The organism is Roseburia zhanii (genome assembly GCF_014287635.1).
GTDB classification, from domain to species: Bacteria; Bacillota; Clostridia; order Lachnospirales; family Lachnospiraceae; genus Roseburia_B; species Roseburia_B zhanii.
Window position 1 is genome coordinate 115,343 of the sequence record NZ_JACOPH010000006.1, and the last position, 57,671, is coordinate 173,013.

The 57,671-nt window shown below is 40.4% G+C and carries 47 protein-coding genes, 1 pseudogene and 1 other annotated feature (1 of these 49 cut by a window edge); of the genes and pseudogenes, 2 read left to right on the forward strand and 46 right to left on the reverse strand.

The features are described from left to right. Positions 1-44: 44 nt before the first annotated feature. The 11 genes from H8S17_RS08880 to H8S17_RS08930 form a co-directional block, all read right to left on the reverse strand. Positions 45-653: an ABC-2 transporter permease gene (locus tag H8S17_RS08880; RefSeq protein ID WP_186867044.1), complete on the reverse strand. Its 609-nt coding sequence runs from the start codon at positions 651-653 to the stop codon at positions 45-47. A gap of 2 nt (positions 654-655) precedes the next feature. After that, entirely contained in the window at positions 656-1,558 is a 903-nt protein-coding gene (locus H8S17_RS08885) for an ABC transporter ATP-binding protein (RefSeq protein WP_243238027.1), read from the reverse strand. Beyond that, on the reverse strand, positions 1,555-1,929 hold the full coding sequence (locus H8S17_RS08890) for a GntR family transcriptional regulator (RefSeq protein ID WP_186867045.1): 375 nt from the start codon (positions 1,927-1,929) through the stop codon (positions 1,555-1,557). Before H8S17_RS08890 ends, H8S17_RS08885 begins: the two co-directional genes overlap by 4 nt. 236 nt (positions 1,930-2,165) lie before the next feature. Beyond that, positions 2,166-4,352, reverse strand: coding sequence for an ASKHA domain-containing protein (locus H8S17_RS08895; RefSeq protein ID WP_186867046.1), 2,187 nt, complete (start codon positions 4,350-4,352; stop codon positions 2,166-2,168). A 60-nt stretch (positions 4,353-4,412) separates the two neighbouring features. Beyond that, positions 4,413-4,637: a hypothetical protein gene (locus H8S17_RS08900; RefSeq protein WP_178052323.1), complete on the reverse strand. Its 225-nt coding sequence runs from the start codon at positions 4,635-4,637 to the stop codon at positions 4,413-4,415. Positions 4,638-4,699: 62 nt separating this feature from the next. Beyond that, positions 4,700-5,053 carry a TIGR04076 family protein gene (locus H8S17_RS08905; RefSeq protein ID WP_186867047.1) on the reverse strand — a complete coding sequence of 118 codons (354 nt, stop codon included), beginning with the start codon at positions 5,051-5,053 and terminating at the stop codon, positions 4,700-4,702. 39 nt (positions 5,054-5,092) lie between these two features. Continuing rightward, positions 5,093-5,698, reverse strand: coding sequence for a hydrolase (locus tag H8S17_RS08910; RefSeq protein WP_186867048.1), 606 nt, complete (start codon positions 5,696-5,698; stop codon positions 5,093-5,095). A 195-nt stretch (positions 5,699-5,893) separates the two neighbouring features. Then, positions 5,894-8,785 carry a leucine-rich repeat domain-containing protein gene (locus H8S17_RS08915; protein WP_243238033.1) on the reverse strand — a complete coding sequence of 964 codons (2,892 nt, stop codon included), beginning with the start codon at positions 8,783-8,785 and terminating at the stop codon, positions 5,894-5,896. A 208-nt stretch (positions 8,786-8,993) separates the two neighbouring features. Next, positions 8,994-10,010: a helix-turn-helix transcriptional regulator gene (locus H8S17_RS08920; protein WP_178052319.1), complete on the reverse strand. Its 1,017-nt coding sequence runs from the start codon at positions 10,008-10,010 to the stop codon at positions 8,994-8,996. A 295-nt stretch (positions 10,011-10,305) separates the two neighbouring features. Then, positions 10,306-12,342 carry a DNA helicase RecQ gene (gene recQ, locus H8S17_RS08925; RefSeq protein WP_243238028.1) on the reverse strand — a complete coding sequence of 679 codons (2,037 nt, stop codon included), beginning with the start codon at positions 12,340-12,342 and terminating at the stop codon, positions 10,306-10,308. Between the two features lie 123 nt (positions 12,343-12,465). Further along, positions 12,466-12,933 (reverse strand): SIMPL domain-containing protein, encoded by a 468-nt coding sequence (locus H8S17_RS08930; protein WP_186867050.1) that lies wholly within the window; start codon positions 12,931-12,933, stop codon positions 12,466-12,468. Between the two features lie 207 nt (positions 12,934-13,140). Between H8S17_RS08930 and H8S17_RS08935 the strand changes: the two genes are divergently transcribed. After that, the gene (locus H8S17_RS08935) at positions 13,141-13,353 is read left to right on the forward strand and encodes a hypothetical protein (protein WP_186867051.1); all 213 of its coding nucleotides are present in this window, start codon (positions 13,141-13,143) and stop codon (positions 13,351-13,353) included. Positions 13,354-13,528: 175 nt separating this feature from the next. Here H8S17_RS08935 and H8S17_RS08940 read toward each other — a convergent pair whose 3' ends face one another. The 27 genes and pseudogenes from H8S17_RS08940 to H8S17_RS09070 all read right to left on the reverse strand — a co-directional run bounded on the left by H8S17_RS08940 (position 13,529) and on the right by H8S17_RS09070 (position 43,221). Beyond that, complete coding sequence (locus H8S17_RS08940; RefSeq protein WP_178052315.1) at positions 13,529-13,624, reverse strand: cysteine-rich KTR domain-containing protein; 96 nt, start codon at positions 13,622-13,624, stop codon at positions 13,529-13,531. A 723-nt stretch (positions 13,625-14,347) separates the two neighbouring features. Further along, positions 14,348-15,607, reverse strand: a complete 1,260-nt coding sequence (locus tag H8S17_RS08945; protein WP_186867052.1) for an AI-2E family transporter — start codon at positions 15,605-15,607, stop codon at positions 14,348-14,350. A 12-nt stretch (positions 15,608-15,619) separates the two neighbouring features. After that, positions 15,620-17,905: a hydratase gene (locus tag H8S17_RS08950; protein WP_178052313.1), complete on the reverse strand. Its 2,286-nt coding sequence runs from the start codon at positions 17,903-17,905 to the stop codon at positions 15,620-15,622. Between the two features lie 115 nt (positions 17,906-18,020). Beyond that, the gene (locus H8S17_RS08955; protein ID WP_186867053.1) at positions 18,021-19,994 is read right to left on the reverse strand and encodes a sensor histidine kinase; all 1,974 of its coding nucleotides are present in this window, start codon (positions 19,992-19,994) and stop codon (positions 18,021-18,023) included. A gap of 13 nt (positions 19,995-20,007) precedes the next feature. Next, positions 20,008-20,700: a response regulator transcription factor gene (locus H8S17_RS08960; protein ID WP_186867054.1), complete on the reverse strand. Its 693-nt coding sequence runs from the start codon at positions 20,698-20,700 to the stop codon at positions 20,008-20,010. 100 nt (positions 20,701-20,800) lie between these two features. Further along, positions 20,801-21,802, reverse strand: coding sequence for a hypothetical protein (locus H8S17_RS08965; RefSeq protein WP_186867055.1), 1,002 nt, complete (start codon positions 21,800-21,802; stop codon positions 20,801-20,803). A 25-nt stretch (positions 21,803-21,827) separates the two neighbouring features. Further along, positions 21,828-23,057: a [FeFe] hydrogenase H-cluster maturation GTPase HydF gene (gene hydF, locus H8S17_RS08970; protein ID WP_186867056.1), complete on the reverse strand. Its 1,230-nt coding sequence runs from the start codon at positions 23,055-23,057 to the stop codon at positions 21,828-21,830. A 50-nt stretch (positions 23,058-23,107) separates the two neighbouring features. Continuing rightward, positions 23,108-24,466 (reverse strand): MATE family efflux transporter, encoded by a 1,359-nt coding sequence (locus H8S17_RS08975; protein WP_186867057.1) that lies wholly within the window; start codon positions 24,464-24,466, stop codon positions 23,108-23,110. A 29-nt stretch (positions 24,467-24,495) separates the two neighbouring features. Then, on the reverse strand, positions 24,496-25,914 hold the full coding sequence (hydG, locus tag H8S17_RS08980) for a [FeFe] hydrogenase H-cluster radical SAM maturase HydG (protein WP_178052308.1): 1,419 nt from the start codon (positions 25,912-25,914) through the stop codon (positions 24,496-24,498). A 23-nt stretch (positions 25,915-25,937) separates the two neighbouring features. Beyond that, on the reverse strand, positions 25,938-26,996 hold the full coding sequence (gene hydE, locus H8S17_RS08985) for a [FeFe] hydrogenase H-cluster radical SAM maturase HydE (protein WP_408639455.1): 1,059 nt from the start codon (positions 26,994-26,996) through the stop codon (positions 25,938-25,940). Beyond that, on the reverse strand, positions 26,956-27,228 hold the full coding sequence (locus tag H8S17_RS08990; RefSeq protein WP_178050497.1) for a TM1266 family iron-only hydrogenase system putative regulator: 273 nt from the start codon (positions 27,226-27,228) through the stop codon (positions 26,956-26,958). The genes hydE and H8S17_RS08990 overlap by 41 nt, the downstream gene beginning before the upstream one ends. A 329-nt stretch (positions 27,229-27,557) precedes the next feature. Continuing rightward, on the reverse strand, positions 27,558-28,934 hold the full coding sequence (locus H8S17_RS08995) for a TrpB-like pyridoxal phosphate-dependent enzyme (protein WP_178050496.1): 1,377 nt from the start codon (positions 28,932-28,934) through the stop codon (positions 27,558-27,560). A gap of 313 nt (positions 28,935-29,247) precedes the next feature. Beyond that, positions 29,248-29,898: a PAQR family membrane homeostasis protein TrhA gene (gene trhA, locus H8S17_RS09000; RefSeq protein WP_186867059.1), complete on the reverse strand. Its 651-nt coding sequence runs from the start codon at positions 29,896-29,898 to the stop codon at positions 29,248-29,250. Between the two features lie 79 nt (positions 29,899-29,977). After that, a complete protein-coding gene (locus H8S17_RS09005) occupies positions 29,978-30,748 on the reverse strand; it encodes a TatD family hydrolase (protein ID WP_186867060.1) in 771 nt (256 codons plus the stop codon). Positions 30,749-30,874: 126 nt separating this feature from the next. Then, positions 30,875-32,836 (reverse strand): methionine--tRNA ligase, encoded by a 1,962-nt coding sequence (gene metG, locus H8S17_RS09010; protein WP_178052039.1) that lies wholly within the window; start codon positions 32,834-32,836, stop codon positions 30,875-30,877. Beyond that, positions 32,829-33,032, reverse strand: a complete 204-nt coding sequence (locus H8S17_RS09015) for a PF20097 family protein (protein WP_186867061.1) — start codon at positions 33,030-33,032, stop codon at positions 32,829-32,831. Before H8S17_RS09015 ends, metG begins: the two co-directional genes overlap by 8 nt. A gap of 494 nt (positions 33,033-33,526) precedes the next feature. Beyond that, a complete protein-coding gene (locus H8S17_RS09020; RefSeq protein ID WP_186867062.1) occupies positions 33,527-33,988 on the reverse strand; it encodes a zinc ribbon domain-containing protein in 462 nt (153 codons plus the stop codon). A gap of 44 nt (positions 33,989-34,032) precedes the next feature. Then, a pseudogene (locus H8S17_RS09025) lies at positions 34,033-34,149 on the reverse strand (manganese efflux pump); the annotation flags it as partial. A gap of 35 nt (positions 34,150-34,184) precedes the next feature. Continuing rightward, positions 34,185-35,495 carry a sensor histidine kinase gene (locus H8S17_RS09030; protein WP_186867063.1) on the reverse strand — a complete coding sequence of 437 codons (1,311 nt, stop codon included), beginning with the start codon at positions 35,493-35,495 and terminating at the stop codon, positions 34,185-34,187. A 14-nt stretch (positions 35,496-35,509) separates the two neighbouring features. Continuing rightward, positions 35,510-36,181: a response regulator transcription factor gene (locus tag H8S17_RS09035; protein ID WP_178052283.1), complete on the reverse strand. Its 672-nt coding sequence runs from the start codon at positions 36,179-36,181 to the stop codon at positions 35,510-35,512. A 12-nt stretch (positions 36,182-36,193) separates the two neighbouring features. Continuing rightward, positions 36,194-37,978: a Na/Pi cotransporter family protein gene (locus tag H8S17_RS09040; protein ID WP_178052284.1), complete on the reverse strand. Its 1,785-nt coding sequence runs from the start codon at positions 37,976-37,978 to the stop codon at positions 36,194-36,196. A gap of 105 nt (positions 37,979-38,083) precedes the next feature. Further along, positions 38,084-38,731 carry a phosphate signaling complex protein PhoU gene (phoU, locus tag H8S17_RS09045; protein WP_186867064.1) on the reverse strand — a complete coding sequence of 216 codons (648 nt, stop codon included), beginning with the start codon at positions 38,729-38,731 and terminating at the stop codon, positions 38,084-38,086. Positions 38,732-38,748: 17 nt separating this feature from the next. Beyond that, complete coding sequence (pstB, locus tag H8S17_RS09050; RefSeq protein ID WP_178052286.1) at positions 38,749-39,501, reverse strand: phosphate ABC transporter ATP-binding protein PstB; 753 nt, start codon at positions 39,499-39,501, stop codon at positions 38,749-38,751. A gap of 14 nt (positions 39,502-39,515) precedes the next feature. Further along, on the reverse strand, positions 39,516-40,391 hold the full coding sequence (gene pstA, locus H8S17_RS09055; protein WP_186867065.1) for a phosphate ABC transporter permease PstA: 876 nt from the start codon (positions 40,389-40,391) through the stop codon (positions 39,516-39,518). Then, positions 40,391-41,242 (reverse strand): phosphate ABC transporter permease subunit PstC, encoded by an 852-nt coding sequence (gene pstC, locus H8S17_RS09060; protein WP_207723392.1) that lies wholly within the window; start codon positions 41,240-41,242, stop codon positions 40,391-40,393. The genes pstA and pstC overlap by 1 nt, the downstream gene beginning before the upstream one ends. Before the next feature lie 53 nt (positions 41,243-41,295). Beyond that, on the reverse strand, positions 41,296-42,264 hold the full coding sequence (locus H8S17_RS09065) for a substrate-binding domain-containing protein (RefSeq protein ID WP_186867066.1): 969 nt from the start codon (positions 42,262-42,264) through the stop codon (positions 41,296-41,298). A 258-nt stretch (positions 42,265-42,522) separates the two neighbouring features. Next, the gene (locus tag H8S17_RS09070; protein WP_178052289.1) at positions 42,523-43,221 is read right to left on the reverse strand and encodes a ribonuclease H1 domain-containing protein; all 699 of its coding nucleotides are present in this window, start codon (positions 43,219-43,221) and stop codon (positions 42,523-42,525) included. Between the two features lie 398 nt (positions 43,222-43,619). Between H8S17_RS09070 and H8S17_RS09075 the strand changes: the two genes are divergently transcribed. Beyond that, on the forward strand, positions 43,620-44,282 hold the full coding sequence (locus tag H8S17_RS09075; protein WP_178052290.1) for a GTP pyrophosphokinase: 663 nt from the start codon (positions 43,620-43,622) through the stop codon (positions 44,280-44,282). Between the two features lies 1 nt (position 44,283). On the opposite strand, the gene H8S17_RS09080 is transcribed toward H8S17_RS09075, so the two are convergent. The 8 genes from H8S17_RS09080 to H8S17_RS09115 form a co-directional block, all read right to left on the reverse strand. After that, complete coding sequence (locus tag H8S17_RS09080) at positions 44,284-47,583, reverse strand: SNF2 helicase associated domain-containing protein (RefSeq protein WP_186867067.1); 3,300 nt, start codon at positions 47,581-47,583, stop codon at positions 44,284-44,286. Positions 47,584-47,604: 21 nt separating this feature from the next. Then, positions 47,605-48,462: a hypothetical protein gene (locus H8S17_RS09085; RefSeq protein ID WP_186867068.1), complete on the reverse strand. Its 858-nt coding sequence runs from the start codon at positions 48,460-48,462 to the stop codon at positions 47,605-47,607. Positions 48,463-48,660: 198 nt separating this feature from the next. Further along, complete coding sequence (locus tag H8S17_RS09090) at positions 48,661-50,406, reverse strand: 1-deoxy-D-xylulose-5-phosphate synthase (RefSeq protein ID WP_186867069.1); 1,746 nt, start codon at positions 50,404-50,406, stop codon at positions 48,661-48,663. 96 nt (positions 50,407-50,502) lie between these two features. Then, a complete protein-coding gene (gene tyrS / locus H8S17_RS09095; protein ID WP_178052294.1) occupies positions 50,503-51,726 on the reverse strand; it encodes a tyrosine--tRNA ligase in 1,224 nt (407 codons plus the stop codon). 50 nt (positions 51,727-51,776) lie between these two features. Beyond that, positions 51,777-52,039: a binding site (T-box leader), on the reverse strand. Positions 52,040-52,124: 85 nt separating this feature from the next. Beyond that, on the reverse strand, positions 52,125-53,774 hold the full coding sequence (locus H8S17_RS09100) for a type 2 periplasmic-binding domain-containing protein (RefSeq protein WP_186867070.1): 1,650 nt from the start codon (positions 53,772-53,774) through the stop codon (positions 52,125-52,127). 3 nt (positions 53,775-53,777) lie between these two features. Continuing rightward, positions 53,778-55,337, reverse strand: a complete 1,560-nt coding sequence (locus tag H8S17_RS09105; RefSeq protein ID WP_186867071.1) for a response regulator transcription factor — start codon at positions 55,335-55,337, stop codon at positions 53,778-53,780. Between the two features lie 27 nt (positions 55,338-55,364). Continuing rightward, positions 55,365-57,128, reverse strand: coding sequence for a sensor histidine kinase (locus tag H8S17_RS09110; RefSeq protein WP_186867072.1), 1,764 nt, complete (start codon positions 57,126-57,128; stop codon positions 55,365-55,367). 154 nt (positions 57,129-57,282) lie between these two features. Next, positions 57,283-57,671 carry the end of a family 43 glycosylhydrolase gene (locus tag H8S17_RS09115; RefSeq protein WP_186867073.1) on the reverse strand. Its footprint extends 5,605 nt past the window's final position, so the window shows 389 of its 5,994 coding nt (coding positions 5,606-5,994); its start codon lies beyond the right edge, outside the window — the gene reads right to left on this strand; the stop codon is at positions 57,283-57,285.

The window sequence follows — 57,671 nt, forward strand, 5'->3', positions numbered from 1 at the left end:
TTTACGAATGGCATTGCTAACCTGCTATTCTGAACTGCTATTTTTTATGAATAAACTTTCTTCGTATATATTTTTTTCGAAATCTGATAAGAGATCACATTACAGACAATCGTTAAAAGAAAAGCCCCTGCGATCAGATATTTTTCTTCTATGAAAAATATAGACAGATCCATGCCTGTCAGTGCAGTCATAAAGACTGTCATGCCAACTACGGTCAGCAGAATAAACAACATTCGTCCTTTTTCGACACCGATCCAGAACATCAATGGAAGATTCACTGCCTGTATGATCAGTGCAAGACACATGATCATGACAATCGTTATCACAGCATCTGCCGGCATATGTCCGTTTATGGCTGCTAATATGAATTTACTAAATATGGTCAGTAAAAAAACAATTCCGACTGAAATATATCCCATCAGATATTTACTTCCGACGATCTCATTTACAGAATATGGGAGCATTCCTGCAAATTTATCCCATTTTGCACGTTCGTCATATGCTAATGCAGTGATCGGCATCATTGCCGCATAAAATACAGAATATCCAAATAAAAAATCTGACGGCACAACTGCAAATATAAGTGTGATCAGTAATAACACTTTTGTCTGTTTTATGATGGTATATGCATCTTTGATCAATAAACCTCTCATCTTTATTCCCCTTTCCTTGCTAAAAAGAGCACAATATCTTCGATTCCTGCGCACTCTATTTCAAATGCATCTGAAATCTTAGAACGTTTTACTAACAGCTCTGTTGCATATTTTCCCTGTTTTCTGCCTGCAATAGCTTCTTTTGGTATATCTTTTTCTTCTTCCTCTGTGACCTGCAGGATGCCATATTCCTCAAGCAGACGATCCTTTTCTTCACAAAACAGCAGTTTTCCCTGATGCAAAAATGCGATATAATCACTGATTTTTTCAAGATCACTGATGATATGGGAAGATAACAATACCGTATGATCTTCCTCTCTTGTAAATTCATTAAAGATCTCTAAGATCTCATCCCGGATGATCGGATCTAAGCCGCTTGTTGCTTCATCTAAGATCAATAATTTCGGCTTATGGGAAAGTGCAACTGCAATCGCAAGCTTCATCTTCATTCCTCTTGAATAATCTTTAAACATCTTTTTCTCCTCTAGAGAAAAGTGTTTGATATAATCGAAATACTGTTTTTCATCCCATCTCTGATAGGTATGCTTCATAATCTGATTGACATTTACTGCATTTAACACTTCCGGAAAATAGGCTTCATCTAAAACTACTCCGATATCTTCCTTAACTGCGTCAAACTCTTTCTTAGTATTATCCTGCCCTAACACAAAGATCTCTCCTGCATCACGCCGGATCGATCCCATGATCAGTCCGATCGTGGTACTCTTGCCTGCACCATTCTCACCCACAAGCCCCATGATACAGCCCGAAGGGAGTGTCAGACTGACATCTTCTAACTGAAAAGATGCATATTTCTTCGTTACGTGTTTCATTTCGATTGCATTTGTCTGGGTTTCATACATTTCTGTACCACCGATTGTCATACCTACATCTGCTGTATTCATTCCTCTACCTCCAAGATCCGAAACATTTCCACTAATTCTTCGTTTGTAATGCCACAGCCTGCCGCTAACTGCCGGATCTGCTGCATATGTGCTTCAATCTTCTTTAAATTTTCTTCCTGTATGAGTTCCCGGTTCGTTCCTGCTACAAAACAGCCCTTTCCGGCAACGGTGTTGACATATCCTTCCCGCTCTAACTCATCATAAGCTCTCTTAGTCGTGATCACGCTGATCCGCAGATCCTTTGCAAGCCCTCTGATCGAAGGGAGCATGTCGCCCTCTGTCAAAGTTCCGTTTAAGATCATATCCTTGATCTGGGTATAGATCTGTTCATAGATCGGCTGATTACTTGAATTTCTGATAATTATATTCATGTGCTTACCTCTCTTACTGTGTATATACAGTATATGCAGTTGATGTATAAATGTCAATATGTTTTTTTCAGTTCAGCCATAACCTGTGTGCCATACGAATCATGCTTGCATGAATGCGTATGACATACAGGTTAAAAGCTAAATGCCATCTTATGAGCAAAGTAAGCCGAAATGCGGCGAAAGAGCACCGCAGGTGCGGCTTTGCGAATGACGTTTAGCTTATCCAAACCGTTACTTTAAAATCCCATATATGAAATATATCGTTCCTTAAATGCTTCATCTTCTGCCAGAGAAACCTCTCCTGCCTCTGACACGACTTCCATCAGTGCTTTCTTCTCCGGCGTTTCTAAATACTGCAACGCTCCGCCTAATGCCGTATTTCCTGCTGCTGTGGTCTTTTCGGCAAGCTCCTGTGGCAAAATCCCGATAACTGCGGCTTTTTTTACGTCCAGATAATATCCAAAACCACCCGCAAGATATACCTGTTCTATCTGTTGATAAGTCACCCCTGCACGCATACATAAAACTTCGATGCCTGCACGTACCGCAGCCTTTGCCATCTGTATCTCGCGGATATCTGCCTGCGTCAGACAGATCTTCTCCCCCTGTGCATTTTCAGCCAATGGATATCCTGTTTTAAAATATGGCTCTTTTAATTTGCCATTTGCATCTATGATGCCTGCCTGCAACAGTTCCGCAACGGTTTCAATCACACCTGTTCCGCAGATACCGGCAGGTTTTTTTTCTCCGATGGTATGCACTGTCAGTCTGCCATCCACAAATTTTGCATTTGCGATCGCTCCGTCTACACTTCCCATACCCCATCTGATATTTCCGCCCTCAAATGCCGGACCTGCGGCAGTTGATGTAACATAGATCCCGGTGTTTGTCCTTAATGCCATCTCTCCATTCGTACCAAGATCTAACAGCAGGCTGATCTGTCCTGCCTTTATCATGTCACATACAAAAATACCGGCTGTAATATCTGCTCCGACAAATGCCGATATCCCCGGAAGGATTGTAACCGAAATGTCTTCTATGTCCGACTTTACCGCTTCTGCTTTTACATCATCTGTCTGTGACAACAGTTTTGCAAAAGACAATTCTTCCATGTCTAATGAAATTTTTGTAAACGGATATTTTGTAAATCCCAGACAGGAATACCCACGCAGAAGGTGCATCATAACGGTATTGCCTGCGATCACGACTGAAGATATTTTTTTCTGCGGATTTCTTTTCTGCAAGATGTGAAATCCGTTTTTTATATCAGTCAAAATGCACGTTGTTAATTTTTTGCCGTTCTGCCCATTTGCCGCCTGTATACGGCTGATCACATCTGCCCCATATGACCGCTGGTGGTTCACCATCGTATAGACATCAATGACTTCCCCTGTCTGCCGCTTTAATAGTGCAAATGCCAGTGTTGTTGTTCCTATATCGACTGCCACTCCGTAGTCCTCTGCCTGATAGGACGCATTTTCATCAAGCCTAAGCTGTATACGCATCGAACCTAGTGCCTGAAACTGTTCTTTACTATTTCCAAGATAAATACCTAAATCTTCCTGCAAGATCATCTGACACGCTAACCGTTTTCCTGCTGCTAACTGTTCTTTTGAAAAAAAAGTACGGTCAGCAAGCGTAACCGCAGGATCTCCTTTTGTTATGGTTATGGCACATTTTCCACAGATACCGCTTCCTCCGCAGTATGCAAAAACTTCCATGCCATGCTCACGCAGTACAGCTAAAAGGTTTTCCTCTTTTTTCGCACAGATGTGTCGTGGTTCTGCCTGCTCTGCTGTGGTTATCTCCAGCCAGACATGCTCCTCTTTTCTTAGTGTACAGGACTGATTGTTACATGCATTACAGTCATGCTTAAAGTTCTGTCTATCCGTATCTTCTGTCAACTCAAATAACAGACACATAGACTTGACCGGTTCCAGCATATAGCCGGAGGTCATTGTCAGTCCAAGTGTCCGTTTCGCATCTAATTTATCATAAATTTCTTTCTGCTTTGTGATCTCAAATTCTTCCGATGGAATCTCACACCGCCTTAAGATCCCAAATCCTTCTAACAGACAGCTCTGGGAAAGCATTGGCAGGATCTGTTCTTCAAATGCAAAAATACAACTGTCTGCCATTGCATCTGCCATCATCACTTTTAACATATCATTTCTGATATCTGACCGCTGTGGCAAGCGGCTGATGCCACTTCCGAGTGTCAGTATCACATAGAGATAACGGTTCTGCCCATCGATCAGAAATGCGGCTTTCGGGCGCATATACCGTTTCACTAGCGGAAAAAGTGTTTCATAGACAGCTTTTATCCCGCTCTTTGACTCTACGCCTCTGCAGCCTAACAATCCTGCTGCTGTATCAAAATCCGGTATAATGTTTTTTCCGGTAAGCAATCGAATATCGTTCATGTCAAGTCTCCTTTGGCATTCATTATACAATATCAATGCTTAATCTGCACGCTCTATATGTTAAGAATTCCTCTCATTTCCTCCCTCAGCAATATTCACGAGTCTGTCTGCCACCCATTCAGAACCGACATCTAACTGGTGGCTGACTAAATATTCATCTTCCACAGATAGGATTTTTTCTTCTCCTGCTTCATTTATAAGCGTTACGGACACCATGGGTTTTGCCCCCGGTGCTAATTCTTCACATCCGTAATCACCATCAAAAATATGTCTGATCTTCCACATGATCCATTCCTTTGCTTTCTTGATCGCTATTTTGTACTTTTTGCGTTATGTTGTATCTAAATTTACGATTCCTGCCAGAATCTTCCCTTATGAAAATTCTCATTGCCCAGCGGTTTTGCTGTTAAACGGAACATCACGCAGCCATCAGGACATACGATATCCTTGACATATTTTCCGCTTCCGCCTATATTTTCAAGATCTCCGCCACTTCTGACCGCCTCCATGATTGAATAGAGCATCATCATCGTCTTAGAACAGATCCCTTGTCCATCTGCATTGACCGGACAACCGTAAGTGCATGTATATTTATCCCCGATCTCCTCACCATTTCTGCAATAATGCTCGGTATGGTCACCTCTTAAAAATCCGGTTACTTCTATCTGAAATTCATATTCTTCATCATACCACTTTTTCATCTGATGTTCCCCCCTCTTATCCAACAATTTTTTCATGTTTTATAACGATTCTTTTTCCATTTCTGCATTGATCGTATCTTCAGATGCCGCCATTGCTTTTAATGTCATATCTAACAGCTTTTCTAATTCCCAGCCAAGCTGTGCAGCTCCCCGCTCGATCACTTCTCTTGAACAGCCTGCTGCAAATCCCTTGGATTTATATTTTTTCTTTAAAGATTTTAATTCCATGTCTTTGGTACTCTTTGACGGACGCATCAAAGCTGCTGCCCAGATCAGCCCTGTCAGTTCATCTGCTGCAAAAAGTACTTTTTCCATTTCATGTTCCGGTTCTACATTGATCGTTGCTCCACAGCCTACCGTAATTCCATATCCATGAGAACATACAGCATGGATCACATCTTCCCCTACTCCGGCTTCTTTTAAAAGTTCCGGTGCCTTTAAGCAGTGTTCTTCCGGATATAATTCAAAATCTATGTCATGCAAAAGTCCTACAATTCCCCAGTATTCTGTATCATCACCATAACCTAACTCATTTGCATACCACCTCATAACAGCTTCTACCGTAAGTCCATGCTGGATATGAAATGGATCTTTGTTATATTTCTTTAATAATTCAAATGCTTTTTCTCTTGTAATCGTTTCCATGATATCGTATTCTCCATTTTTATTATGTTCATAATAGCCCATCACTTTTTTGGGCTTATCTCGTAATCATTCACAAAGCAACTAGATTATAGCACGACATACAAAGAATAATAAAGTACTCTGCAGAGATTTCACAAAAAAACAACGTTACAGTCCGCAGGATACCCTGCAGGCTGTAACGTTGTCTGTCTTACTTTAATATGCCTTTACTTTGACTTTAGCTGAAAGTCCGCTGTTTTTAAATAATTTCTTGTAAGTGGATAATTTCTTTTTCGGTACTTTGATCGTCTTTGCTTTTGTGATTCCCTTAAATGTACTCTTAGAAAGTGTCTTTGCTGTCAGTTTTGTGGATTTTATCGTAATTGTTTTTAACTTCTTACAGCCGGTAAAGACATTTGCTCCCATCTTTGATACATTCTTACCGACCGTAACGGTCTTAAGTTTCTTGTTATTCTTAAATGCATTCTTTGCGATCGACGTTACTTTATAAGTCACACCATTGATCTTGATCGTATCCGGTACGACGATCTTTGTCTGTTTTTTGTTCTTCGGTGCCTTATATTCTACTTCATAGGCATTATCGGTATTCTTCTTGATAGTATAGGAAGCTCCATCTGCCTGATTCACAACCACCTGTCCGATGGTAAGTGTATCTGCGGCCTGGTTTGGACCATCTGCCGTCTGATTATTCTTATCTGTCGTTGTCTGATCATTCTTACTGCTATCGAACGGCTGTCTATTGGTGGTTTCTTCCTTCTTGATCACCGGAATCACGACTGCTGCTTTCTGATAGCCGCACACGCTGCATTCCTCATGGCTGCTGCCTTCGATACTCTCTGTTGCCTGACGGTCGATGACCGTCTTGAATGTATGCTCTGCCTGTTCTAATTTCTTTCCACATTCATTTTTGCATTCTTTCCAATGTACCTTTTCGTCCTTTGACCAAACTGCATCTGTGGTATCATGTCCGAGTGGGTTCAAGGTCACTGTCTTTGTCTGAACCTCAAATGCCGGATTTGCAAATTCTGCTCTGTAATCTCTTTTACCACTGGTTTCGCATCCTGCTTTTTCTTCGGTATAGGTTGCTGTTACAGTTTCATTTTCTGCTTTTTTACATCTCTTACAGATCCTGCTTGCCGTACAGCTCATTTCACTTTCATTCCATGCATACTGTGATTCATCATAATCATGTCCGAGTGGGTTCAAGATCACTGTCTTTGTCTGAACCTCAAATGCCGGATTTGCAAATTCTGCTCTGTAATCTCTCTTACCACTGGTTTCACATCCTGCTGCTTCCTCTGTATAGGCTGCAATGTCAGTTTCATCTTCTACTTTGTTACAGCCTTCACAGATCCTGCTTGCCGTACAGCTCATTTTACTTTCATCCCATGCATACTGTGGCTCATCATAGTGATGTGCGTTTGTATTGCTGTATATACTGCCATCCTGATATACGGTCGTGCCGCCTAATACCGGAGTCAGATCCTTTCCAATCTCCTGTCCCCAGAGTAATTTGCTATTCCGGCTATCTCCACTTCCATCCAGCAGATACGCAACCTCTCCTTCCATGAATGCTTTCTCTGTCTTTATGATCTCGCCGTCCCAAGGAGATGTATTCTTCTCCATACAGTAACAATTTGATATCTTGCCGATGATTTCCTCTTTCTCCTCTTCTCCGTTACCGATCAGTGGATATTTCGTTGTATGATAGCAATGCTTAATATTGACACCACTAAATTTCCCTACAACACCACCAACGTCTGTGGCATTTTCTCCGGTTACCTTTACAGTTCCTATATTGAACGAATTTTCCAGACTGGTATTGCTGTCCCATGATCCGATCACGCCGCCGGTATACTTGCCTGTATTCGTGACATCTCCCATATTTCCATATTTACTACCATCTGAATTGCTGCCCTTTCTTCCGATCACACCGCCGACATTATCTCCATTTCCTTCCACAGCTCCCTTATTTAAAATGAATCCATCCGTAGAAGTCATCGGTGCAGAATATGCATACTCCCCGACAACTCCACCGACACTATTTTTACCTATGATCCTGCCGGTATTGATCACGCCCTTTGCTGCCTGAATTTGACAGTTACTGTTATCAGAACTTGTCATATGCCCTCCAATACCACCAACACTTGTAATTGCTGCTGTCACTTCTCCTTTATTCTGTAACATTCCATTCCGGGAAATTATAGATGTATCAATTCCATATCCGATCAATCCGCCTGCTCCCATAGAAGTATTGCTTCCCATACTAGATATCTTACCCGTATTGATGATATCCGCATCCGCTTGAATGGACGCAAGATCTGCATATCCGATCAAACCTCCGACATATCCACTTGATTTAGCAGTTATAGCTCCAGAATTGAGAATACCCTCATGGACGATCACCTTCATTCCACCACTAGCCTGACCGACAAGTCCGCCTACATTCGCTGTCCCTGTAACTGCACCTGTATTACTGATCGAGGTATCGGATTCGATCTGTGCTCTGCTTGCATATCCAACCAAACCTCCTGCCTGACCTCCTTGTGCGGTTATATCTGCTTTATTGTTACAGTTTACGATTTTTGCATCACGACATGCCTGACCACAGATACCTCCTACACTATCCCAGCCTTTAGAACTTCCTGCAGTGGTGACATTTCTTATCTCTCCACCACTGCCTAGTATGCCAAACAAACCGGCATTATTGTTAATGCTTCTGTCCGCATGGATCGTGATCTCTGCTCCATTACCATCGAAAACTCCTGTATAGGAAACGGTGGAATCTCCGATCGGGCTCCATGTTAAGTCTTTCTTTTCTCCACGTACTGTTGTATCGATCTCTGTTACACCATCTGCAACTTTCGCACACTGATTTCTATCAGAAGATGCTTTTACAATCTCTGCGAACTGCCACAGATCCTCCGATCCGGTGATCACATACGGATCATCTGCCGTTCCACTTCCCTGTAATTCCTCTGCCGCATATACTGTCATACTTCCCTGACTGCCTGTCACAATGCCTGCCACAGCCAGAAAGCCCACTAACATGCCGCCTGCCATTTTCCTGCTTATCATTTTTGTCATTTTCAAATTCAGTGCCTCCTTTTTGATTTCATGTACTCTCGAAATTTTTTGTTTCGATGCTTCCGAAAGCACACTTTCATCTGCTCTTAGAATTCTCCATTTATAAGATTCTAAGAGTATTTTCTGATAACACTTTTATCTTAGCAAACCAATCATGCTTCTGTCTACTTAGACTAAAGTTAAGGTTTTTATATGACAATAACCAAACCTACTGTCTGGATAGCTCCTTTTCACTGCACCCATACTGCTTTATCATACGCTTTGCTTCTGCCTTCATCTGTTCTACAACTTCTTCTGATCCTATGATCTGAATACCCTCGCCTAAGGAAAATACCCAGCCTAAGAACTGCCGGCTGACATATACATTCACATTTACCGTAAAATGTTCTTCATCTGCCGGTATCATCATCACATCTTTGCCAAAGCGGTCTATGATCACACCGGATAAATGATTACTGACTAATAGTTTGACCGTCTGCTCTTTTCCCCCGAACATGCCAAAACTCTTTTTTGCATAAGCTGCCAGATCCAGCTTCTGAAAATGCTCCTTTCCTTCCCTGACTTCCTCTGATGTTTTGATATGCAGCATCTTATCTACCCGGTAATGCTTGATCTTATCGGCTTTATCATCATAACCCACCAGATAATAATTTTCATTCTCCCACAAAAGTCCCCATGGACTGATGTGATACCAGCCGCCATCATGCCGCAGTTCCATTTCTTTTTTCACATTCCACTGAAAATACTGGAATCTGATCTTTTTATTTTCTGAGATTGCATTATGGATCGCATCTATCGTATAGTAGATACTCTCATTCATCGTCTTGATCCTGCCCGACACAAATACCTGTCTTTGCAGTTTCTGTGCATCATATTTACTGACTAATTTTTCTAATTTTCTGATCAGGGCATTCGTTTTCTTTTCTGTGATAAATTTCGATGACTGAATGGCATCTACTAATAATTTCAATTCCGGCAGTTCAAATGGACGGTCTACCACATGATAATGATAGCGGTTTCCAACCGGTTCCCCTTCGACTTCAATACCAAGTACCTCTAAATCCCGCAGATCGGCATAGACGCTCTTGCGGTCTGCTGTGATATCATACTCTGCTAATGCTGCCATGATCTGCGGCATCGTAATAAAATGATCCTCATCTGTCTGTTCCTGCATGATCTGTGCAAGACGGTATAATTTAAACTTCTGTTTCGATCCTTTTGGCACGCTCCCGCTCTCCCTTCATCTATGATAGGAACAGTATAACATGGTTAAGCAGAATACCGTAAACCTTTTTACACTTAATCGTTCATGTACTCAAAATAATCGGCTTCACTGGCAAACAAGATATATCTGCCTTCTACAAATCCCATATAACCATCACTTGTATTAAATCCCTTCATTGTCAGTTCCTCCATTTTTCTGAAATAAGATCTTTAAGTTCCCTTTGATGGTCATACTTTACCAAAACAGGTGGGGTATAAAAACCCCACCTGTTTTCTGGTATTCATAAACGATGATTCTATTTTTGTTTCAGTTCGGGACAGGTTTCCACAAACGCTTCTATTTCAGCAAGAAATCTTTCCCCGTATTTCATATATTTATGCTCCCCCACTCCCGAAACAGCTAACATTTCCTGTCTGGAAGAAGGTACCCTTACAGCCATATCGATCAGTGTCTTATCATTGAATACGATATACGGCGGCATATTCTCCTTACGTGCAATCTCAAGCCGGAGTGCCCGAAGCTTATCAAACAGCCTGTATCCGGCAGATGTAAGCGATTCCGTACCTTTTGATTTCTTTTTAGCTTTCTCTGGTTTTGCCGGTAATTTATCTTCATCTGTGATCTTAACAAGCACCTTTGTTTCAGGATCTTTTAATGGGCTGATATCTCCCATCTTTATGACCTGATAATTACCGACTACAAGATATTTTTCTAAGATCATCTGCTCAATGAGCCGTCTTAAAAGCTTTTTATTTGCATCTGACAACACGCCATAGGATTTGTAATGAATGGCTCCGACTTCTTCTAATCTTGCTGTCTTTGCCCCTAAAACAGTGTCCATGATAATGATTTTTCCATATCTGCCTCTCGCTTCATAGACACAGTTGATGATCTTCTTAGCGGCATCTGTCATGTCAAGCGTTTCAAATTCACGCAGACAATTTCCACAGTCCTCACATGGTTTCTTTGGATTTTCCCCAAAGTATTTTAAAATATAGTTTCGCAGACATTCCGTCGTATAACAATATCCTTCCATACTCTGCAATCTCTGCATATCCCGTTCCCTGACCGTCTGCCTGTCTGCAAAATCTAACTCCGGCATTTCTTTATGCTCTAACAGTCCACGATTGATCACAATATCCTGCGGGGAAAATAACAGGATACATTTAGAATCCAGTCCATCACGGCCGGCTCGCCCTGCTTCCTGATAATAATTTTCCATGCTCTGCGGCATATTATAATGAATGACAAACCGGACATTCGACTTATCAATTCCCATTCCAAAAGCGTTTGTTGCAACCACAATGCTTGTATAATCAAATACAAAATCATCCTGCATCTTTTTTCTTTCCGTTGTACTCATTCCGGCATGATATTTTCCAACTGAAATGCCTTTACTGCTTAAGAGATCATAAACGCTTTCCACATTTTTTCTTGTAGAGCAGTAAATGATTCCACTTTCTCCGCTGTGTTCTGAAATATAATCTAAAATATACTGCTCTTTATTCTTCGGTTTATCCACCTGAAAAAACAGATTTTCCCTGTCAAATCCTGTCACTAGAAAATAAGGGTTCTGCAAGCCTAGTGTACAAATGATGTCTTCTCTGACCGTTTCGGTTGCAGTTGCTGTAAATGCACTGATCACCGGCCGTTCTTTGAGCATTTTTACAAACTCGACGATCTTCATGTAACTTGGTCTGAAATCCTGTCCCCATTGTGAGATACAATGTGCTTCATCTACTGTCACCATCGAGATCTTAACGTTTTCTGCAAGGTCAAGAAATCCTTCTGTTACCAGCCGTTCAGGTGCAACATAGATAATTTTATAAACACCCTGCCTTGCTTTTCTCACTGTTTCAAAATATGCATGTTCGGAAAGTGAACTATTGATAAATGCTGCCGAAACACCTGCCTCATTTAATGACTTCACCTGATCCTGCATCAGTGAGATCAGCGGTGAAATCACGATCGTAATTCCGGATAACAGCATTGCCGGCACCTGATAGCAGACGGATTTTCCGGCACCGGTTGGCATAACCGCAAACGCATCTCTCCCGGCTAATATGCTGTCGATCACTTCTTTTTGTCCTGCCCTGAATGAATCGTATCCGAATAATGCTTTTAACACTTCTTCCGGGGAATCGTATTGTTTGTCCTGCGCAGAGGGACTTTCAAAAAATTCTATATTGTCGTATACCGGCAGTTCTTCCTGTTCTTCGTAGGTTTCAGCCATTTCAAATAAACCTGCCCACGATGCGTCATCGGGGTAGGGGGTATGTATGTTAGAGTTGTTGCTCATGGTTTTTCCTTCTTTCCAATGGCATCTGCCCATAAAGCGGCTTCCATTGTTGTATCTTTTATATGTATACTTTTCAATCGCATAACAAAGATATTATATTCTATTCTTAAAATAACAGCAACTAACATATCACCACTTTAGAATAGATTCCTCTACCTAGACCAGATTCCATTTTACCTCAATAGACTCCGATAATTCTTTTTCCTTTGCCTGTAATTTATTTGAATGTGAAAACTGTGGTACGCCCATATAATCACAAATCGACCTTTCACATGCGATTCCTTCTGTTCTCCCATTCAATTTACTATATGCTTCCACAGATTTCACACCAATAACAGTCATATTTAATGCCTCAGCCAGATCTTCTGCTTTCTTTTTACTATCAAGTAGTGCCTCTTTTAATAATTCTTCTCTAATCTGATCCTCATTAGAAAGTTCATACTCTATCTGAAACCTCGTCGAATACTCAAGCTCATCAATGATCTGACTGACCAGAAGCAGAATCTCCGATACTGCTGCTAACAATAATCCCATTTTTGCAAACATTCTTCCAATCTTATCATTATCCCGCTTGGCTTTATCTGCACTTTTTCCAAACACTTCCATAAATCCAATGTTTGCCATCTTCTTAGATTACTATTCACAGTCTATGCGTCTTTACAACCTTTCTTTTTTCTTCTTTAATTCAATTTTCTGTCATCACATTACTACTTTTTCATCTTATAAAACCCCAGGTTTTCCTTGATTTCACACTGTTTTTTTGCATGTTTTGTTTGTATCAATTATCGTTATGTGTCACAATATACCTAACGACAGATAGGGTGTGTTTTGATGGCTATTATCAGACAATCAGACAAACGAAGTGGTATTACTTACGTTTATGACAGCAGATCTTATCGAGATCCTGAAGCAAAAAAGGTTCGTTCTAAGCGTACTCTTATCGGTAAGCTTGATCCTGAAACCGGTGAAATTGTACCAACCAAAAAGTGCAGTCCTAATTATGTTTCTGAACCAAATTTGAAAAAATTTAGATGTACCTTATAAACAACGGCATTGCTGGATAGCGGCATTCAGCCATCCTTTTATCCTTCATTTCTTTCCTTTAACGATAAAAATAACACTTCGTAAATTTCCAGTACCATATACAATAGAATGCATGCTTCGCTAACATTCTATTGTCATGAATAAAACGCAGAACCAATCCACTTTTCTTTTGGGATCAGCTCTGCGTCTTAGCGTCTGGCTCATTTACGATTTGAGTTTTAAATTGTTTTACATTTACAAGATGCTCTCTCTTGTATTTCGGACAAAACAAATACCGGGTACATTAGTAAAAGTTTGGTATCAAAGTGATAATACATCAAAAAGTAAACTTTCAACGTATTCAATCTATTCAAGAAATTATGCAGTTTCAATGGAAGCTCGAGCTACAGGTATTAAAGGATACGTTTTTTTAACTCTTTGGAAAATGGAGAAACGGAAATTACATATTTACTTTCTAACCAAACAGAAACCTTATTAATCTGCACACATAAACGCTCATCATCATCCAAGTCATCATAACGTAATGTTGCATTCTCTCCAGATCTTAATATTTGGCAATGACAAACTCTTATCTTTTACTGTCCAATTATATTCGTATGAACACCCATAATCATCCTGGCACAATATATTTATGACTGCTCCAACTTTCTGTTTAGGAAATTCAATCACAATATTTCCCTCAGAATCTATCACACCTTCATACTGTTGAAATCCCACAGAAACTGTAACATGTGTAATATTATTACGGATGTATCCCGGATATGCAGTTCCCGTTAATTGTAAGCTATGCTGATATACATATTCAGTTGTTGTTTCTGTTGTATTTCCATCCTTATCTTTAACGTATACAGAATATGTTCCTGGTTTTAAATATTGCTAATCAGGAAAATACTCACCAGAATGATCCAAAGCGTTCTTTTTATTTTCACTACCTTTCCCCTCTTCTAAAGATAATTTTCCTTCCTAAAAACTTGTGTACCTGCCTTATCAAACTTTACTCTTTTTGTTCATAACGGAGCTTACCAGTCGAAGGATCTACGTCCTGCATACGGATATAATCGACCGTATTTTCCGGCAGTTTCCGTTTCCGTAATATCCATGCGGTCACTTCCCGGATCAGATAATAAATAACTGCAAATGTCGGTACTCCAAGTAACATTCCCATGAATCCAAACAGTCCACCGCCGACTAAGATTGCAAATACAACCCAGAAAGACGACAATCCTGTGGAATTTCCTAAAATCTTTGGTCCGATGATATTACCGTCGATCTGCTGTAATACCAGAATGAATATCAAAAAGTACAGACCTTTGATCGGATCTGCAAGAGCGATCAGTATGACACTTGGTACTGCTCCTACATATGGTCCGAAAAACGGTATGACATTTGTCACACCAACAATCACTGCAACTAGCAGGCTGTACGGCATACGCATGATGACAAGCCCGATATAACAGATCACACCGATGATCGCAGAATCTAAGATCTTACCATTGATAAATCCACCAAACATCTCGTTGCTGATACGCACCATTTTCACGATATGGTTGCCAAACTTTGCCGGAAATATCGTATAGACTAACTTCTTTCCCTGTCCGATAAAGCTTTCCTTGCTCATCAGCACATAAACGGCAATAATCAGTCCAATGATAAAATTAAACAGCACCTTTACCGCACTGATCACACCACTTGTAATCGATGCAATGTAAGTATTTACCTGCGGCAGGAGATGATCCTGAAGGAAATTCTCTAAAACGTTCGTTACTTTCACCAGACTAGAACCCAACATATCTGCCAGCTGGCTGTCCTCTGCAAGTGTTTCATTGATCCACGCAGAAAAGGAATTGACTTCTGCCGGAAGGCTTACCATCATATTCTGAACACTCTTAATGAGTTCCGGGATCATCATATCTAACAATAAGAAAATGATCAGAAGCAGAAACAGTAACGCACCTGCCGTTCCGATGGAACGTGCTACTTTTTTGGCTTTCTTTTTGCTTTTCATTCTTGGTTCAAAAAAAAGCATCAAATGTTTTTCTATAAATACCATGACCGGATTGATCAGATATGCAACGATAAATCCTATGATGATCGGCTGCAATATCTTCATCAGTTTCTGCCAGTACACTGCAAATCCGTGATATCTGTAGATCACAAAGAAAAACAGTGTACAGCAGCAAAAGGTCACGAAGGTAACTAATGCGATCCGGATATACTTCTTTAAACTCTCTTTATCCTGTTGTCCTGCCCCCATAACAGTTACCTCCTAGCGTCTGTTGTAATTGATCAGACAGCCTTTTAAGATAATGCTTCTCTCATCGTCTGTCATTTCACCTAATTTCAATGTAAACGGTTTTAATGCTCCGTCTTTTACAACATAAGCTTCGATCTCAGTTGCTTTATCTTCAATCTCTTTTTTGATTCCCGGTAGGAAAATATAATCTCCATTTGCAAATGGAAGTTCTCCCTCCTCGATCAAAAGCGGGAGCATTCCCCAGTTGATCAGGTTCGAACGGTAACGTTTGGTTGCATATTCATTTGCGATATTTGCCCAGCCGCCTAATACTTTCTGACAGGATGCTGCCTGTTCGCGGGCAGAACCATCCCCTGGTTTTACTGCAAAGATCGTACTTCCGATACCTAAGTTTTCTTTCTCTACATCTGCAAACTTCTGATGTACGGCTTTCATTACGTCTTTCACTTCCGGTACAGCTTCACCCGGACACTTGCCTTCCTCGATCGCTTTCTGTGCCATCTGGATATGTTTTGCTTTTCCGACATAAGACGGATCTTTTCTGGATAAAGCAAATTCTGCCAGTCCTAATGGGTTAGAACGATAGGAAGATGTTTCTCCTGATGGGATCAGCTCGTCTGTTGTTGTTACCGGATCGTGAATCTCTGCAACGACCTGTAATAACATATTCTCCGGAAGTGCACTCATTGCCGGCCAGTCTTTGATATTTGGACCAAACTGGATCTCAACAGATGGATCAGCCACACCCTTGCTGTCGAATACACGGTTTTCATAGATCTTGCTGTCGAAGAAATACTTCGGTTTTGTAAATTCTACATCGATATCTGTTGCTGCGGTCAGATATCCTTTATTTGCTGCTGTTGCTGCAATAGAACGTGCGTCCATAAGTGCTACGGATGCTACCTGGCCATTCTGAACCTTAGATCCCTCACGGTTCGGGAAGTTTCTGGTTGAATGACGGATAGAAAATGCATTATTTGCAGGTGTATCTCCTGCGCCAAAACATGGACCACAGAATGCTGTCTTAAGGATCGCACCTGTTTCCATTAAAGCTGCTGCTGCACCATTCTTTACTAATTCCATATAGATCGGCATACTTGCCGGATATACACTCAATGTAAACTCATCCGGTCCGATAGATGCACCTTTTAAGATGTCTGCTGCATCACAGATATTTTCAAACCCACCACCGGCACAGCCTGCGATGATACCCTGATCTACATATAATTTTCCATTTTTTACTTTGCTCTTTAAGTCTAAGTCTACGGCTCCGTCGAAGCTTACCTGTGCACGTTTCTCACAGTCATCTAAAATGTCCATCAGATTGGCATTCAGTTCTTCGATCGTATAGGTATTGCTCGGATGGAATGGCATTGCGATCATTGGACGGATCGTACTTAAGTCAATCTCGATCATTCCATCATAATATGCTGCCTGTCCCGGATTTAATTCTTTATAATCACCTTTTCTTCCATGGATCTCATAGAATTCTTCTACTTTATCGTCGGTTCTCCAGATAGAAGACAGACAGGTGGTTTCTGTTGTCATAACATCGATTCCGATACGGGTATCTACGCTTAGATTTGATACACCCGGTCCGACAAATTCCATGACTTTATTCTTCACATAACCGTTAGCAAATACTTCACCGATGATTGCAAGTGCGATATCCTGTGGACCTACGCCTTTGATCGGTGTTCCTGTCAGATATACACCAACAACACCCGGCATATTGATATCATATGTCTGGCTTAATAACTGTTTTACAAGTTCCGGTCCACCTTCACCCATTGCCATGGTTCCGAGTGCTCCGTAACGTGTATGGGAATCTGATCCTAAGATCATTCTTCCGCCGCCTGCTAACATTTCTCTTGCAAACTGGTGGATAACTGCCTGATGAGGTGGTACATAGACTCCGCCGTATTTTTTTGCACAGGTCAGTCCAAACATATGGTCATCTTCATTGATCGTTCCACCTACTGCACAAAGACTGTTATGACAGTTTGTCAGTACATATGGGATTGGGAATTTCTCTAATCCTGATGCTCTTGCGGTCTGGATAATACCTACAAATGTAATATCATGGGAAGTTAATTTGTCAAATTTGATCTGTAACTTCTCCATATTACCAGATGTATTATGCGCTTCTAAAATTCCATAAGCGATCGTATTTTTTGCTGCTTCTTCTTTTGTAATGCTTTTTCCTGTTTTGCTTAAGATCTCCTCTGCTGCGGAAGGTGCATCTTCGATCAGCTCACTTCCGTTTACAAGGTAAACTCCGTTTTCGTAAAGTTTCATCTGCATTTCTCCTCTGCTCATCTTGTCCATAGTTATAAAAAATTATAAATGTACGCTTCATAAAAATCAAGAGTTTCCTTATATTTATAGTCATAGTAACGCATATCAGTACTAACTATTTGCACAACGGAAATGTGATACTCGCAGTAAATAAGTCCCCATCTAATGTGATTTCAAATGTACCGCCCATTAGACTTGTTAAGTTTCTGGCTATGGAAAGTCCAAGACCATTTCCTTCTGTGCCTCTTGACTCGTCGCCTCTGACAAACCGTTCACTTAGATCCTGTGCGCTCTTATGGATTTCCTGTGCTGAAATATCTTTGATTGAAAATTTTGCGGTATCTTCATTGACTTTTAATTCAACATATACCCTGGTATCTTTCATTGCATACTTTGCAACATTACTGTAAAGATTCTGTACAACTCTCCAGATCCGGTTTCCATCTGCAATGATCATTACCGGCTCTTTTGGCAGTCTGGTAACGATCGTAAGTCCTATATTTTCAAAGATCTCATTAAATTCACCGCCTGTCTGATAGATCAGTTCTACCATATTGATCGGCTGCATATCTAATGTGATGTTTCCACTTGTGATCTTCGATACCTCAACTAAATCCTCCATTAACTGCTTTAGGCGCAGAGATTTTTTTTCTAAAATGTCCACATAATTTTCGAGTTTCTCATTCTGTATCTTTTCAAGTTTGATCAGGTTGATATAGTTGATGATCGATGTCAGCGGTGTCTTGATATCATGGGATACGTTTGTGATCAATTCAGTCTTTAGTCGTTCATTTTTTACATTTTCTTCAACTGCATTGTAAAGACCTTCCCCGATTGTATTGATCTTTTCTGCTAACTCCCTGTAATCTCCGGTAAATTCCGCATCGTGAAACTTATAATCTAAGTTTCCGCTGCTGATCTGTATGATCCCGTTCAATATTTTTTTCCGCTGGACTGCCTGCTGTAAAAAATGGGCCGCAAGATATATATACACACAGAACAATCCGGCGATCGCCCACATATGCTGGTTTGCAAATGCCTGCCATGCAAAAAGCAGTCCTAATACAGCAATTCCCACAAAGGATATCACCGCACGGTTTAAGATCCGCTGTGTCCGCATACCTTCTTTTAAAATATGGAAAACATGTGCCGTAATGCTGCAGCTGATAAAAATATCTGCTTTGATCTTCCTCACAAAACTCAAGTACAGTGTCAACAGTACCGTATCCGTCAAAAATACAAGTGTTCCGGTTAAGATCAGGGAACTTGATACGTTCCAGCTTTGTCTGCCAAGTCTTGCGCAAAAAGCGATCAGTGCCCCCACAAATGCAATAAATGCGAGCAATAATATTTCTGTCGGGAAATAATCGATCCGATGGAGTCTGATCTTATCGTCTTCATTTCCTCTTCCTGTTGCTAATGTAATATAGATCATACAGATCAAAAAACATAACAACGAAAAGATGGCAATGAGCAGTCCTGACTTTACCCATGGGAAATAGGTGTCGTAAACATTTGCTGCATCTGCTATGGCATCTTTTTTCTCTAATGCGGTATCTACTGCAACGACAAGCCCGCCACCGTTACTGCCATTCCGAAACAGCCGCAGCATATCCATTTCTGTGCGTTTGTCTGCCTGTTTGATATTGCCTTGAAATGAGATCGTATCATCATCATAATACAGATAACTCCCAAATTTTTTCGCACGTTTTAATGCTTCGTCCTCTTTTATATGTTCTCCCATATTCGTATATACTTTTTCCCCATGAGAAAACCAGTAATAAAAATTGCTGTCGCCGTCATCAAACTCTAATTTATATTTTTTGTAAAGATCCTTATCTTCTTCCCGTATACGCATACCCATCTGAAGCTGGAGATAAGAGGTCAGTTCCTTCAGCTCTTCCCCCATCTTCTCGACATAGTAGTAAGAATCAAAGAAGGAGTTATTACCGATGTCCCGAAAACTCAGCATACTCCTTCCGAATAAATTTACGATCAAAGAAAAAAATACAATGACAACGATCAGAAACACCATCTGTAAGACCATGGCTGCTGTTTTTATCCCACTGCTGTATTGTCCGTTTTTCATGATTTTTGTTCCTCTATACTTTATCTATTTTGTAACCGACGCCCCATACCACTTTAATATAGCGCGGCTCTTTGGGATTGATCTCGATCTTTTCCCGGATATGTCTGATATGTACTGCGACGGTATTGTCTGCACCGATCGCATCTGCATTCCAGATACTCTCATAAATCTGACTGATGGAAAATACTTTTCCCTGATTTTTCATCAGTAACAGCAGGATGTTGTATTCGATCGGTGTTAATTTGACCGGTTCATCATCTACTGTTACTTCTTTTAGATCATCATTGATCGCAAGTCCGCCTGTCCGGTAAACCGCCTGACTGTTTTCTGCGGCATTGCCAAGCTTCGTATATCGTCGAAGCTGTGATTTAACTCTTGCTACTAATTCTAAGGGGTTAAACGGCTTTGTCAGATAATCGTCCGCCCCGACATTTAAACCTAATATCTTATCAGAATCCTCTGATTTTGCAGAAAGAATGATGATCGGTATACTGCTTTCTTCCCTTATCTTTAATGTCGCACGTATGCCATCTAACCGCGGCATCATCACATCTATGATCAGAAGGTCAACTGCCTGTTTCTTTAAAATGGCAAGTGCCTCCTCTCCGTCATATGCTTTGCAGATCTCATACCCTTCCTGCTGAAGGTATATCTCGATAGCTTCTACGATCTCTTTATCATCATCACAGACTAAGATCCGATTCATAGCCTTTCCCCTTTCTCTTTGTATGCTTCTGTTTGCATAATTGAATTTCAGCTTACCATAAACTTCTTAAAATCTCATCATGGGAGTTATTAAGGTTTTTTTAAGACTTTCTGCCAAAGGAAAACAGTCCTTTCCGCTTTTCTTTCTTTTCTTCTGGTTTATCGCCCTTTCGCCATTCAAAATATTCCATGTCTAGTTCTTCTTTTAACTTTTCTTCCATTTCCGGTGTCAGTTCTTCTAGCGGGCCTTCTGCATTTTCTGCATCGTTTTCTTTCGGTGGAGTTTCATCGACTGTTTCTTCTTTCGATGAATCTTCCTTATCTTCTGGCTTATCCTCTGTATCTTTTTCTTCTTCCTTCTCGTATGGAATACCTGCTTTTTCAAAATATTCTTCGTTTATTTTGATCACCGGCTTTTCATAAGCTGTTCCTTCTGCACCAGTTTCTTTCTCCATATCTTTTGGCAGTCCTTCCGGTGTCAGACCTGCCTTTTCGAAATATTCCTCATTGATCTTGATCTCCGGCGTGATCGGAACGAAGTCTTCGTCTTTATCTTCTGTTCTATGGTATCTGCGTTCCTTCTCATCGTTTGTTTTTTTATTCTTTGCTTTTGCGATCTCCCGATTCCGTTCCTCGATCAGTTTGATATATTTGGCAGTATCTTTCATATCTTCTAACTGCGTCTTTAATTCTAACTGGTTCGTCCGTATCAGCCGTTTTTCTTCTTCCATGGAGCGGTTTAACGTATGCAGGATCTCTTTTGCAGACTTTTCCGATTCGTCAATGATATCCTGGATCCTTCCTAGGGCATCATCGGTATACATAACGGATGCCGCATAGATATCTTCTGCCTGCCGGTTGGCATTCCGTATGATCTCCATGCGGTGCTTTTCTGCTTCTAACTCTGCTCTGTTGCGGCTCTGTTCTGTGATCTCGTACTGTTCCATCATTTCACTGACCGCCTGACTGATGCCGCCTAAGAGCCGCTGCATATCCTTTTTATGGATCAGCACAAAATCGCTGTCATTTTCAAGTGTCGGTCCCCTCGACACCATGATATGCATTTCTCTTAATATTCTCTCTAACTTATCCTGTACGTTCATGTCCCCTCCTGTAGTAAGCCTTATATCATGCAAATACTTCCAAACTCCGGTCTAGGATTCCATGCATATCTGCAATGGCAACTCCATAATTCGTCATTGGCACATCCTGTTCTTTTGCACATTTGAGGCGGTGTTTCATTTCCCGCTCATTTAAGGTGCAGCCTCCACAATGTATGATCAATGCATATTTTGACAGATCCCTTGGAAATTCTGTTCCGCTTGTAAATTCAAACTGTAACTCTTTTCCGGTAAATTTCCGTATCCAGTTTGGAAGTTTTTCGGTTCCGATATCGCCACACTGCCTGTGATGCGTACAGCCCTCAGAGATCAGTACGGTATCCTGATCTTTTAATGTCCGTATCGCCTTTGCACCTTCTACCTGCTGTTTTAAATCCCCTTTATATCTGGAAAATAGTATGGAAAAAGAAGTCAGATAGACATCTTCTGGTGTATCCTTTGCCACACGCTCAAATGCCTGACTGTCAGTAATGACCAATTTCGGTTTCTTTCCTAATGCCAAAAGGGCTTCTTTTAATTCGGTTTCCCTTGTCACAACCGGAATCGCCCCTGCTTCTAAGCAGTCCCTGATCACCTGCTGCTGCGGAAGGATCAGCCGTCCTTTCGGTGCTGCGGAATCAATCGGAACAACTAAAACTGCGATATCTCCGGTTTCTAACAGATCTCCGACGATCTTTAATGTCATTTCTTCGGTGTCTGCTAAGCTGGCGATCTTCTCTTTTAATTCATAAATATGTTCTTTTTTCTCTGCACTGACAAACAGGAGATTTTTCTCTCCGGTAAACAATGCTAAAATCTGTTCTTTTTCTTTTTCTGTTAAATCTTCTGATTTATTTACAGCGATCACATAGGGAATCTTTTTATCCACAAAACATTCGATCAATGGTTTTTCCACCGATGAAAGATTTTCTTCTGCCCCTGCATCAAGACAGCTTTTTGCATCGATCACTAAGACTGCAATATCTGTTTTGTTCAGTACCTGATAACTCTTTTCAATCCGTTTTTTTCCTAGTTCGCCTTCATCATCTAATCCCGGAGTATCTACCATCACAACTGGTCCAAGCGGCAACAGTTCCATGGCTTTTAAAACCGGATCTGTCGTCGTTCCTTTTATGTCTGAAACAATCGCTAAACTCTGTCCTGTGACTGCATTGATCACACTGGATTTTCCGGCATTCCTTCTTCCGAAGATACCGATATGTATGCGTTCTGATGACGGTGTTTCATTCATTCCCATTTGTATGTACTCCTTTCATTTATCCTAATGCCCGATCTCCCTTAAAAATCTTATGCATCTTCGTTAAACATCTTTTTTAACTTCTTAATACAACTAAAATATGCAGGTATTAAAAATGCATCCGCTAATACCCATGCGACCGGACTTGCAAAGCAGGCTGCAACATATCCAAATACCGGCACGAAACCAAAACCAACGATCGTTCTTCCGACCATCTCACAGACACCTGCAAGGATTGCAAATGCACTATACCCCATTCCCTGTATACAGAAACGGAATACATTGACGATCGTAAGCAGGATATAGGCTGCACTGATGATGATCAAAAACATATGTACCTGTGAAATTACTCCCACTTCATCTGCCTCTAAGAATAATAGTGCCATCTGCTTTCCGAATATGGCAAGGATCACAAATGCTGCCACGGAATAGACGACCCCGATGACCGTTGCCGCCTTGATACCCTGATGTATCCTGTCGATCTTTTTTGCTCCGACATTCTGTCCTGCATAAGTTGCCATCGTGCCGCCTAATGCATCATATGGACAACAGAAAAACATACTGATCTTATTACCTGCTGTAATCGCTGCTACTGCTAATGAACCAAGTCCGTTTACTGCTACCTGAAGTAAAACACTTCCGATCGCAGTGATAGAATACTGTAATCCCATCGGTACACCCATACCGCAGAGTGTTTTGACATAACTGCCGTCATATGCCCATTCGTCCTTTTGAATATGTAAGATCTCAAATTTCTTTATCATATAGAACAGGCAGAGCAGACCGGAGGCTCCCTGTGAGATCACAGTTGCCCATGCCGGACCTGCCACTCCCATATGTAAGACACCGATCGATACAATATCTAAAACAATGTTAATGACAGAGGATAGTATCAGAAAATACACCGGTGTCTTACTATCTCCTAATGCACGTATGATACCTGCAAGCAGGTTGTACAGATAAGTGACCGGTATTCCTAAAAATATGACAAAAATGTAATCGTATGCCTCTTGGATGATATCAGACGGTGTCTTCATCACTCTTAAGATATCCATGCAGAAAAGGCAGACAACTACAGTCATCACTGCTGCAAATACCACAGATACCCAGACGCTGTTTGCTACAAATTTCCGCAATGCATGATAATCTTTTGATCCGAATTTCTGTGCTACCGGAATTGCAAACCCGCTGCATACTCCCATACAGAATCCGATGATCATAAAGTTTATCGAACCGGTTGAACCTACAGCCGCTAAGGACGATACACCTAACCATTTTCCTACAATAATGGTATCTACCATACTGTAAAACTGCTGAAATAAATATCCTAACAACATCGGAAATGCAAAACCGATAATGAGTTTTGTCGGATTTCCCTGTGTCATATCTTTGATACTGCTCTTTGCCATGATCTAATCTCCTATTCGTTCTATAAAAATTAGAAACGGAAATCTCTCTGACCTGAATGGATATTTTCAATATACTCCGTAGCTTTTTCCTTAACTACCGGATTGGTAATCTTCTTAAGCTCCTCTTTGATCAGTTTTTCACCGATTTCCTTTGTTCCTTCTGATGCATAATCTTCAAGGTATTCTTTTAATGTCATCAACGCATTCGGATGACAGCAGTTGATGATCTGTTTGCTCTTTAACAGGCTCATAAAACGATCTCCGGTCCTGCCTGCTCTGTAACATGCAGTACAGAAACTCGGTACATAGCCCATATCCATCAGCCAGTGTACAACTTCATCTAATGTCCGGTTGTCGCTGACATCAAACTGTGCGGAATTATCTTCCGGTGCTTCTTCTTCGGCATAACCACCGACACTGGTCCTTGAACCACCGCTGATCTGTGATACACCTAAATGCAGGACACGTTTTCTGCTCTCTGCGCTCTCTCTTGTGGATACGATCATACCTGTATATGGTACTGCGATTCTAAGACAGGCTACGATCTTTGCAAATGTGTCATCTGAAATTCCATTGTCAAATACATCCGGATCGATATCATCTGCCCTTCTGACTCTCGGTACACTGATCGTGTGTGGTCCGACTCCGCCATATGCTTCCATATGCTCTGCATGCATGATGATTCCGGTAAAATCATAACGGTAATTATTCAGTCCGAACAATACCCCGATTCCCATATCATCAATGCCGGCTTTTCTTGCGCGGTCCATTGCCTCTGTATGGTATGCATAATCACTCTTTGGTCCGGTCGGATGTAATTCTTCATAGGACTTTTTATTATATGTTTCCTGAAAGAGGATATATGTTCCGATACCGGCATCTTTTAATTTTTCATAATTTTCGACTGTTGTTGCCGCTATGTTAACGTTAACGCGGCGGATCGCCCCATTTTTATGTTTGATACTGTAGATCGTCTTGATACTCTCTAAGATATATTCGATCGGATTGTTTACCGGATCTTCTCCTGCTTCTATCGCAAGACGCTTATGTCCCATATCCTGCAGGGCTGTTACTTCTTTGACAATTTCTTCCTGTGTCAGTTTTTTTCTGGAAATATGCTTGTTCTTCGCATGATATGGACAGTACTGACAGCCATTGATACAGTAATTCGATAAATATAACGGTGCAAACATAACAATACGGTTGCCGTAAAATTCCTGTTTGATCGCTTCTGCTAATTTGTAGATCCGTTCATTTAAGTCTTCTAATTCGCAATCTAAAAGCACGATTGCTTCTTTATGGGAGATCCCTTTCATCTCAGATGCTTTATCTAAGATCTTTTCGATCAGCTCCCTGTTGTTCTTATTTTCTTCTGCATATGCAAGACATTCTAAAATTTCTTCATCACTGATAAATTCTTCCGCTTTTGGCGACATTACGTTGTACATTTTATTCTCCTTTTCATCCATTCCTATTGTTGTGCCGGATCACCGCGGTCTACGGCTAATTCATATCCGATGCTTTCCATTCTCCGGTTTAAGCAGGTACGACACTCTGCTGCTTCATCTCCGGTACAGATCTTGTTATCGTATAACTCATATTTTTTTCGTACCCTTGTTGGGGAAAGATTCGGCATCACTACATTTGCTCCTGCTAAGATGCCCTTTTCCCGTCCTCTTGGATCGATCGTGCCAAGTGCTGTAGTTGCCGGAAGTAACAGATTCGGTTTTAACAGACGCAGCAGACCTAACATGTAAAGTGTCAGTTCTACCGTTCCTTTTGTTTCATCTGAAAATGGGGTTTCATGGTGCGGTACAAAAGGCCCGATACCCACCATCTGCGGCTGCAGTTCTGTTATAAACTGCATATCTTTCGCAAGTGATTCTATCGTCTGCCCCGGTGAACCTACCATAAATCCACAGCCTACCTGATAGCCGATCTCTTTTAATGTATACAGACATTTGATACGGTTTTCATAACTCATCTCAGATGGATGCAGTTTTTTATAATGGGCTTCATCTGCCGTTTCATGCCGCAGCAGATAACGGTCTGCTCCTGCATCAAATAATTTCTGATAACTCTCGCGGCTTCTCTCTCCGAGTGAAAGTGTGAGTGCACAGTCAGGATAGTGCCCTCTGATCTCTGAAATGATATCGACCAGACGCTCATCTGTATAATATAAATCTTCGCCTCCCTGTAGTACAAATGTACGGAAACCAAGTTCATAGCCCTGCCTGCAGCAATCCATGATGTCTTCCCTGCTAAGCCTGTAACGGTCTGCATTGCGGTTATCCCTGCGGATTCCACAGTAATAGCAGTTGTTCTTACAATAATTGGTAAATTCGATCAGCCCTCTGGTATACACCGCATTTCCATAATACTGCTTCGCTGTGAACCTTGCCCGCTCAAACAAATACTCTGCTTCACTTCTATCTGTGATCAGTGCAATCCATTCATCATTCGTCAGACAATGTTTGTCCTCTAACCGGTCAATCAATCGATGCATTCGATACCTCCTGTATTTTTGCATACAACGCCTTGGACGTAATCCCATCTAACATTCCTAATTTACCGGTCATGGCACTGATCTTATCGGCTGGTGCGTCCATCGCAACACTGATCAGGGAGATTGCCCGCTCTTTATATGGGATTCCCATTCTTCCAATGATATAACTGCTGTATTCATGCAAGATCTGGTTCACATCTTCGATATGATCCGGTTTCTCCACTACAATCGATATCATGGCTACCCGTGTTGTCATGCCCGTTCCTCTCTTTCATAAGTATCAGGTAATAATTTTGTACCTTTTTCATTACAAAATAAGACTATTTTTATGCTCTTTTGAAATTAGGTCTGCCTCATCTCTTAAGTCTGTCATAAAAATGTCTTTCTCCGTTTGCCTTTGCCGTCAGGCGGATGCCTTCCGGGTCAGATCCTAAGTGTTATATGTGATGTAATTTTCTAATAATTTCAGGGGATTGTCAAGATAAAAATCCCATTGTATGTAATGTAATGCAAACAGCCTCTAAAAGCTATTTACATCCTCATACAATGGGATATTTTACCTTACTTTCGTCCTATATTCTCTTATTATTTTCCAACCTTCGGCAAAGAAGCAAATCCCGGCTCTAAGTCTGCATCGGTAGGAATATAATCTGACATCTCACCGTTGTTATACTTCTCATATGCAACCATATCGAAATATCCGGTTCCTGTCAGTCCAAAGACGATCGTCTTTTCTTCTCCGGTTTCTTTGCATTTTAAAGCTTCGTCGATCGCTACACGGATCGCATGAGAACTTTCCGGTGCAGGAAGGATTCCTTCGATACGTGCAAACTGCTCTGCTGCCTCAAATACGGATGTCTGCTCTACAGAACGTGCTTCCATCAGTCCGTCATCATATAACTGGGAAAGTGTAGAACTCATTCCATGATACCGGAGTCCTCCGGCATGATTTGGTGATGGCATAAATCCACTTCCTAAGGTATACATCTTTGCTAATGGGCATACTTTTCCGGTATCGCAGAAATCATATGCATATTTTCCTCTGGTAAGGCTTGGGCAGGATGCCGGTTCTACTGCGATGATCTGATAATCTTTTTCTCCACGCAGTTTTTCACCCATAAATGGAGAGATCAGTCCGCCTAAGTTTGAACCGCCGCCGGCACATCCGATGATGATATCCGGTGTAATACCATATTTATCTAATGCTGCTTTTGTTTCTAATCCGATGATCGACTGATGCAGTAATACCTGATTCAATACACTGCCTAAAACGTAGCGGTATCCTTCTGATTTTCCGGCTACTTCTACTGCCTCAGAAATCGCACAGCCTAAACTTCCTGTTGTTCCCGGATGCTCTGCTAAGATCTTACGTCCAACTTCAGTTGTTTCGGAAGGAGAAGGTGTAACACTTGCTCCATATGTACGCATGACCTCTCTCCTGAAAGGTTTCTGCTCGTAAGATACCTTTACCATATATACCTGACAGTCAAGATCAAAGTAGGCACATGCCATGGAAAGTGCAGTTCCCCACTGTCCGGCTCCTGTTTCTGTGGTAACACCCTTTAATCCCTGCTGTTTTGCATAATATGCCTGAGCGATCGCTGAATTTAACTTATGGCTTCCGCTCGTATTATTTCCTTCAAATTTGTAATAAATCTTTGCAGGTGTCTGTAATTTTTCCTCTAAACAATATGCACGGACAAGTGGTGCCGGACGGTACATCCTGTAAAATTTCAGAATTTCTTCCGGGATATCGATATAAGCAGTTGTATCATCTAATTCCTGCTTTGCTAACTCCCGGCAGAATACCTGTGACAATTCATCTAATGTCATCGGCTCTAATGTTCCCGGATTTAAAAGTGGTGCCGGCTTATTCTTCATGTCTGCACGCACGTTATACCACTGTTTTGGCATCTCATTTTCTTCTAAGTATATTTTGTAAGGTATCTTCTTGTCACTCATATGCTTCTCCTATCCGTTTTTCTTTTAACGCTACCATTTTACACACTTCCTGTCAATGCCTAAACGGCTTTCTAAGTTTCCGCAAGACGAAAGCATTTATAATTGTATCTTCCATCCTTTAAATTCAGTCTTTTATATTTTCTATATAAACTGATATATATATTTTTCCTTTATAAATAATATTGATCTTTGCTTCATCACCTTCACTCTTCTCTCTAAATACCCTTTTCCATTTTGATAATCTTTTTCTCTGATAAATATCAAGAAATTCCATATTTTTTTTTCAAGATGTGAAACTCATTTTATCAACGATCTATACAAGATACCAGTACATCACCACAAAATGGCAGAAACTTCCCGCCATCACAAAGAGATGAAAGATCTCATGGCTTCCAAAGTACTTGTGCACACAATTAAATGCCTGTAATCTGAGTGCATATACGACACCACCTACGGTATATAAGATTCCTCCGGCTAACAGCCATAAAAACGCCGGTGTCTTAAGATCTCTTAAAAGTGTCGGAAATACCAGCAGACAGATCCAGCCCATTGCAATATATATAATAGAAGAAAACCATTTCGGACAGGTTACCCAGAATGCTTTTAACACCATACCGACAACTGCGATCCCCCACACAAGTGCCAGCATGATCATCCCGACTTTTCCTTTTAATACCAAAAGACAGATCGGTGTATATGTTCCTGCGATTAGTACAAATATCATCATATGATCAAGTTTACGAAAAGCCTTTAAAACGCCTGCTTTTACATCTAATGTGTGGTAAATAGTCGATGCTGCATACAATAAGATCATTGTCAGAATGAAAATAGCCATTGCTGTCAGTGCAGATGGTATTCCGCTGATCTCTGCCTTTACCAATAACGGAGCTGCTGCGATCAAAGATAACAGCATTCCTATATAATGTGTGATTGCACTTCCCGGTTCCCGAATTGTAATTTGCATAGTATTGACCTCCTTTAAACTTCCAATGTAGTTTTAATTACTACGTATTATTTTAACCAATACTAGCACTTGTTATTCTTTATGTCAAGAATAGTTTCCTTGCGTTTGCGAGTGTGGCATTTTCCACTTCCTCAGCAGTAATTCCTTTTAATTCGGCTATTTTTTCTACAACATAAACTAAATTTCCGGAATCGTTCCTGCTGCCACGATGCGGTTCCGGTGCCATATATGGCGAATCGGTTTCTAATAAGATCCGCTCTAATGGGATCTGCATAACCGTTTCTTTTAATTTTTTTGCATTTTTAAAAGTCACTACTCCACCGACTCCGATGTAATATCCCATTTTGATAAATTCTTTTGCCATTTCAGGCGAATAGGAATAACAGTGAATGACACCGGGAATTTCTTCTGCATGCACTTCTTTCATCACACGCATCGTATCTTCTGCAGCATCTCTTGAATGGATAATGACCGGAAGCTGGCTTTCCCTCGCTAATCCCATCTGCTGTGCAAACCAGTAACGCTGTGCCTTCTGCACTTCTTCTTCCTTATCCCAGTAATAATCGAGTCCGATCTCTCCGACTGCAATGACCTTTGGATCTTTTGTCTGCTCTTTAAGCCATGCAAGGGTTTCTTCATTCAGCCCTGCAATGTCGCTTGGGTGTACACCTGCGGCTGCATACATATTTTCATATTTTTTTGCAAGTGCGATCGTTGTTTTTGTGCTCTCGATTGAAGCTCCTACATTGATGATGTTACAGATATTTTTCTGAAACAGCTTTTCTATCAGTATATCTCTGTCCTCATCAAAACGTTCATCATCATAATGTGCATGTGTTTCAAATATCATACGTTTTCTGCCTCTTTCTATATTATGGTGTGTCAAACATAAATTTTACAACCCATTTGATACACGTACAGCCGGCACATATCCACTGACACTGTGCCGGCTGCCATGTTCTTTTTCCCTGATCGATCAGCAGATCTCTGCTCCTGCCGGCATATCTTTATCCGGCTGCATCAATGCTAATTCACCTTTTTCATTTTCTGCACAAAGCAGCATACCTTCGGAAAGGACGCCTGCTAATTTTGCAGGTTTTAAGTTGACAAGCACCATAACTTTTTTACCAACCATATCTTCCGGTGCATATTCTTTACGGATACCAGATACGATCTGTTTTACCTGACTTCCGATCTTTACCTGTGAACAAAGCAGTTTCTTAGACTTTTCTACTGCTTTACACTCGATGATCTCACCTACCTGAAACTGCATTTTCATAAAATCATCAAATGTGATCTCATCTTTTGCTTCAATGTCAATGACCGGTTCATCATCTTTTTTCTCCTCTGCATTTTCTACAGGTGGATGAAGTTCCTCTACTTTTTTCATAACTTCTTCTAAATCTAATCTTGCAAATAAGATTTCCGGTTTGTCCGTTACCTTGCTGCCGCTTGCATAATGGCCAAATGTATTCAATGTATCATAATCGATCATATCTGCATTTAACTGTGCTAATACTTTTTCAGCTGTTTCCGGCATAAAGCTGTGCAGCAATGTTGCACCGATGCTGATGCTTTCTACCAGATTATAAAGAACGGTTTCTAAACGCGGAAGGGTTGCTTCTTCTTTTGCAAGTACCCAAGGTGTCGTTTCATCAATATATTTGTTGCAGCGTTTGAACAGATTGAAAACCTCTGTGATCGCATCAGCTACACGAAGTTCTTCCATCTTTGCTTCTACCTTTGCAACAGTTCCTGTTACGACGCTCTTTAAATCTTCATCAACGGCATCTGTCACACCACTGTTTGTTACAACGCCGCCAAAATATTTATTGCTCATGGAAATCGTACGATTGACAAGGTTTCCAAGTGTGTTCGCAAGATCTGAATTTAATCTTTCTACCATTAACTCCCATGTGATCACACCATCATTTTCAAATGGCATCTCATGGAGTACAAAGTAACGGACTGCATCTACACCAAAGAAATCTACTAATTCATCTGCATACAGTACATTTCCTTTAGATTTACTCATCTTGCCATTGCCCTGTAACAGCCACGGATGTCCAAATACCTGTTTTGGTAATGGAAGATCTAATGCCATTAAGAAGATCGGCCAGTAGATCGTATGGAAACGAATGATATCTTTTCCGATCAGATGCAGGTCAGCCGGCCAGTTTTTCTTAAACAGGTCGCTGGAATTGCCATCTGCATCATAACCGATCTTTGTGATATAGTTTGTCAATGCATCTAACCATACATATACGACATGCTTTGGATCAAAATCTACCGGAATTCCCCAGCTGAATGATGTTCTGGATACGCAAAGATCCTGCAGCCCCGGAAGAAGGAAGTTATTCATCATTTCATTTTTTCTGGAAACCGGCTGGATAAATTCCGGATGCGTGTTGATATGCTCGATCAGACGGTCGGCATACTTGCTCATTTTAAAGAAATATGCTTCTTCTTTTGCAGGTTTTACTTCCCTTCCGCAGTCCGGGCATTTGCCATCTACTAACTGGGATTCTGTCCAGAAAGATTCACATGGGGTACAATACAATCCTTCATAAGACCCTTTGTAAATATCACCTTTATCATATAATTTTTTAAAAATCTTCTGCACCTGTTTCTCATGGTCTTCGTCTGTTGTACGGACAAAATTATCATAAGAGGTATTCATAAGATCCCAGATCCGCTTTACTTCTCCTGCAACCTTATCTACGTGCTGCTTTGGCGTAATGCCTGCTGCCTCTGCTTTTTCCTGAATCTTCTGACCATGCTCATCTGTTCCTGTCTGGAAATATACATCATATCCTTCCTGTCGTTTATAACGGGCGATCGCATCTGCCAAAATGATCTCATATGTGTTACCGATGTGCGGTTTGCCTGATGTATAGGCAATTGCTGTTGTCATATAAAATTTTCCTTTATTACTCATGGTTTCCTCCTGTTAAAATAATTATTTTTCCACATTTTTTACAACGATATGCTGTAATTCTGTAACCATTGATGGCACCTATCATTTTCGGTTCATCATTTAATGTCAGTTTTTCTCCTTCGCAGCTCCACCATAAACCACTGTTGCTGCACACCTTTCCGGTTTCCATTTCTTCTTTACAATAAGGACAATCCATTGCTGTTCCTCCTTTCTGTAAGCTGCATAACATTCTTATCCGGATGGATTTTTATATAATAGAAATTTTCAACAGATTTTTCTGTTATATAAAAAATCCCGCCTTCTTATACAAGAAGACGGGCTATCATCCCATGTTACCACTTCTATTCGTCTTTACCTCACGATAAAAACCTCTGCACGTACTCATCTTATCATACGCTGCCGCTATAACAGGCGGACCTGTCTGAAATTATCTGTCCCACAACAATTCTCTGATCCCATTGTCTTTACAGTTCATTCCATCTGCTCTAAAGCCATCTTCCATGAAACTTCCATTATCTCCTCACAGCCCTGACAAATATATTTTTTTAATTCTGCCAGTAGAGATTTCTCTGTCAACTTCCTTTTCATGTACTCTCTTTTTCTCTGCATTTTTCTTTTCTTAGACTAACACTTCGTGGATTTTCTGTCAAGGAGAAGGGAAAAAGAATAGCACCCAGTGGGTGCTAAGTGCTATTCTTCCGTATCCCCTTTCTCAACTGCCATTTCTACACCTTCTGCTTCTGACTCATCTTTGCAAGGTACATTTCCCGACTCATCTTCATAAGGTGATTCTTCTACAACTACCGAAAGCTTTGCTCCACAGGCACTACAATATTCTGCTTTATCAGATGCCTCTGCACCACACTCTGGACATTTTCTTGCTTTCTTTAATTCAAGGATCTGAAGCTGCATCTTTTCGATTTCCTCTAATGCTTCTTCAATTCTCTCAAACTGCTCTTTTTCCGGAACATCTGCTCCTTTGTTCTTTTCATAATAGATCTTACCAAGTTCTGTATACTGTGATTTGATAAAATCTTCTTTTGAGCGGATATCTAATTTCAATTTTGCAATACCCGATACATCTTTCGCTTTCTGTGTTACATCTTTGCCTGCATTTAATAAGGTATCTCCGAGTTTGTCAAAAAATTCCATAGTTTTTTCCTCCTTCAATGAATCGTTCAATTATCATATTTTAATTATAACACCAGAATCCCCAAATGTTCCAACAAAATCTTAACTCCGATCAGAATTAAGATCACACCTCCGGCTAATTCTGCTCTCTTTTCATATTTATTTCCAAAAATGTTTCCAACATACTGTATATCAATTCTCCTGTCAATAATTTTTTTCAATTACCTGTCGGCTGAAATTTTACCGTGATCTTTGTTCCCTTTCCTTCTTCGCTTTCTAAGCTGATCGAAGCATCATGCTGTGCGACAACATGCTTTACGATCGCAAGTCCAAGTCCCGTACCACCGGTTGATTTTGAACGGCTCTTATCAACTCGGTAGAAACGTTCAAAGACACGTTCCTGATGTTCTTTCGGGATTCCGATTCCGGTATCTGTCACTCTAAGATATGGGTGATCCCCGTCCATTCCGGTTTCTACATATACCTTACCGCCTTTGACATTATAACGGATCGCATTGCTGATCAGATTATAGAGAAGTTCATCGATCAGATTCTTGCCACCGTTTATCATAACATGTTCGCCTGATAGGATCAGATCAACATCCTGTTTCTGTGCCGGCATATCCATCATATGGATCGTATTTTCTGCTAATGTATACAGGTCAAATTTTTCAAATGGGATCTTCAGTTCTTCATCATCTAATTCTGAAAGTTTGATGATATCATTGATCAGCATAAGCAGACGGCTCGAATTTTTATGGATCTGCGCTGCAAAACGTCCGATATCCTCTTTTGCCGCCATTCCATTTTCAATCAGTTCTGCATAACCTGAAATTGCTGTCAGCGGTGTCTTTAACTCATGCGATACATTCGCCGTAAATTCCTGACGCATCTTCGCATGATTTAAGATATTCGTATGCTGTTCTTTGATCGTCGTTACAAATGGCCGGATCTCCTCATACACGTTAGACGCATCTAAAAGTACAAGATTGTCTGCCATTCGCTCGATAGGTTCTACCATTCTTCTCGTCAAAAGATGTGCTACCGTTGCACACAAAACAAATGTAACGATTGACATTGCTAAAATGATCATTACTGCATTGACCATAACCCGGTAAATGCTGCTGCTCTGTTTTGCGATCCGTAGTACACTTCCATCTTCCTTTAATGCTGCATAATAAAAAGTATGTACAGATAATGTTGATGACCAGCGGATTTTTTTCGTTTCTCCATATTTTTGGGCAGCGATAACTTCCGGCCTGTCCTTATGATTTTCCATAACAGACGCATCTGCTTCGTTGTCATAGATGACTGTTCCATCTTTATCGATCCATGTGATACGGATCTCATCTTTATCGATATTAAGCTCCGTAGGGTCAATCTGACTGACAATATGTTCATATGCTTTCAGATCCGAAAAAACCTGTTCCTGCAAGACCATATAAAACAGCACTGTCGAAATAACGGCTGTAATGATGATCGCAGCCGCAGATATGATCATAAAACGGATATTCATCTTTTTTTTCATGGGTATACCTCTTGTTAATCTATCATATATCCTACGTTTCTTACGGTTTTGATCAACGCTCCGGCTTCCCCTAATTTATGGCGCAGAGTCTTAATATGCATGTCCACCGTACGGCTCTCTCCCTCATATTCAAATCCCCACACCTGATCCATGATCTTATCTCGCGATAATACGATGCCTTCATTTAACATCATATACCGAAGCAGTTCAAATTCTTTAAATGTCAGTTCACAGACATTCTCATTGACTTTGACTGCGTGCTTCTTATTATCTAAACTGATACAGCCACAGCGTATCACATCTGCTTCTGCCACACGTTCCGTTCTTCTTAATAACGCTTTCACGCGTGAGATCAGTTCCATGACACCAAATGGCTTCGTCAGGTAATCATCGGCACCCATATCTAACCCTTTTACTTTATCTAACTCTGTAGATTTCGCTGTTACCATAATGACTGGTATATTTTTTGTTTCTTTTTTCTTCCGTAAATCTGTTAAAATCTCTAAGCCGTCTTCATCCGGCAGCATGATATCTAATAAGATCAGTGAAGGGATCTTTTTTTCTACTGCTGCAGACAGATCACTTCCCCGTTCAAACTCTACAACATCAAAACCGCCATTTTTTAATGCATAACGTTCGATCTCACGAATGTTTACATCGTCTTCTACAATATAAATTGTTGCCATTTTTCCTCCAGACTATTTCGATGGCTTTTCCTTTCCCAGATTATATTTTTCTGCAAATACTTCCACCTGTTTTTCAAAGGAAAGGTCTTCTCCATCCTTTAAATGATTCATATAGCTGTGTGCCTCTAATTCACTATCCTGCATCTGTATCAGACAGACTGCGATATTTGAACAGTGGTCAGATACTCTTTCATAATTAGTTGCGACATCTGAAAGGATCAGTCCTAATTCAATCGTACATTTTCCTTTTCTAAGCCGTTTGATATGACGCTTTTTCACATCTTTATTGATCTTATCGATCACTTCTTCTAAAGGCTCGATCGTCAGTATCTTCTTCTCATCCTGTGATACAAATGCTTCCATGGTTCTTGTCAGGATATCTTCAACCGCATTGCCATAAATCTTCATTTCTTCTTCTGCTTTTTTTGAAAAATGCTGTTCTTTCCGGTTCATTTCCTGTGCAGACTCTACCACATTGACTGCATGATCGGAAATGCGCTCAAAATCCATGATACAGTGCAACAGCGTTGATACATTCTGGCTGTCGTTATATGCCAGATTTGTGCTGTTTAATTTTGTAAGATATATACTGAGTTTATCTTCATAAACATCGATCTTATTCTCTAATGCAATGACTTCTTCTGCACCTGCATCTGTATACGCAAAAAGCACCTTCATCGCTTTTAAGAAACAATCTTTGGAAAGTTCTGCCATTTTATCTGCAAGACTGCGGCACTGTTCAATCGCAAATGCCGGTGTCTGCAAAAAGCGGTCATCTAAGATCTGGAACTCCGTATCTTCTTTGGCTTCCCGTTCTTCCTCTGATTCCGGGATCGTCAGGTATGCCAGTTTTTCCAGACCTTTTGTAAATGGCAGAAGAATCAGTGTTGTAAAGATATTAAAGATACTATGGATCAGTGCGATTCCTGCAACACCTACAACATCTTCTGAAAAGCTAAATCCGATCAACGCATTTAAACTAAAGTATAAGACCATAAATACTGTAGCACCAATGATATTGAAATACAAGTGTACGAATGCTGTCCTCTTTGCACTTCTGTTAGCACCGACTGCGGAGAGCATGGCAGTTACACAGGTACCGATATTTTGTCCCATGATGATTGGGATAACAGCCTGATAGGTAAACGCACCTGTTACTGACAATGCCTGTAAAATACCGACAGAAGCTGATGAAGACTGGATAACTGCTGTCAATACCGCACCTACGAGCACACCAAGCAATGGATTTTTGAACATGGTAAGCATACTGGTAAATTCCGGCACATCTGCTAACGGTTCTACTGCACCGCTCATTGCCTCCATACCAAACATCAAAACTGCAAAACCTAAAAAGATTCCTCCGATATCTTTCTTTTTACTGTTTTTTCCTGACATATACAGGATAATACCGATTGCTGCTAAAATAGGCGTAAATGATGACGGTTTTAACAGTCGTACAAAAATACTTTCACCCTGAATACCGGTAAGACTTAAGATCCATGATGTGACAGTTGTTCCGATATTTGCACCCATGATGACACCGATTGCCTGTGAAAGTTTCATAATGCCGGAATTTACAAAACCGACGACCATAACGGTTGTTGCAGAAGATGACTGGATAACTGCCGTTACCGCAGCACCAAGCCCAACGGCTTTTAACGGGTTCGAAGTCAGCTTCTCTAAAAGCATCTCAAGCTTACCGCCTGATACCTTCTCTAGTCCGTCACCCATGATACTCATTCCATAAAGGAACAGTGCTAAGCCGCCTACTAATGTGAGTATTCCAAAAATATCCATTTTACATTCTCCTCATATTTTATTTGCATGTTCACTTCCTTTGCATCATACCGAGAGTATGTAAAATGGATAGGTATTTTTTGTAAAATCTATGTAAAATTGTTTTTACGCATCTTCATGAGTGCCCGTAATAGAGAAGATCACCCATTCTGCGATGTTTGTGGCATGGTCACCGATCCTCTCAAAATACTTAGCAACCATGAGCATATCGGATGCCTGTTCTCCGTTTTCCTTATTGGAATTGATCAAATCGATCAGACGGTTTTTCACGGAATCAAACAGCTCATCTACAACATCATCCCGTTTGATCACCCAGCGGGCTGCTTCTAAGTCTTTATTGACAAAAGCATTGACGCTTCTGATGACCATATCGATCGTTTCCACTGCCATCTTCTGGATACAGTCCGGTTTGATCATATAAGGTGCACCTGCCATCGAAAGTGTCATTTCGGAAATATCGGCTGCATGATCTCCGATCCTCTCCATATCTGTGATCATCTTCAATGCTGATGAGATCAGTCTTAAATCTTTTGCTACCGGCTGCTGCTGCAACAACAGCTTCATACAGAGTGCTTCGATATCACGTTCCTGCTGGTCGATCTCTGTGTCATAGCTGATCGCCTCTTTTGCTTTTTCACAATCCTGTGTGGCAAAAGCATTCGATGCCATCTCGATCGCATATTCTATATGTTCTCCCATTTCAATCAGTTCTTCATTTAACTGCTGTAACTGTCTGTCAAAACGGTTTCTCATAGGAATCCTCCTTTCTCTTAACCAAATCTTCCTGTAATATAATCTTCTGTACGTTTATCCTGTGGAAGTGAGAATAACTGCTCTGTATTTCCGCTTTCTATTACTTCGCCTAACAGGAAGAATACCGTTTCATCTGATACTCGTGTTGCCTGCTGCATATTATGTGTTACCATGATGATCGTATAGTCATTTTTCAGGTCAATGACAAGATCTTCAATCTTTGATGTTGAGATCGGGTCTAAGGCTGAAGTCGGCTCATCCATTAAAATAACTTCCGGATTTACTGCAAGTGCTCTTGCGATACAGAGTCTCTGCTGCTGTCCACCGGATAACCCGAGTGCACTTTTTTTCAGCCGGTCTTTGACTTCATCCCAGATCGCTGCCTGTTTTAAAGAAGTTTCTACGATCTCATCTAATTTTGATTTTGAATGGATGCCATGTGTCTTTGGTCCATATGCGATATTGTCATATATGCTCATTGGAAATGGATTGGGTTTCTGGAATACCATACCAACACGTTTCCGTAACTGGTTGACATCCATCTTTCCATAGATATCTTCGCCGTCTAACCGGACATCTCCTGTGATCTTGCATCCTTCCACTAAATCGTTCATACGGTTTAAGGATTTTAAAAATGTAGATTTTCCACAACCGGAAGGTCCGATAAAGGCTGTGATCTTATTTTCCGGAATATTCATATTAATATTTTTTAATGCATGAAAATCACCATAAAACAGATCTAATTTTTCTACCGTAAATTTATATCCCATATTCTGATTCCTTTCTACTGATTCTTAGAAGCCACTTTTCTTGCGATGATCGAAGAAAGCGAATTCATTATAAGAACTATGACTAACAATACAACGGCTGTCGCATAAGACTGGTTTACATGAAGTCCTTCTCTCGACAGTGAATACATATGTACTGCAAGGGTACGTCCTGAATCAAATAAACTTCCTGCGATCTGTGGTGCTGTGCCTGCTGTATAGATCAATGCTGCTGTTTCTCCGACAATACGTCCTGTTGCAAGGATCACACCTGAGAGGATTCCCGGTATTGCTGATGGAAGTACGACACGAAAGACTGTACGCAGTTTTCCTGCTCCAAGTCCGAAACTTCCTTCCCGGTACATATCCGGTACAGATAAAAGTGCTTCTTCTGTTGTACGCATAACGACCGGAAGTACCATAATGGCTAAAGTTGCCGCTCCTGCAAGCAATGAGTAGCCGATTTTTAATGCCGTTACAAAAAACAGCATGCCAAAGAGTCCATAGATAATTGATGGAATACCCTGAAGTGTTTCTGCCATTAAGCGGATCAGGCGTACCAAACGATTTCCTCTTTTTGCATATTCAGCCAGATAGATTGCTGCCCCGATCCCAAGCGGTACTGCAATCAGTAATGCAAGGACTGTCATAAATATAGTATTTACCAGTGCCGGTACTAACGATACATTATCTGAATTATATTCCGGTGCAAACAGATCCGGTGTCAGATATGGGACACCATGGATCAATATATATGCGATCAGATACAATAAAACACCTACTGTCAGTACAGCAGATGCTAATACTAACAGCAGTAGTAAGAATGAACCCGGATGCTTTTTATATGACATTAGTTTTTTTCCGATTGATTGAGTATTTATCGCTTCTTTCATCAGGACACCTCATTTCTCTGTTTTAAGATAGAAAAGCTGATGTTAATGATCAGGATAAATATAAACAGTACCACACCTGTTGCGATCAATGCTTCTCTGTGTAATCCTGATGCATATCCCATTTCTATTACAATGTTGGCTGTCAGCGTTCTGACTCCCTTAAAGATGGAAGTTGCAAGTCTTGCCTGATTTCCTGCGACCATCATAACTGCCATTGTTTCACCGATCGCACGGCCAATGCCTAATATAACCGCTGCCATAACCGTTGATTTTGCTGCCGGAAGAACTACGGTAAATACACTTCTTTCATGGGTTGCACCTAATGCAAGTGCACCTTCATAGTAGTTTTGCGGTACAGCCCTGAGTGCGGATTCTGATACTCCGATGATCGTCGGAAGGATCATGATCCCAAGCAGTATGGACGCTGTTAAGATACTGTTTCCATTTCCTTTAAAATGTTCTCTTACGAAAGGAACGATCACTACCAGACCAAAAAAACCATATACGATAGAAGGAATACCTGCTAAGAGGTCTACCACCGGTTTTAATATGGAATGCAGCTTTGCCGGACAGAAACGTGCCATAAAAACTGCCATTAAAATTCCTACCGGAACTCCGATCAGCACTGATCCTGCCGTCACATAGATACTGCCTAATATCATAGGAAAGATTCCAAATTTATCGTTTCCGGGTTTCCATTTTGTACCCAGAATAAAATCGGAAATTCCGATCTTAAACATTGCCGGCAGTCCGTTTGCAAACAGGAAGATGCAGATCAATGCTACTGCTACTACCGATACGCAGGCTGTTGCAAGGAACAGAATTTCCATTACTTTTTCTTTTTTTTGCATAATACAGATCTCCTTTTGTTAAAACCGGCTGCCACTTATTGTTTTTATCTTCATTATTTTACAACTTCGTCCCATGTAGTTGTGTCACCTGTGAAAATGCCTTTGACTGCATCTTTGGATAAATCTGTCACTGGGGAATTGTTGTTTACGATAACTGCGATACCGTCCATTGCGATCTTAGTTGCACTAACGCCTGTTTCTTCTTCTTTTAACTCTCTTGAAGCCATTCCGATATCACATGTTCCATCGATTGCTGCTGTAACACCTGTTGTTGAATCACTTTCCTGAATCTCAATTTCAGCTTTTCCATTGACAGTCTCATATGCTTCTTTTAATTTTTCCATAACCGGTGTTACGGAAGAAGAACCTGCTACAACGATCTTTCCTTCAGAATTATCAGAGGTAAATGCTTCTGCATTATCTGCTACTGCGATATATCCATTATCTGATACAACCTGCTGTCCGTCTGCGCTTAAGATATAGTTGATGAAATCCTGTGCTACGCCTGAAATACCATCTTTTGTTACGATATTAAATGGTCTTGCAATTGTATAAGAACCGGATTTGATATTATCTACGGTTGCTTCTGCTCCATCGATCGTTACAGCCTTTACTGTGTCATTTAAAGAACCAAGGGAGCAGTAACCGATTGCATAATCATCACCTGCTACAGTTGTCATCATAACATCTGTGCTGTTTGTGATGATTGCTTCATCTGTTGTATAATCCACTTTGTCACCGTTTTCGTCTTTTTCTTCTACACCAAACAATTCGATGAAAGCACCTCTTGTACCAGAACCATCTTCTCGTGAAACGACGCTGATTGCTTCGCTGGTATCAAAATCAGAAGCTGCTGTATCATCTGCAGCACTTGTATCTGCTGCCGTTGTATCTGCTGTGTTGTCTGTTGTTGTATCTGCTGCTGTATCAGTAGCTGTATTATCAGCTCCTCCACAACCTGTCATTGCAAGTGTTCCTACTGTAAGTGCTCCAATTAACATCAATACGGATAATTTTTTCATTTCTTTCTTCCTCCATGTTTTACATTTCATTTTACATTTTTTTCTTCTTCTTTTCTGTCGACTGCTTTAGCATATCTTGTTTATGTAAAATAGTACTTTCTGTTTCTGTAAAGCCTTTGTAAAATATTCGTAAACACGAAAATTCGCCAAAAACCCTGATAAACCGACAAAAACCCATACTGCAAAGTGTCTTTTAAGAACGCTCTGCAGTATGGGTTTTATAACGCTTCCATACTTCCTATTATTACATATCTTCTATTATAAGATACCAACTTCACGCTTTGCCATTTTATCGACCATTTCATTTCCGGCAATATCGGTATGTGCTTTTACATGATAGAAATTCACTTTGATCTTCTCACTGAATTCATCATACTTCTGCACGTATGCTTTTGCGATCGGCTTTTCTGCTTTCCAGCGTTTACCGGAAGTCGCCCAGTGTCCAAGTCCTGCATAATCATAAAATACGACCAGATGGGGTACACCTAATTCAATCGCTTTTTCGATCGCACTTAAGGAACCAAATACCTCTCCCGGAATCTGTCTTGAAACAACATATGCTTCTTCACAGCCATGGCCGCTGACATAGACATCTTCTCCGTTGGCATGTACGATCCCGCCATAGCCATAGACTTTTCTTCCATTATAATTATCATTGTATGAACCATCTACGAATGCATATGCTTCCGGCATAACTGCCGGCAGTTCATTGGTATCTAAATGGTCTTCTTCAAAATAAGTGCTCCAGTCGATCTGCTCTGGTGGCAGTTCTTTCTTTTCTGACTTCTGATACTTCTGATTGCCGGATAAAAGCCATTCCTTTGCTTCTTCTTCTGTCATAAATCCTTTAAAAACCGGATTCTTATATCCTTTGACCTGTGCCTGACATTCCGGCCATGTATGAAAAACGCCTGTTTTTCTTCCTCTTGCTACTGCATATACACAAAATTTTGCCATGTAGTCCTCCGCGAAAATTATTCCAAACCCCTTAGAATCATAAAAATTGATACGTCAACTGTTTCATTCTCTGTTCCACTCTACCTAAGATCATCGGTACTGCAAAAATATACACTAACTGGTTCACAGATGTAAACAGGCAGAATGTATAAAAAATATGTCCCTGACTGCATTCCGCCTGTAATCATACAGTTCTAAAGTACTATGCCACTTGTTTCAGTATAACGGATTTTCGATAAAAATACAATCCGGCATACCTCGTAAACCGTAACTATTTTACACATAATTTACTGTTTTTTACATATACATGATAGCAGGGACAATTTTTTTAGATCACACTGTAGAGATGCAGAGAATTATAATAAACAAACTACAAAAGCAAAAGAAAGGTGATGCTAATGACAAAAGTAAAAGAAAAATCAAAAAAAGGAAAGGAACGGATAACCATCGATACTTTAGTAAAAGGACTGTCTGATCCACTGTTTCTATTGCAGAAAAAGCAGACGGTCAGACACGTAGAATTTATCTTAGAAATGATCGACTATGAACTATCCACAAAATATAAACGGATCGTAACCCAGAAAATCGAACACCGCATCAAATCACCGGACAGCATTGCAAGAAAACTGATCAAAAAAGGCTATGAGGTTTCTTTTGAGAATGCCATACAGAAATTAAATGACATTGTCGGCATCCGTGTCGTATGTCTGTACAGTGATGATGTATACAAGATTGCTGAATTATTAAAACAGCAGAAGGATTTCATACTGATCAAAGAAAAGGATTACATAAAAAATCCAAAAAAGAGCGGATACCAGAGTCTGCATCTGATCTTAGATATTCCGCTCATCTATAAGGACACTACACAGTTACAGCGTGTAGAAATCCAGATCCGTACCGTTGCCATGGATTTCTGGGCTGCTGTTGATAACCAGATCTGTTATAAAAAAGATCCGGAAGATATGAAAAAATCAGAAGAAGAATTGAAAAACTATTCTACCGTGATCAGCACTATGGATAAACAGATGTTAGAACTGCGTAAACGGGTAGAAAAAATGTAATTTATCCCAGCAGTTCTAACAGTTCTTCCCTTGAAAATCTGCCTGTATCCATACCGGTTCCTTCTAACACTTCATCTGCAAGTGCTTTTTTCCGCTCCTGCATCTCTACGATCTTTTCCTCGATTGTCCCCTGTGTCACTAATTTATAAACCGTCACGACCTTATCCTGTCCGATACGGTGTGCCCTGTCGGTTGCCTGATTCTGTACTGCGATATTCCACCAGGGATCGTAATGGATCACAATATCTGCTGCTGTCAGATTTAAGCCTGTACCACCAGCCTTTAATGAGATACAAAAGACATTCGTATCATCCTGATTAAATGCTTCTACTAACTGCATTCTCTTTTCCTTACTGACAGAACCAGTCAGTGTATAGTAGGAAATCCCTGCCTGCGCAAGCTGTGCCTGTAACCGCTCTAACATCGTTGTAAACTGTGAAAACAATAAAATCTTATGTCCGGCATTGACCGCATTTGTGATCAGTTCCATGCATGTTTCTGATTTTGCAGACTCTCCTTTATAATTTTCAAATACAAGGGACGGATCACAACAGATCTCACGTAATCTTGTCAATTCTGCTAAAACCTCAAAACGCACCTGCTTAAATTCCTGATCGTTCTGTTTATTTAACATCAGTTTCATCCGCTGCACATGTGCATCATATAAGGAAAGCTGTTCTCCTTCCATTTTAGAATACACATTTTCCTCTAATTTTTCCGGAAGATCTTTTAAGACATCATTCTTAAGCCGCCGCAGGACGAATGGGCGTATCATTCGCTGCAAGCGTTCCATTTTATTTTCATCCTGCCCTGCGATGATCGGTAATTCCATCTCCTGGCGGAAATGGGAATATGCATACAAAAATCCCGGCATCAGATAATCAAAGATACTCCAGAGTTCACTTAAGCGGTTTTCGATCGGAGTTCCGGTCAATGCTAATTTAAAGCCTGCATTGATCTTTTTAACGGCTTTTGCTGCCTGTGTTGCCGGATTTTTGATATACTGTGCTTCATCGATCACCTGTATCGCAAAGACATGTTTTTCATAATCTTCAATATCCCTTTTTAAAACATCATACGAAGTGATGATAACCTGTCTGTTTTCCATCTCTCTGATCGCCGCTTTACGTTCCATCGCATCTCCTGAAATTACTTTTACAGAAAGCGTTGGAGCAAACCGCTCGATCTCTTTTTTCCAGTTATAGACTAAAGAAGCCGGACAGATGACTAAAAACGGTCTTTCTTCCCGCAAGCTGGCCTGCTGCTCTGCCCTCTCTGATAAGAGGACACTGATCACCTGCAATGTCTTTCCAAGTCCCATATCATCTGCTAAAATACCGCCAAATCCATGGTCAAGTAATGTTTTCATCCAGCGGAATCCGTCTTTCTGGTATTCCCGCATGACTTTTTTTAAGGTAACAGGAACTTCATAATCACTGTCCTCGATTGTTTTCATACTTCGTATCATGGACTTAAATTCCCTGTTTTTTTCCACATGCAGCGACTGTTTATCTTTCAGTGTTCCATCTAAATAGAGTGCCCGGTATTTCGGGATCATAAGATCTCCGCTCTTTAACTTACTATCCGTAAGCTGAAGATCTTCTTTTAATTCGGCTAAGATCTCTAATCCGTCGTCCTTATTCAAGTTCATAAAATCGCCATTTTTCAAACGGATATATTTCTTTTTCCTGTCATACCTCGATAAGAGATAGGACAACTGGTCTAACGGCAGTTCTTCGGACTGGATCTCTAACTCTAAGAGATCACTTTTTAAAGACAGCCCGATAGAAATATTCGGTGACGTATGGATCTTCATATTCTGGAATGCATCCGATGCATAAACCGTCAGATATTCACTTAACTGCTGCAAGCCGCCGGATAAAAGCTGATATAACAAGTCTTCATCTTCTTTTATCACAAACAGGCTTCCCTTTGCATCGATCGCATTAAAATACAGTTCGACCATATTGCGGATACGCATTTCTTCTTCCATATTCCGCTGTGTGGCAAAATCTGTCTTTTCTAATAAGTTATATTTCTTATCCGGATAGGTCACGATGACTTTTCCTGCTACCGTATCATGTTCTAATTTATCGATATATAATTCAAATTCCGGTTTTTCCGGCAGGTACATCGTTTCCTCAAATGACTCATAGTTGATGTCAAACTGCTCTCTTAATTTCGGAAGTACATCTCTGCAAAAAACAGGCAGTTCATCTTCCGCAAGATAACATCTGCAAAAATTCTCCCCTGACAGGTACTCAAAAAAATCTCCGACTTCTGCTTTCAGGTCCGGTGGACTTTTATGGATTTCTCCCTGTCCGTAAAAATAATATTTACTGCTGCCGTATAATATATGTTCTGTTTCTAACTGCACAAAGGCTCCATTTGCATCACCTGTGATCAGAAGTTTTGGCTTTTTTTCTTCTGATGAGATATGCCAGACGGTGTCTGTCACATCCGGCAGTTCTCCTTCAAAATCTTCCCCTTCCCATGCAGTAAAAAACTGTTCTATGCCGTCTTCATCTAACTGGATCGTACGCTCTAACCGTTCTGCTGTCCCATAATTATAATAGGAATAACGGAAAGCAAGTGAACTTCTCTGTAGACGCTCCTGCTGTTCATTTATAAAACTGATCATCCTTTTCGCAGATGCACAAAATGCCTCGCTGTTATGGTAAAATTCTAATTTTTTACCGTATTTTATTTTTTCTGCCCGCTGTATAGCTGTCAGAAAATCCGACAGATTTTTTAATACATACTTCTGGTCTATGCCAATTTTAAAAGTCACGCTGGCAGCGTGTGGTTTATACATATAAAAATAGGGATATATCTCAACTTTTCCTCTTGTTCCTTCCGAGATCAGGTATTTTGATGCTCCCTGCATTGCATAGCGGTTTAAGATATTTTTCATGCCAACCGGTGTCTGCTGGAGAAACCCACGCTGGATCGTATCTGTTTTGTTCCATTTGACATCAAAAACTTCTTTTACCCGTCTTTTCTGGACATATTCTGCTAATACAGCTACACAATGCTTACAAATCCCGTCATACCGGACGACTTCATCACAATCACAGTGATATTCACTGATATCTGCATAATCTTCTTCCACGATCACACTTGTCTGCGTGTAACTGTCTTCGCCCATTCTTACTTTGGCTGAGATTTCTGCTACCGGAGATGCATTGACATTATAGATACTGTATTCAAAATCTTTAACATCCCCAAATCTCTGCATATCCATACCTTTTCTAAAATCATTTAGATATGCCATTTTTTTTATATCTGCTAATGTCAGCATCTCATGTTCCCCGCTTTATCTTTATAATGACAGATCAACTTCTTTTCCATTGCCTGCAGAACTACCCTTTTCTGTATGGTACATACCCCTTACTTTTTGCCGGAGTGCCTGATAATCTACAGAAGTATTCATTGGCTGCTGATCTGTTCGTTTTGTCTTTCTTTTCGTCTTTTTCTTCGATTTCACCTTTTTATCATCTTCAAGATCATAGGCTTCTTCTAAGATCTTGTTTGCATTTTCTGCGGTTTTCTTGATCTCTTCAGCGGCACTGTCACTTTCCTCTGGCGTATCGGTCTGATCTGTTTCTTCTGCCTTCTCTTTGATCTTATCTGAATAGGTTTCCTGCTGCCGCTTTAACTCCTCTAAGATCTCACGTTTTTCTTCTGCTCTTGACTTTGCATCCTCTTTGTCTTTATATTCTACGGTTGCTGTATATTCTTTATAAGCAGAATCCATCTGGTTCACTCTTGCCATCGTCGTTTCTGCCTGTGCAGCCGCCTGTTCCCCTTCACCCATGGTAGCCTGGATCTTCGTCATTTCATTTAAACGGATTGCTGCAACTTCTTCTTTCGTTTCCGCTGCCTCCATTTGTGCCTCCATCATCTGACGTTCCTGCATGATCTGTCTGATCTGACGATATGTGCCAGGCTCCTCTTTTGCAATAAAATCTAACTCCTCTGCTGTCAATTTCTGACCTGCACGAAACTTATAGAAAATCTGCTTCGCCCTGTTCTTCTGTGGAGAATTTTGTTCTCTGAACTGATTGATCTGTAACTGCTCTGCTGAGATCAGCTTTGCATCTGTCTTTTTTGATGTTTCTTTGTGGCTTGTCACCGTATGGAACTCCATACCACGGCTTTTATCAATTTTTAGATTCATAACAGACACCTCCCTGTGTCAAAAACACATTTCCTTATAGCAATGATTCAGAACCCCATCCCATGTATTCGCAAAACCGCTTTTATGATTCTAAGGGTTTCTGAATAGTTACACCTTATACAAGTATATCGGCAAAAACATCAAAAAGAAAAAGAGTATCTGCGCAGATTACAGATACCCTTTTTCTTTTATATCATTCTATAATACATCTTCTAAGATCTGTGGAACCGTCAGATGATTTTCTTTTAAAACATCTTCGATCGCATAACGGTCTAAAAACTCTTTTTTGATTCCGTAATTGTATACTTTTACATCGGAAGGTCCATAGAAACGGGCGATCTTTTCGCCGAAACCACCATCTAAGATACCGTCTTCTAATGTAATGACTATTGTATGGTCTTTCTTTAAATTTTCTAACAGTTCTTCGTCAAGTCCGGTGATATATCTCGGATTGATCAGTGTCGGCATAACGCCTGTCTTTTCTAAAACTGCCTTCGCTAATTTTTCACCGATATCAAAGAAATCTCCTAATGCGAGGATCGCAATATTGCTGCCGGAGATCTTGATCTGGTATTTGTTCAGATCACTGTAATCGGTATCTACATCTTCGGTTATAGAGATCACACCATTACATGGAATACGGATCGCTACCGGATATTGATCCTGCTCGATACTCCAGTCTAACATTGCAAAATATTCCTGCTTGTTTGTCGGTGCAAGATATACCATATTTGGAATGTTAGAAATCAACGGAATATCATAGATTCCTAAATGCGTCACATCATTCATTCCATAAATGGACGCTGTATTAACAAGGATCGTAGCCGGATTTTCATTGATGCACAGATCCTGTGAAAGCTGGTCATACGTTCTTTGCATAAAGCTTGAATGTGTTGCAAACACAGGTTTTCCACCATTTTTTGCAATACCGGATGCCATTGCGATCGCATGTTCCTCTGCGATACCTACATCTACAAACTGCTTTCCTGCTTCTTTACGTTTATCCTCGGTAAATCCGATATTCGTCGGAACTGCTGCTACAATAGCAACTACCTTAGGATCTTTTTTTATCTTACCCATCAGATAATCACAGGTCAGCTGACCATAATCTTCGCCGTCAAAACTTACTGTGGATTTTCCGGTTTCTGTATCAAACGGCATACACCAATGCCAGTCCTCCTTATGCTCCTCCGCAGGTTTATATCCTTTTCCTTTCTGGGTATGGATATGAACAACGATCGGATGGTCAATATCTTTTACTTTTTCAAAAGTATCGATAAGTTTTGGAATGTCATTTCCTTCCTCTAAATATACATAATCAAGTCCCATGGCTTTAAACAGGTTACAGGCTGCCGTTCCATTGCTTTCTCTTAATTCTTTTAAATTCTTATAGAGTCCGCCATGGTTTTCAGCGATCGACATATCATTGTCATTGACAATGATAATGAAATTACTCTCTAATTCAGAAGCAAAATCAATGCCTTCTAATGCCTCTCCGCCGCTTAAAGAACCATCTCCGATCACAGCAACGATATTCTCTTTGTCACCCTTTAGATCTCTTGCTTTTGCAAGTCCGCACGCAAGGCTGACAGATGTTGATGTATGACCTACATTAAAGAAATCATGCTCACTTTCCTCTGGATTTGTATATCCCGATACATCATGGAAATGATCCTCACTAAGAAAAGATTCTTTTCTGCCTGTCAGCATTTTATGACAATAACTCTGATGTGAAACATCAAATACAAATTTATCTACCGGTGAATTGAATACATAATGTAAGGCAATCGTTGCCTCCACCATACCAAAATTCGGGCCAAAATGTCCTCCGTTTTTACTGAGTTTATGAAGAAGGGCTTTTCGCATTTCCGCTGCAAGCTGATCTAATTCCTCATAACGAAGACTTCTGATATCAGATGGTTGGTTGATTTTCTCTAAATACATACGTGATAAACCTTCTTTCTTTCAAACTTTTTCTTGTTTTCCGAAAGACAGCATATCATTAGAGTAAACTCCAAGGTCAAGAACTTTTTTGTATTTTTATTCGAACACAACTTTGCAGAATTTTTTCTTACCACGTTTTAAGACAAAATCTTCTGCCATGATATCATCCGGTGTGTATGTTTTCTTAACATCTGTCACTTTTTCACCATTGACGGTCACACCACCCTGTTCTACATTACGACGGGCTTCTGCTCTTGATGCTGCCAAAGAAGAACTTACCAGCAGTCCTAAAATATCGATTGCACCATCTCTCAGATCATTTTCTGTGATCGTGACTGTCGGCATATCTGCTGCATTTCCACCGGAAAAGAGTGCTTTTGCACTTTCTTCTGCCTTCTTTGCTTCTTCTTCTCCATGAACCAGATTTGTCAGTTCATATGCAAGAATCTCTTTTGCACGGTTTAACTGGCTGCCTTCCCATGATTCCATTTCCTTGATTTCCTCTAACGGAAGGAATGTCAGCATCTTGATACATTTTAATACATCTGCATCAGATACATTTCTCCAGTACTGGTAAAAATCAAATGGAGAAGTTTTTTCCGGATCAAGCCAGACTGCACCGGACTGTGTTTTTCCCATCTTCTTGCCTTCAGAATTTAACAGCAGATTGATCGTCATGGCATAGGCATCTTTGCCTAATTTACGACGGATCAGTTCTGTACCGCCAAGCATGTTGCTCCACTGGTCATCACCGCCAAACTCCATATTACAGCCGTATTTCTGGTATAAGGTGTAAAAATCATAACTCTGCATGATCATGTAGTTAAATTCAAGGAAACTAAGTCCTTTTTCCATACGCTGTTTGTAACACTCTGCTGTAAGCATACGGTTTACAGAGAAATGTGCACCTACCTCACGCAGTACATCGATATAATTTAAATCCATCAGCCAGTCTGCATTATTGACCATCAATGCTTTTCCATCAGAAAAATCAATAAAACGGCTCATCTGTTTCTTAAAACAGTCACAGTTATGCTGGATTGTTTCCGGTGTCATCATCTGACGCATATCCGTACGTCCTGATGGATCACCGATCATAGCTGTACCGCCTCCGATTAAGGCTATTGGCTTATTTCCTGCCATCTGTAAACGTTTCATCAGGCAGAGTGCCATAAAATGTCCGACATGAAGACTGTCTGCGGTAGGATCAAATCCAATGTAGAATACAGCCTTTCCATTGTTTATCAGTTCTTTGATTTCTTCTTCGTCTGTTACCTGTGCGATCAGACCACGGGCAACTAATTCATCATATAATGTCATATCTGTTCTCCTTTTTTGATAATAAAGTAATTAAAAAAAGCTTTCGTCCTAAAAAGGACGAAAGCCAATGTTCCGTGTTACCACCTTTATTTACAGCCTGCTTACGCAAAACTGCCTCTGTGGGTATCTGTCAATACCTCTGTGCTGTAACGTGCACAATCCCGTCACCACCTACTAACATCTGCCATCTGCAAATCTATTCAATGGGAAGCTCAAAGATGTATTCACAGTATACTCATCATGCACCTCTCATCTGCCGGTTACTTTCTGTATGCCTCTGTGTACTGCTACTTCTTCTTATCACAGCCTGTGTTCTTTATATTATCATGATCCATAATGACCACAAGAATAAGGTCATTATATGCATAAAAAAATGATTTGTCAACTCATAAAATTTATCATTTTATACGGTTTTTCATACGGTTTTGGATTTCAATATCCAACTGCTTCTCATAAGCTTTAACATTGATCCTGCTGTTATACATATCCACATAATGATCCCATGCCGCATCAAATTCATCCGGCGATGTCATGATCAGTTTCGGCAGCCATTCTTTTTTGAGAAGTTTCATATCTTCTTTGGCTTTTCCGTATTCCGTATCTGTTCCCCAGTCCTCTGCACTAGGATAGATCGGATACCACGGATCACCTTCTCTTTCTTCTCCTAAAAAGTCTGACCATGTCTGATAGCCATAGGCATCTAAGACTTTCTTATCATATGCGGATAAGGATGCATAATATTCGCCCGGCTGTTCTCCCGGAAGTACGGTATTGATCCCATCCGGAAGCATTCCCTCATACGTTGGAAAATATCCATATGTACAACTGTTCTGCCTGAGATAATCATCATTGCCCCAGTTATCCCGCTGCTCTTTAGTGCGGTAAAATACACCATTTTCACCGACTTCGTAATCTCTGCCTTCTTCTCCCCAGTAGCGGAGTTTCATCACTTCGTCCGAAAGCAGATCGTTTAAGAACTGTAAGGCACCCTCTACGTCCTGACAGGAAGTAGAGATTCCGATTCCCTCCCCTGTCTGCAAGTTGTATTCTGTACAGTTATAATCAGGCTTGATATCTTCTGATGCGGTAATTGGGAATGGCACATAAGTATATTCCTCTTTTCCATTTGCATACAGGCTGTTTTGTGCACTCTGGATCTCCCAATATTGATCTACCATGCCAAGTACATTTCCCTGCTTGATTTTTTCTATATACTGATCATAAGAGAGCATAAAGGTTTCCGGATCGATCACGCCTTTTTCATACATACTGCTTAATTTCTTATAGTACTGCTTTGCTTCCGGTATCGTATCATAGACTTTTGCTGTCTGCGTTTTTCGATCAATGATCGCACAGCCGTCATTCGGGTATCCTGCTAAAAACATCGGTGGATTTTCCAGACAGAAATACCGCCAGTCATCACATAAGATTTCAAATCCGATCGTATCTTCTCCGTCCGTCTTAGGATGTTCTTTCTGATAATCACAGATAAGATCAAAATAATCATCAATTGTCTGCAATTTAGGATAACCTGCCCATTCCAGCACTCGTTTCTGTATCCAGAATGCCTCTCCCGATTTCATTACTTTCGTATCATGCCCACGGATCACACCATAAGATGGCATAAAATAGATATGTCCGTCATCTTTACGATAAGACTCCCACTGTTCATCTGTCATATAATTTTTAAGATTCGGATAGTCATCTAAATAATCTTCAAGCGGAATAAATGCCCCTGCATCCAACAACTCCTTTGTAGCATCACTTCCCTGAATAAAGTCAGGATATTCGCCTGATACGATCATGCTATTCACAAGATCCGATGGATTCTGTCCGTTTAACCATGTGACTTCTGCTCTTGCTCCTGTAAGTTCGGCAATCTTATCTTCCATATAATTATCCGCTTCCAATTCACTTCCCGGAAAAGCCAGCGTTGCTGTAAAAACTTTGACTTCCTTCTGCTGCGCACTGACCATATACCAGATACATCCCGTCGTGATAATGACTATGATCGCCAATGCAATACTTATTTTCCTTCTCCTGTTCATATGCTAATTCCCCCTGCCGGACTTTTTAAACTTCATACGATACTGATTCGGTGTAATCCCATATACCTGTACAAATTTATTGATAAAATAATCTGCCTTTCCAAATCCGGTTTCTTCTGCAATACGATAAATCCTTGTATCTGTATCTTCTAATAATTCTTTTGCTTTCTCTAAACGAAGCTGGTTCAGATAATCCCGGAATACGATCTGATACCGCTTTTTATATAGCTGTCCTAAGTAAACATTGTTGATATAAAACATTTCTCCTAAAGAGCGCAGACTGATCTTTTCCATATAATGTTCTTTGACATAAGCATCGATCTTATCTAAGATATTCCGGTTTTCCTGACTGCGTACCTGTGCAAAATAACCTGCATAATCTGCAAAAAAATCGGTGATTTCTTCCGGTCTGCCCATCATTACAAGATGATGGAAAGATTCATTTCCGATATACTCAAGGATCTCCTGCTGGTTCGTTTCATCATCAAATTCTTTTACCATTTCCATCAGACGGTATAAAATATGATAGATACTTGCACTGATCATTTCAAGATTCATCTCACTGTTTCTGATCCCGGCAAATACTTTCTGGGCTGCTGCCTCGATCTTTTCCCTGTCGTTTTCTCTTACAGCCGATAAAAGTGTATCAATATCACTTTCTGATATTTCAAATGATGTCTTTCTTCCTGCTGCATCTTCATAAAATACCTTATTCTTATCTTCACTCAACCCATAAAGACAACGGCTTACCCGCACTGACCGGAAAGACTTTCTGATATCCTCAAGCGAATTTTCCTGACTGCCTGCATATACCTGAAATGTCTGTGAAAAATGATGGCTCATCCGCCTTTGGAGTGCATCTAAAAATTCTGCCTCTGTCTGGTTATTTTTCTGATACATTTCCGGTATTAAAAGCAGTGCAGCTCCGCTTATTTCTTCTTCTGTTTCCATGATCGGTACTCCATGTCCGCAAAATTCTGTAAGGATCGCCTGTAAATAGGACACCATTTCCTGTTCCTCTGGTTTTAGCTGAGAATCTGCATCCATACATTCGATGCTGACATACTTCCACTGATTCGATGGAACCACATGGCTATATACGGTTTCTAAGTCATCTTCGGTATATTTTCCATGCACTACAGCTGAAACAGCAAAGAAATAATGCTCCTGTTCCTTTACCTGCATGATCTGATGTTCTTTGTTTAATTTATGGAGGATATCGGATAATTCTTCTTTCTGGATCGGTTTTAACATATAATTTTTTACCTGCATACAGATTGCCATTCTGGCATATTCAAAATCCGCATATCCGGTTAAAATTACAAACTGTATATTACGGTGCAGTTTTTCCTGTACATACTCGATCAGTTCAAGCCCTGTCATCTTCGGCATACGGATATCCACAAACACGACATCTACCTGACTTTCCTCTAAAATTGCAATGGCATCTACTCCATTTCCCGCTTCACCGATGATCTCATATCCATATTCTTCCCAGTCTACTAACTGCCTTAGCCCTTCTCTGATATACTGTTCATCGTCCACAAGTAAAACTTTTATCACATACATTCCCCCCATTTCTATCTGGTTTTATGACTGTTCTCTGTGATTTGGCATACGGATACAGATCTCCGTTCCCTCATCGATTTCACTGCTGATCTCAATCTGTACTTTATCCTGATAATATTGCCTTAATCTTAAAACGGTATTTGCGATCCCGATACTCTTTTTTGCCGTCTGGATATAACTGATATCTGTCTGTGATACGGTTTCCTGAAGCTTTTCTAATTGTTCTTCCTCCATACCGCTGCCGCTGTCAAGTATCTCAAAATACAGATCTTCTCCATCTTCTGAGGCAACCACTGTAATCTGCCCACCATCTATACTCTGCTCAATACCATGCACACAAGCATTTTCCACAAATGTGATCAATACAAAACGTGGAATATAATACCTTCTGGCGGAATCCTGTATACAAAGAGAGAACTCAAGCCTGTCACCAAACCGGTACTTTTGAATTTCTAAATATCTTCTTACATTTTCACATTCTTCGTCCACCGTAACAAAATCCTGACTCCACTGGATATTTTTCCGCATCAGAACAGCAAAATTTTCGAGGATCTTTGCCGTTTCCATCTCTTTTTTCAATATACTGTGCATTCTTATGCTCTCTAGGGCATTAAATATAAAATGCGGATTTAACTGGCTCTGTAAGGCATTTAATTCTGCCTGCTTTTTGGAAAGTTCAAGATTCTGCTGTTTTTCTTTATTTTTATATACCACTTCGATCAATTCCCGGATACGCATGATCATCAGATTATAGCTGCGGATCATACTGCCGACTTCATCGCTGCCTTCTTCACAGTGAATGACTTCATAAGTCCCTTCTTTGACCTGATCCATACAATGCTGCGTCAATGCGATCCTGTCATGTAACGAATGATAAAATAAATACGAGACCACACATGGAAGAAGCAGATTCATAATATATAAGAATAATAATCCGTATTTCTGACTATTCAGGACTTCCGGCAAACCATTATGATCCTCTGTCAGTACAAAGCAAAACTTTTTCCCATAAAATACTAACTCTGTTTCTTTTTTGCATTGTTTGAGAAAAGAATCTGACCAGTTCTTCATCTGCTTTTTCTGCGGATTCTTCTCTGTTGTAGAAAAAAGTATGGTATCATCCGTACAGATATAACAGTCTGCACTACCGCATTCCATCTGGATTTTTTTTAACAGCTTATCATAATTAAAATCCATCATTACAAAATCATTGGTATTTCCTTCGATCTTACGCATCCAGACAAGATGTCTGCCCTTTCCGATATATCCACCGGATTTTTTACCATCTTCATAAAAACTGTATAACATGACCTGCTGGCTGCTTTTTTTAAATGCCTGATACCAGTCGGCATCTCCTACCGCATCACTTCTTACAAAATATGAACCATTTGTGATCGTCCGGTTATCTGTACAGACTGTGATCCCATAGGCAGACTGCCCTGTATAATAATACTGGATGACATCTGCTCTCTGCAAACGTGTATATGCACTATAATAATCTGATTCTGACTGATAAGATGTTCCTAAAAAATTTTTGAGTCTTACATCTCTGCACAGATAATCTGCAATGGAAGTCTGTTCAGCGACTGCGTTCTGAAATTCATACACGATTGCATTCATACTGTTCTCTAATGTTTTCTGCTGTTCACTGTCACTTTGTTTTTTCAGATTCCAGAAAATAAAGCTGTTTGTCGTGATCAACGGAAGAAATACACATACGATGATCAGAAGTGCAATCTTCTGCTTTAGCCCTATGTTGTCCATACTCATTCTGATTTTCTCCATGTCCGTTTCCTATTCCTTCCACTTTCCATGCACAATAAAGTCATTTCTCTCATTATATCATAGATACAAGGATAAGTGTCTGGAAATATAATAAACCGGATATAAGAAAAACCGCGCAAGGGGTGAGCGCGGCTTTTCATTTTCAATTTGTCATTTATTTGACTTTGTAACTGGATGTCTTTGCTTTTTTCAGCATATTCTTGTAAGCCTTTGCTTTTCCCTTTGGAACTTTAAAGGTTGCTGATTTTTTAATTTTCTTAAACGCATTCTTTCCAATTTTCTTCAGATTTTTACCTTTTATTGTTACTTTTGAAAGTTTCTTATCACCATAGAAGGCATTTGCACCTATCTTAGTAACATTCTTTCCGATTGTAACTTTTGTCAGCTTCTTCTGCTTCTTAAATGCATTCTTTGAAATTTCTGTTACTTTAAACTTCATCTTCTGGTAAGTCACAGTTGCCGGGATCGTAATGCTCTTTAACTGCTTCTTAGAGCCGATAACGGTTACTGTTTTTACTTTTTTGCTGCAGGCTGTGACTTTAT

Excerpts from the sequence above, each read along its gene's own strand:
- H8S17_RS08880 (WP_186867044.1), bottom strand. The coding sequence starts at position 653 with ATGAGAGGTTTATTGATCAAAGATGCATATACCATCATAAAACAGACA.
- H8S17_RS08885 (WP_243238027.1), bottom strand. The coding sequence starts at position 1,558 with ATGAATACAGCAGATGTAGGTATGACAATCGGTGGTACAGAAATGTAT.
- H8S17_RS08890 (WP_186867045.1), bottom strand. The coding sequence starts at position 1,929 with ATGAATATAATTATCAGAAATTCAAGTAATCAGCCGATCTATGAACAG.
- H8S17_RS08895 (WP_186867046.1), bottom strand. The coding sequence starts at position 4,352 with ATGAACGATATTCGATTGCTTACCGGAAAAAACATTATACCGGATTTT.
- H8S17_RS08900 (WP_178052323.1), bottom strand. The coding sequence starts at position 4,637 with ATGTGGAAGATCAGACATATTTTTGATGGTGATTACGGATGTGAAGAA.
- H8S17_RS08905 (WP_186867047.1), bottom strand. The coding sequence starts at position 5,053 with ATGAAAAAGTGGTATGATGAAGAATATGAATTTCAGATAGAAGTAACC.
- H8S17_RS08910 (WP_186867048.1), bottom strand. The coding sequence starts at position 5,698 with ATGGAAACGATTACAAGAGAAAAAGCATTTGAATTATTAAAGAAATAT.
- H8S17_RS08915 (WP_243238033.1), bottom strand. The coding sequence starts at position 8,785 with ATGACAAAAATGATAAGCAGGAAAATGGCAGGCGGCATGTTAGTGGGC.
- recQ (WP_243238028.1), bottom strand. The coding sequence starts at position 12,342 with ATGGGCAGATGCCATTGGAAAGAAGGAAAAACCATGAGCAACAACTCT.
- H8S17_RS08930 (WP_186867050.1), bottom strand. The coding sequence starts at position 12,933 with ATGGCAAACATTGGATTTATGGAAGTGTTTGGAAAAAGTGCAGATAAA.
- H8S17_RS08935 (WP_186867051.1), top strand. The coding sequence starts at position 13,141 with ATGGCTATTATCAGACAATCAGACAAACGAAGTGGTATTACTTACGTT.
- H8S17_RS08945 (WP_186867052.1), bottom strand. The coding sequence starts at position 15,607 with ATGGGGGCAGGACAACAGGATAAAGAGAGTTTAAAGAAGTATATCCGG.
- H8S17_RS08950 (WP_178052313.1), bottom strand. The coding sequence starts at position 17,905 with ATGAAACTTTACGAAAACGGAGTTTACCTTGTAAACGGAAGTGAGCTG.
- H8S17_RS08955 (WP_186867053.1), bottom strand. The coding sequence starts at position 19,994 with ATGAAAAACGGACAATACAGCAGTGGGATAAAAACAGCAGCCATGGTC.
- H8S17_RS08960 (WP_186867054.1), bottom strand. The coding sequence starts at position 20,700 with ATGAATCGGATCTTAGTCTGTGATGATGATAAAGAGATCGTAGAAGCT.
- H8S17_RS08965 (WP_186867055.1), bottom strand. The coding sequence starts at position 21,802 with ATGAACGTACAGGATAAGTTAGAGAGAATATTAAGAGAAATGCATATC.
- hydF (WP_186867056.1), bottom strand. The coding sequence starts at position 23,057 with ATGGGAATGAATGAAACACCGTCATCAGAACGCATACATATCGGTATC.
- H8S17_RS08975 (WP_186867057.1), bottom strand. The coding sequence starts at position 24,466 with ATGGCAAAGAGCAGTATCAAAGATATGACACAGGGAAATCCGACAAAA.
- hydG (WP_178052308.1), bottom strand. The coding sequence starts at position 25,914 with ATGTACAACGTAATGTCGCCAAAAGCGGAAGAATTTATCAGTGATGAA.
- hydE (WP_408639455.1), bottom strand. The coding sequence starts at position 26,996 with ATGCAAAAATACAGGAGGTATCGAATGCATCGATTGATTGACCGGTTA.
- H8S17_RS08990 (WP_178050497.1), bottom strand. The coding sequence starts at position 27,228 with ATGACAACACGGGTAGCCATGATATCGATTGTAGTGGAGAAACCGGAT.
- H8S17_RS08995 (WP_178050496.1), bottom strand. The coding sequence starts at position 28,934 with ATGAGTGACAAGAAGATACCTTACAAAATATACTTAGAAGAAAATGAG.
- trhA (WP_186867059.1), bottom strand. The coding sequence starts at position 29,898 with ATGCAAATTACAATTCGGGAACCGGGAAGTGCAATCACACATTATATA.
- H8S17_RS09005 (WP_186867060.1), bottom strand. The coding sequence starts at position 30,748 with ATGATATTTGAAACACATGCACATTATGATGATGAACGTTTTGATGAG.
- metG (WP_178052039.1), bottom strand. The coding sequence starts at position 32,836 with ATGAGTAATAAAGGAAAATTTTATATGACAACAGCAATTGCCTATACA.
- H8S17_RS09015 (WP_186867061.1), bottom strand. The coding sequence starts at position 33,032 with ATGGATTGTCCTTATTGTAAAGAAGAAATGGAAACCGGAAAGGTGTGC.
- H8S17_RS09020 (WP_186867062.1), bottom strand. The coding sequence starts at position 33,988 with ATGGAATTTTTTGACAAACTCGGAGATACCTTATTAAATGCAGGCAAA.
- H8S17_RS09030 (WP_186867063.1), bottom strand. The coding sequence starts at position 35,495 with ATGAAAAAAAAGATGAATATCCGTTTTATGATCATATCTGCGGCTGCG.
- H8S17_RS09035 (WP_178052283.1), bottom strand. The coding sequence starts at position 36,181 with ATGGCAACAATTTATATTGTAGAAGACGATGTAAACATTCGTGAGATC.
- H8S17_RS09040 (WP_178052284.1), bottom strand. The coding sequence starts at position 37,978 with ATGGATATTTTTGGAATACTCACATTAGTAGGCGGCTTAGCACTGTTC.
- phoU (WP_186867064.1), bottom strand. The coding sequence starts at position 38,731 with ATGAGAAACCGTTTTGACAGACAGTTACAGCAGTTAAATGAAGAACTG.
- pstB (WP_178052286.1), bottom strand. The coding sequence starts at position 39,501 with ATGGGATATAAATTTACGGTAGAAAAATTAGATCTGTTTTATGGTGAT.
- pstA (WP_186867065.1), bottom strand. The coding sequence starts at position 40,391 with ATGAAAGAAGCGATAAATACTCAATCAATCGGAAAAAAACTAATGTCA.
- pstC (WP_207723392.1), bottom strand. The coding sequence starts at position 41,242 with ATGCAAAAAAAAGAAAAAGTAATGGAAATTCTGTTCCTTGCAACAGCC.
- H8S17_RS09065 (WP_186867066.1), bottom strand. The coding sequence starts at position 42,264 with ATGAAAAAATTATCCGTATTGATGTTAATTGGAGCACTTACAGTAGGA.
- H8S17_RS09070 (WP_178052289.1), bottom strand. The coding sequence starts at position 43,221 with ATGGCAAAATTTTGTGTATATGCAGTAGCAAGAGGAAGAAAAACAGGC.
- H8S17_RS09075 (WP_178052290.1), top strand. The coding sequence starts at position 43,620 with ATGACAAAAGTAAAAGAAAAATCAAAAAAAGGAAAGGAACGGATAACC.
- H8S17_RS09080 (WP_186867067.1), bottom strand. The coding sequence starts at position 47,583 with ATGCTGACATTAGCAGATATAAAAAAAATGGCATATCTAAATGATTTT.
- H8S17_RS09085 (WP_186867068.1), bottom strand. The coding sequence starts at position 48,462 with ATGAATCTAAAAATTGATAAAAGCCGTGGTATGGAGTTCCATACGGTG.
- H8S17_RS09090 (WP_186867069.1), bottom strand. The coding sequence starts at position 50,406 with ATGTATTTAGAGAAAATCAACCAACCATCTGATATCAGAAGTCTTCGT.
- tyrS (WP_178052294.1), bottom strand. The coding sequence starts at position 51,726 with ATGACATTATATGATGAATTAGTTGCCCGTGGTCTGATCGCACAGGTA.
- H8S17_RS09100 (WP_186867070.1), bottom strand. The coding sequence starts at position 53,774 with ATGAACAGGAGAAGGAAAATAAGTATTGCATTGGCGATCATAGTCATT.
- H8S17_RS09110 (WP_186867072.1), bottom strand. The coding sequence starts at position 57,128 with ATGGAGAAAATCAGAATGAGTATGGACAACATAGGGCTAAAGCAGAAG.